The organism is Sphingomonas sp. (genome assembly GCF_036269755.1).
GTDB lineage: Bacteria > Pseudomonadota > Alphaproteobacteria > Sphingomonadales > Sphingomonadaceae > Sphingomonas.
Genome location: NZ_DATBDV010000015.1, coordinates 1 through 54,617 on the forward strand (window position 1 = coordinate 1; position 54,617 = coordinate 54,617).

At 66.1% G+C, this 54,617-nt stretch carries 62 protein-coding genes and 2 pseudogenes (1 of these 64 running past the window's edge); 35 read left to right on the plus strand and 29 right to left on the minus strand.

What is annotated here, in order from left to right:
• Both VH326_RS10330 and VH326_RS10335 read right to left on the minus strand, forming a co-directional pair.
• The coding region (locus VH326_RS10330; protein WP_329631740.1) for a DUF4166 domain-containing protein at window positions 1–601 on the minus strand (601 nt) is incomplete at its 3' end.
• Window positions 602–626: 25 nt separating this feature from the next.
• Window positions 627–1,199, minus strand: coding sequence for a GbsR/MarR family transcriptional regulator (locus VH326_RS10335; protein WP_329631741.1), 573 nt, complete (start codon window positions 1,197–1,199; stop codon window positions 627–629).
• Window positions 1,200–1,283: 84 nt separating this feature from the next.
• Here VH326_RS10335 and VH326_RS10340 point away from each other — a divergent pair, with 84 nt between their 5' ends.
• Both VH326_RS10340 and VH326_RS10345 read left to right on the plus strand, forming a co-directional pair.
• Window positions 1,284–1,562: a hypothetical protein gene (locus VH326_RS10340; RefSeq protein ID WP_329631742.1), complete on the plus strand. Its 279-nt coding sequence runs from the start codon at window positions 1,284–1,286 to the stop codon at window positions 1,560–1,562.
• Between the two features lie 191 nt (window positions 1,563–1,753).
• On the plus strand, window positions 1,754–4,390 hold the full coding sequence (locus tag VH326_RS10345; RefSeq protein WP_329631743.1) for an EAL domain-containing protein: 2,637 nt from the start codon (window positions 1,754–1,756) through the stop codon (window positions 4,388–4,390).
• 134 nt (window positions 4,391–4,524) lie between these two features.
• Here the strand turns inward: VH326_RS10345 and VH326_RS10350 are convergent, their stop codons facing one another.
• Both VH326_RS10350 and VH326_RS10355 read right to left on the minus strand, forming a co-directional pair.
• Window positions 4,525–4,875, minus strand: coding sequence for a DUF3147 family protein (locus VH326_RS10350; RefSeq protein ID WP_329631744.1), 351 nt, complete (start codon window positions 4,873–4,875; stop codon window positions 4,525–4,527).
• Window positions 4,876–4,879: 4 nt separating this feature from the next.
• Window positions 4,880–5,869 carry a phytanoyl-CoA dioxygenase family protein gene (locus tag VH326_RS10355; RefSeq protein ID WP_329631745.1) on the minus strand — a complete coding sequence of 330 codons (990 nt, stop codon included), beginning with the start codon at window positions 5,867–5,869 and terminating at the stop codon, window positions 4,880–4,882.
• Window positions 5,870–6,299: 430 nt separating this feature from the next.
• Between VH326_RS10355 and VH326_RS10360 the strand changes: the two genes are divergently transcribed.
• A complete protein-coding gene (locus tag VH326_RS10360) occupies window positions 6,300–8,231 on the plus strand; it encodes a ribonucleoside-diphosphate reductase subunit alpha (protein ID WP_329631746.1) in 1,932 nt (643 codons plus the stop codon).
• 224 nt (window positions 8,232–8,455) lie between these two features.
• Here VH326_RS10360 and VH326_RS10365 read toward each other — a convergent pair whose 3' ends face one another.
• The gene (locus VH326_RS10365; RefSeq protein WP_329631747.1) at window positions 8,456–8,722 is read right to left on the minus strand and encodes a DUF2171 domain-containing protein; all 267 of its coding nucleotides are present in this window, start codon (window positions 8,720–8,722) and stop codon (window positions 8,456–8,458) included.
• Window positions 8,723–8,784: 62 nt separating this feature from the next.
• Between VH326_RS10365 and VH326_RS10370 the strand changes: the two genes are divergently transcribed.
• From VH326_RS10370 to VH326_RS10395, 6 genes are all read left to right on the plus strand, one after another.
• Entirely contained in the window at window positions 8,785–8,979 is a 195-nt protein-coding gene (locus VH326_RS10370) for a hypothetical protein (RefSeq protein WP_329631748.1), read from the plus strand.
• Window positions 8,976–9,275, plus strand: a complete 300-nt coding sequence (locus VH326_RS10375; protein ID WP_329631749.1) for a hypothetical protein — start codon at window positions 8,976–8,978, stop codon at window positions 9,273–9,275. The genes VH326_RS10370 and VH326_RS10375 overlap by 4 nt, the downstream gene beginning before the upstream one ends.
• A 7-nt stretch (window positions 9,276–9,282) precedes the next feature.
• Complete coding sequence (locus tag VH326_RS10380) at window positions 9,283–10,347, plus strand: ribonucleotide-diphosphate reductase subunit beta (protein ID WP_329631750.1); 1,065 nt, start codon at window positions 9,283–9,285, stop codon at window positions 10,345–10,347.
• Window positions 10,348–10,359: 12 nt separating this feature from the next.
• Window positions 10,360–10,956 carry a DUF6338 family protein gene (locus tag VH326_RS10385; RefSeq protein WP_329631751.1) on the plus strand — a complete coding sequence of 199 codons (597 nt, stop codon included), beginning with the start codon at window positions 10,360–10,362 and terminating at the stop codon, window positions 10,954–10,956.
• A gap of 226 nt (window positions 10,957–11,182) precedes the next feature.
• Window positions 11,183–11,872, plus strand: a complete 690-nt coding sequence (locus VH326_RS10390) for a hypothetical protein (protein ID WP_329631752.1) — start codon at window positions 11,183–11,185, stop codon at window positions 11,870–11,872.
• 300 nt (window positions 11,873–12,172) lie between these two features.
• Window positions 12,173–12,451, plus strand: coding sequence for a hypothetical protein (locus VH326_RS10395; RefSeq protein ID WP_329631753.1), 279 nt, complete (start codon window positions 12,173–12,175; stop codon window positions 12,449–12,451).
• Between the two features lie 127 nt (window positions 12,452–12,578).
• Here the strand turns inward: VH326_RS10395 and VH326_RS10400 are convergent, their stop codons facing one another.
• Window positions 12,579–12,866 (minus strand): type II toxin-antitoxin system RelE/ParE family toxin, encoded by a 288-nt coding sequence (locus VH326_RS10400; protein ID WP_329631754.1) that lies wholly within the window; start codon window positions 12,864–12,866, stop codon window positions 12,579–12,581.
• Window positions 12,856–13,029 carry a hypothetical protein gene (locus VH326_RS10405; protein WP_329631755.1) on the minus strand — a complete coding sequence of 58 codons (174 nt, stop codon included), beginning with the start codon at window positions 13,027–13,029 and terminating at the stop codon, window positions 12,856–12,858. Before VH326_RS10405 ends, VH326_RS10400 begins: the two co-directional genes overlap by 11 nt.
• Before the next feature lie 238 nt (window positions 13,030–13,267).
• Here VH326_RS10405 and VH326_RS10410 point away from each other — a divergent pair, with 238 nt between their 5' ends.
• Window positions 13,268–14,008, plus strand: coding sequence for a hypothetical protein (locus VH326_RS10410; protein WP_329631756.1), 741 nt, complete (start codon window positions 13,268–13,270; stop codon window positions 14,006–14,008).
• A gap of 304 nt (window positions 14,009–14,312) precedes the next feature.
• Entirely contained in the window at window positions 14,313–14,648 is a 336-nt protein-coding gene (locus VH326_RS10415; protein WP_329631757.1) for a DMT family protein, read from the plus strand.
• A gap of 83 nt (window positions 14,649–14,731) precedes the next feature.
• On the opposite strand, the gene VH326_RS10420 is transcribed toward VH326_RS10415, so the two are convergent.
• Window positions 14,732–14,935 (minus strand): hypothetical protein, encoded by a 204-nt coding sequence (locus VH326_RS10420; protein ID WP_329631758.1) that lies wholly within the window; start codon window positions 14,933–14,935, stop codon window positions 14,732–14,734.
• A gap of 116 nt (window positions 14,936–15,051) precedes the next feature.
• Here VH326_RS10420 and VH326_RS10425 point away from each other — a divergent pair, with 116 nt between their 5' ends.
• The 3 genes from VH326_RS10425 (at window position 15,052) to VH326_RS10435 (ending at window position 16,592) form a co-directional block, all read left to right on the plus strand.
• Window positions 15,052–15,510 carry a cytochrome c gene (locus tag VH326_RS10425; protein ID WP_329631759.1) on the plus strand — a complete coding sequence of 153 codons (459 nt, stop codon included), beginning with the start codon at window positions 15,052–15,054 and terminating at the stop codon, window positions 15,508–15,510.
• Window positions 15,507–16,010, plus strand: a complete 504-nt coding sequence (locus VH326_RS10430; RefSeq protein ID WP_329631760.1) for a hypothetical protein — start codon at window positions 15,507–15,509, stop codon at window positions 16,008–16,010. Before VH326_RS10425 ends, VH326_RS10430 begins: the two co-directional genes overlap by 4 nt.
• 87 nt (window positions 16,011–16,097) lie before the next feature.
• Window positions 16,098–16,592, plus strand: a complete 495-nt coding sequence (locus VH326_RS10435; RefSeq protein WP_329631761.1) for a thermonuclease family protein — start codon at window positions 16,098–16,100, stop codon at window positions 16,590–16,592.
• 119 nt (window positions 16,593–16,711) lie between these two features.
• On the opposite strand, the gene VH326_RS10440 is transcribed toward VH326_RS10435, so the two are convergent.
• The 6 genes from VH326_RS10440 to VH326_RS10465 form a co-directional block, all read right to left on the minus strand.
• Entirely contained in the window at window positions 16,712–17,221 is a 510-nt protein-coding gene (locus VH326_RS10440; RefSeq protein ID WP_329631762.1) for a CHRD domain-containing protein, read from the minus strand.
• A 104-nt stretch (window positions 17,222–17,325) separates the two neighbouring features.
• A complete protein-coding gene (locus VH326_RS10445) occupies window positions 17,326–17,961 on the minus strand; it encodes a hypothetical protein (RefSeq protein ID WP_329631763.1) in 636 nt (211 codons plus the stop codon).
• Between the two features lie 60 nt (window positions 17,962–18,021).
• Window positions 18,022–18,438 carry a biopolymer transporter ExbD gene (locus tag VH326_RS10450; protein ID WP_329631764.1) on the minus strand — a complete coding sequence of 139 codons (417 nt, stop codon included), beginning with the start codon at window positions 18,436–18,438 and terminating at the stop codon, window positions 18,022–18,024.
• 101 nt (window positions 18,439–18,539) lie between these two features.
• Complete coding sequence (locus VH326_RS10455; RefSeq protein ID WP_329631765.1) at window positions 18,540–19,157, minus strand: YdeI/OmpD-associated family protein; 618 nt, start codon at window positions 19,155–19,157, stop codon at window positions 18,540–18,542.
• 58 nt (window positions 19,158–19,215) lie between these two features.
• Window positions 19,216–19,545 carry a DNA primase gene (locus VH326_RS10460; protein WP_329631766.1) on the minus strand — a complete coding sequence of 110 codons (330 nt, stop codon included), beginning with the start codon at window positions 19,543–19,545 and terminating at the stop codon, window positions 19,216–19,218.
• A gap of 73 nt (window positions 19,546–19,618) precedes the next feature.
• The gene (locus tag VH326_RS10465) at window positions 19,619–20,848 is read right to left on the minus strand and encodes a multidrug effflux MFS transporter (protein ID WP_329631767.1); all 1,230 of its coding nucleotides are present in this window, start codon (window positions 20,846–20,848) and stop codon (window positions 19,619–19,621) included.
• 106 nt (window positions 20,849–20,954) lie between these two features.
• On the opposite strand from VH326_RS10465, the gene VH326_RS10470 reads away from it, so the two are divergent.
• The 5 genes from VH326_RS10470 (at window position 20,955) to VH326_RS10490 (ending at window position 24,733) form a co-directional block, all read left to right on the plus strand.
• Entirely contained in the window at window positions 20,955–21,359 is a 405-nt protein-coding gene (locus VH326_RS10470; RefSeq protein ID WP_329631768.1) for a DUF3597 domain-containing protein, read from the plus strand.
• A 68-nt stretch (window positions 21,360–21,427) separates the two neighbouring features.
• A complete protein-coding gene (locus VH326_RS10475) occupies window positions 21,428–21,961 on the plus strand; it encodes a hypothetical protein (RefSeq protein ID WP_329631769.1) in 534 nt (177 codons plus the stop codon).
• 70 nt (window positions 21,962–22,031) lie between these two features.
• Window positions 22,032–22,985 (plus strand): isopenicillin N synthase family dioxygenase, encoded by a 954-nt coding sequence (locus VH326_RS10480; RefSeq protein WP_329631770.1) that lies wholly within the window; start codon window positions 22,032–22,034, stop codon window positions 22,983–22,985.
• An 84-nt stretch (window positions 22,986–23,069) separates the two neighbouring features.
• Window positions 23,070–23,405, plus strand: a complete 336-nt coding sequence (locus VH326_RS10485; protein WP_329631771.1) for a hypothetical protein — start codon at window positions 23,070–23,072, stop codon at window positions 23,403–23,405.
• Between the two features lie 38 nt (window positions 23,406–23,443).
• Window positions 23,444–24,733: a homoserine dehydrogenase gene (locus VH326_RS10490; RefSeq protein ID WP_329631772.1), complete on the plus strand. Its 1,290-nt coding sequence runs from the start codon at window positions 23,444–23,446 to the stop codon at window positions 24,731–24,733.
• Here VH326_RS10490 and VH326_RS10495 read toward each other — a convergent pair.
• From VH326_RS10495 to VH326_RS10515, 5 genes are all read right to left on the minus strand, one after another.
• On the minus strand, window positions 24,730–25,017 hold the full coding sequence (locus VH326_RS10495; RefSeq protein WP_329631773.1) for a hypothetical protein: 288 nt from the start codon (window positions 25,015–25,017) through the stop codon (window positions 24,730–24,732). The genes VH326_RS10490 and VH326_RS10495 overlap by 4 nt on opposite strands.
• 66 nt (window positions 25,018–25,083) lie before the next feature.
• The gene (locus tag VH326_RS10500; protein ID WP_329631774.1) at window positions 25,084–25,536 is read right to left on the minus strand and encodes a hypothetical protein; all 453 of its coding nucleotides are present in this window, start codon (window positions 25,534–25,536) and stop codon (window positions 25,084–25,086) included.
• A complete protein-coding gene (locus VH326_RS10505) occupies window positions 25,533–25,874 on the minus strand; it encodes a hypothetical protein (RefSeq protein WP_329631775.1) in 342 nt (113 codons plus the stop codon). The genes VH326_RS10500 and VH326_RS10505 overlap by 4 nt, the downstream gene beginning before the upstream one ends.
• 62 nt (window positions 25,875–25,936) lie before the next feature.
• Window positions 25,937–26,368, minus strand: coding sequence for a CoA-binding protein (locus VH326_RS10510; protein ID WP_329631776.1), 432 nt, complete (start codon window positions 26,366–26,368; stop codon window positions 25,937–25,939).
• The gene (locus VH326_RS10515; RefSeq protein ID WP_329631817.1) at window positions 26,368–27,330 is read right to left on the minus strand and encodes an Mrp/NBP35 family ATP-binding protein; all 963 of its coding nucleotides are present in this window, start codon (window positions 27,328–27,330) and stop codon (window positions 26,368–26,370) included. Before VH326_RS10515 ends, VH326_RS10510 begins: the two co-directional genes overlap by 1 nt.
• A gap of 112 nt (window positions 27,331–27,442) precedes the next feature.
• Here VH326_RS10515 and VH326_RS10520 point away from each other — a divergent pair, with 112 nt between their 5' ends.
• The 7 genes from VH326_RS10520 (at window position 27,443) to VH326_RS10550 (ending at window position 35,518) form a co-directional block, all read left to right on the plus strand.
• Window positions 27,443–28,540, plus strand: a complete 1,098-nt coding sequence (locus VH326_RS10520; RefSeq protein WP_329631777.1) for a protease modulator HflK — start codon at window positions 27,443–27,445, stop codon at window positions 28,538–28,540.
• Window positions 28,537–29,415, plus strand: coding sequence for a protease modulator HflC (locus tag VH326_RS10525; protein WP_329631778.1), 879 nt, complete (start codon window positions 28,537–28,539; stop codon window positions 29,413–29,415). Before VH326_RS10520 ends, VH326_RS10525 begins: the two co-directional genes overlap by 4 nt.
• Before the next feature lie 140 nt (window positions 29,416–29,555).
• A complete protein-coding gene (locus tag VH326_RS10530) occupies window positions 29,556–31,079 on the plus strand; it encodes a Do family serine endopeptidase (protein WP_329631779.1) in 1,524 nt (507 codons plus the stop codon).
• 85 nt (window positions 31,080–31,164) lie between these two features.
• Window positions 31,165–31,449 carry a hypothetical protein gene (locus VH326_RS10535; protein ID WP_329631780.1) on the plus strand — a complete coding sequence of 95 codons (285 nt, stop codon included), beginning with the start codon at window positions 31,165–31,167 and terminating at the stop codon, window positions 31,447–31,449.
• 118 nt (window positions 31,450–31,567) lie between these two features.
• Window positions 31,568–32,773 carry a M20 family metallopeptidase gene (locus VH326_RS10540; RefSeq protein ID WP_329631781.1) on the plus strand — a complete coding sequence of 402 codons (1,206 nt, stop codon included), beginning with the start codon at window positions 31,568–31,570 and terminating at the stop codon, window positions 32,771–32,773.
• A 130-nt stretch (window positions 32,774–32,903) separates the two neighbouring features.
• A complete protein-coding gene (locus VH326_RS10545; RefSeq protein ID WP_329631782.1) occupies window positions 32,904–33,545 on the plus strand; it encodes a GNAT family N-acetyltransferase in 642 nt (213 codons plus the stop codon).
• 20 nt (window positions 33,546–33,565) lie between these two features.
• Complete coding sequence (locus VH326_RS10550) at window positions 33,566–35,518, plus strand: OPT family oligopeptide transporter (protein WP_329631783.1); 1,953 nt, start codon at window positions 33,566–33,568, stop codon at window positions 35,516–35,518.
• On the opposite strand, the gene VH326_RS10555 is transcribed toward VH326_RS10550, so the two are convergent.
• From VH326_RS10555 to queF, 3 genes are all read right to left on the minus strand, one after another.
• Window positions 35,515–36,801 (minus strand): glycoside hydrolase family 130 protein, encoded by a 1,287-nt coding sequence (locus VH326_RS10555; protein ID WP_329631784.1) that lies wholly within the window; start codon window positions 36,799–36,801, stop codon window positions 35,515–35,517. The genes VH326_RS10550 and VH326_RS10555 overlap by 4 nt on opposite strands.
• A 48-nt stretch (window positions 36,802–36,849) precedes the next feature.
• Window positions 36,850–39,117, minus strand: coding sequence for a glycosyltransferase family 4 protein (locus VH326_RS10560; RefSeq protein WP_329631785.1), 2,268 nt, complete (start codon window positions 39,115–39,117; stop codon window positions 36,850–36,852).
• Window positions 39,118–39,277: 160 nt separating this feature from the next.
• Window positions 39,278–39,724: a preQ(1) synthase gene (gene queF, locus VH326_RS10565; protein ID WP_329631786.1), complete on the minus strand. Its 447-nt coding sequence runs from the start codon at window positions 39,722–39,724 to the stop codon at window positions 39,278–39,280.
• Window positions 39,725–39,803: 79 nt separating this feature from the next.
• On the opposite strand from queF, the gene VH326_RS10570 reads away from it, so the two are divergent.
• The 9 genes from VH326_RS10570 to VH326_RS10610 all read left to right on the plus strand — a co-directional run bounded on the left by VH326_RS10570 (window position 39,804) and on the right by VH326_RS10610 (window position 46,669).
• Complete coding sequence (locus VH326_RS10570; protein WP_329631787.1) at window positions 39,804–40,652, plus strand: sulfurtransferase; 849 nt, start codon at window positions 39,804–39,806, stop codon at window positions 40,650–40,652.
• 36 nt (window positions 40,653–40,688) lie between these two features.
• Window positions 40,689–41,879, plus strand: coding sequence for a cystathionine beta-lyase (metC, locus tag VH326_RS10575; protein ID WP_329631788.1), 1,191 nt, complete (start codon window positions 40,689–40,691; stop codon window positions 41,877–41,879).
• Entirely contained in the window at window positions 41,876–43,165 is a 1,290-nt protein-coding gene (locus VH326_RS10580) for a mechanosensitive ion channel family protein (protein WP_329631789.1), read from the plus strand. Before metC ends, VH326_RS10580 begins: the two co-directional genes overlap by 4 nt.
• A gap of 146 nt (window positions 43,166–43,311) precedes the next feature.
• On the plus strand, window positions 43,312–44,151 hold the full coding sequence (locus VH326_RS10585; RefSeq protein WP_329631790.1) for a TorF family putative porin: 840 nt from the start codon (window positions 43,312–43,314) through the stop codon (window positions 44,149–44,151).
• Between the two features lie 79 nt (window positions 44,152–44,230).
• Window positions 44,231–44,617: a MerC domain-containing protein gene (locus tag VH326_RS10590; protein WP_329631791.1), complete on the plus strand. Its 387-nt coding sequence runs from the start codon at window positions 44,231–44,233 to the stop codon at window positions 44,615–44,617.
• Window positions 44,618–44,699: 82 nt separating this feature from the next.
• Window positions 44,700–45,170 carry a Fur family transcriptional regulator gene (locus tag VH326_RS10595; RefSeq protein WP_329631792.1) on the plus strand — a complete coding sequence of 157 codons (471 nt, stop codon included), beginning with the start codon at window positions 44,700–44,702 and terminating at the stop codon, window positions 45,168–45,170.
• 155 nt (window positions 45,171–45,325) lie between these two features.
• Window positions 45,326–45,673: a hypothetical protein gene (locus VH326_RS10600; protein WP_329631793.1), complete on the plus strand. Its 348-nt coding sequence runs from the start codon at window positions 45,326–45,328 to the stop codon at window positions 45,671–45,673.
• Between the two features lie 176 nt (window positions 45,674–45,849).
• Window positions 45,850–46,206, plus strand: a complete 357-nt coding sequence (locus VH326_RS10605; RefSeq protein WP_329631794.1) for a hypothetical protein — start codon at window positions 45,850–45,852, stop codon at window positions 46,204–46,206.
• Between the two features lie 172 nt (window positions 46,207–46,378).
• The gene (locus VH326_RS10610; protein WP_329631795.1) at window positions 46,379–46,669 is read left to right on the plus strand and encodes a hypothetical protein; all 291 of its coding nucleotides are present in this window, start codon (window positions 46,379–46,381) and stop codon (window positions 46,667–46,669) included.
• 44 nt (window positions 46,670–46,713) lie between these two features.
• Here VH326_RS10610 and VH326_RS10615 read toward each other — a convergent pair.
• The 7 genes and pseudogenes from VH326_RS10615 to VH326_RS10645 form a co-directional block, all read right to left on the minus strand.
• A pseudogene (locus VH326_RS10615) lies at window positions 46,714–47,606 on the minus strand (IS1595 family transposase).
• Window positions 47,607–47,827: 221 nt separating this feature from the next.
• Window positions 47,828–48,309: pseudogene (locus VH326_RS10620) on the minus strand (GNAT family N-acetyltransferase).
• 160 nt (window positions 48,310–48,469) lie between these two features.
• Window positions 48,470–49,741: a dipeptidase gene (locus tag VH326_RS10625; RefSeq protein ID WP_329631797.1), complete on the minus strand. Its 1,272-nt coding sequence runs from the start codon at window positions 49,739–49,741 to the stop codon at window positions 48,470–48,472.
• 133 nt (window positions 49,742–49,874) lie between these two features.
• A complete protein-coding gene (locus tag VH326_RS10630; RefSeq protein WP_329631798.1) occupies window positions 49,875–50,648 on the minus strand; it encodes a metallophosphoesterase in 774 nt (257 codons plus the stop codon).
• Window positions 50,645–51,478 carry a diacylglycerol/lipid kinase family protein gene (locus tag VH326_RS10635; RefSeq protein ID WP_329631799.1) on the minus strand — a complete coding sequence of 278 codons (834 nt, stop codon included), beginning with the start codon at window positions 51,476–51,478 and terminating at the stop codon, window positions 50,645–50,647. Before VH326_RS10635 ends, VH326_RS10630 begins: the two co-directional genes overlap by 4 nt.
• Before the next feature lie 31 nt (window positions 51,479–51,509).
• Window positions 51,510–52,532, minus strand: a complete 1,023-nt coding sequence (locus tag VH326_RS10640; RefSeq protein ID WP_329631800.1) for a sensor histidine kinase — start codon at window positions 52,530–52,532, stop codon at window positions 51,510–51,512.
• Between the two features lie 69 nt (window positions 52,533–52,601).
• Window positions 52,602–54,617: the 3' portion of a tetratricopeptide repeat protein gene (locus tag VH326_RS10645; RefSeq protein WP_329631801.1), read on the minus strand. It continues 30 nt past the right edge of the window; 2,016 of the gene's 2,046 nt are visible here — the last part of the coding sequence; its start codon lies beyond the right edge, outside the window; its stop codon occupies window positions 52,602–52,604.

Here is a 54,617-nt window from a genome sequence, read left to right on the forward strand (position 1 = left end):
CGAATAGGCCGTGATTGCAATCGACATGGCTGACCCTGAGCACGCCGGGCGACAGGAATTTCGGCAGAAGCAGCCGGCGCCCGCGCACCATCAGGAAATAATGGTCGCTGAGGAAATGAAGCGCGCCATTTGCGACTTCCACGCGTAGCGTGATTCCAAAGCCGCCGCCGACCTGCTCCTCGAGCCCGGTCGGCCCACAGAAGCGCTTGCTCGAGCTGATCACCTGCGGAAAGCCGCTGCGGCGCCCGTAGATGCGCGTCCAGAACTGGCCGGCGAAGGCCGGATCCTCGGTGACGCTGACGCAGGCCGGCACGTCGGCGGCGCGGCAGAGCGGCAGCGGCGCGCCGATCAGCCGGCCGAGCTGCGCGAGCAGCCAGCCGGCGGCGCTGAGCCGGCATTCGACGACCTCGCCGACGTAGACGATGGCCGCACAGCCCGAGACACGCTTGCCGAAGCGAGCGCGCACCGCCCCGGGCAGACGCGCCCAGGCCTCCTCGCCGATCAGCGCGCGGAAGCGCAGGTCGCCAATCTCCGGCCCCGGGCCGGGACGGGCGGCGGGAAAGGGGATGATCTCCGCCTCGCGCCGCCCCTGCTCCGCCATCGTCCGTCTCCGTCTCCGCGCGGCCCTAGCCGCCTTGCCCGTCCTTGCGGCCGAAGCTCAGGAAGTTCGCGACCTTCGCGCCCATCCGCATCAGCGCCATGATCTTGGGCGCCGGCACCGCGATCATCTGGTCGTACCAGTGCTCCACCGTCTCGACGAAGCGCCCCATTTCGGTGAGCCGCTTCATCGCCACCGGGCTGATCCTCGCATCGCCGCGCGCCTCGGCGAGGCAGGCGCGCAGCGCTGCCGCGGCGGGATCGATCTCGCGCTCCTTGCGGCCCTGCGCGATCCGCGTCACCATCTCCCAGAGATCGGTCTCCGCCTCATAATGGTCGCGGCGATCGCCCATCACCGGCACGCGCCGGATCAGCCGCCAGCCGAGCAGCTCCTTCAGGCTGTTCGAGACGTTGGAGCGCGCCATGACCAGGGTTTCGGCGATCTGCTCGGCGGTGAGCGGCCGCTCCGACAGATAGAGCAAAGCCTGGATCTGCGCGACCGAACGGTTGACGCCCCATTGGCTCCCCATGTCGCCCCAGTGGAGCACGAACCTCTCCACGGCGGGAGGCAGCGGCCGGGTTTCCATTATTATTTCTGTCATGACAGAAATATCCGTAATAAACGAATCATTGTCAAGCCGGTTTCGTTCATCACTCTTCAAGGAGCTTCGGCCTAGGGCGCGGCGATGCGTATTCTCGCCCTTGCCTTGCCGCTGCTCCTGTCCGCCTTCCTCGCGCGGACCGCGGTCGACGTCGTCACCCTGCCGGTGCGCGTGGTCGGCGCCGGCGTTAATGCCGTCACCCCCAACCAGGCGAAGGCCGACCAGCGCCGCGGCCGCCAGATCCGCGAGGAGGAGCAGCGCGAGGGCCGGATCGCTCGCCGCTGCGAGCATCATCCCGAACGCGACGAATGCCGCGCCCGCCGCGCCGCGCAGAATGGCGACGATCCGGAGCCCCGCCGCTAACCCCGATCCCTTCTCCCGTTTCGGGGAGAAGGAGGGACCCGCCGCGCAGCGGTGGGAGGATGAGGGCATGTCCTTCCGGGAAACCTCGCACCGAAAAGGGTCCCGGCTCCCGCCGAAAACGGGCGTGCAGGGCACCGCCACCCGCCCCGCCCCTCAAATAAATATTAAGGCGGGTGCGGTAAGGCGCCGCCATGGGTGGCAGCCGCAGGTATCGCAATCCCGCTTTGGCCAGGTCCGAGGGACGAGCGCCCGTCGGGCTGCTGCTGACGCGCGACTTTCGCCGGCTCGAGGACGAGCAGGAGGAGAATGCCGCGCGCGAGCGCAACCGCGCGCTCGATTTCGCCCCCGCCTTCCTTCTCGCCATCCATCTGATCTGCGGCGGCGCGATCCTGCTCGATCTCGCCCTTCGGGGTCCCCTCCCCGCCCTGGTCGCGGCGCCGCTCGGCGTGGTGGCGGCGCTCGATCTCGCCCTCTTCTTCTGGTGCCGCCACCGGCCCGTTTCGAGCCTGGCACCGCACCTCGCCGTCCAGGGTGCGGCGCTGTACGCGATCGGCGCCGGCACGTTGTGGATCGCCGCGGCCGCCTTCGCCCCCTCCGCGGGGGACGCGCTCCTCCCGGGCATCGCCTTTGCCGGCGGCATCCTCGCCATTCCGATCGCCTTCCTCTCCTTCCCCGCTTTGGCCCTCCTCGGCTCGGTCATCTGCGTCGCGGCGATAATGGTGCTCACCGGCGAGCCGGGCGCCACCGCTGCCGCATCCCTGCTCGCCCTCTGTCTCGTCGCCTTCAGCTTTCGGCGGGCCGGCGCCGACGCCGCCCAGCTCCGCCGCCGGATCGAGATCGACTGGTCGGCGCAGCGCGCCTCGCGCTTCATCGAGGAGTTCGAGCAGGCCGGCCGTGGCTGGTTCTGGGAGACCACGGGGCGCGGCGCACTCTCCTACGTCTCCGAGCATCTCGCCGCCTGCCTGCAGACAGCGGCCGACGAATTGATCGGCCGCCCCTTTTCCGAGCTGATCGGCGCCGACGAGGGCGGCGGCTCGGAGCGGACCCTGGGCTTCCACCTCTCCGCCCGCCTGCCCTTCACCGACGTCACCGTCCGCGCCAACACCGCGGCCGAGACCTGGTGGTCGCTGTCGGGCACGCCGAGCTTCGACGAGCATGGCCGCTTCCTCGGCTTCCGCGGCATCGGCACCGATCTCACCCAGCAGCGCCGCTCGGACGAGGAGATCAACCGCCTTGCCAAATATGATTCGCTGACCGGCCTGCCCAACCGCATGCTGATGCGCCGCACGCTCGATGAGGCGCTGCAGAACCAGCAGGGGAGCGCGGCCTGCGCGCTCTTCCTGATCGACCTCGATCGCTTCAAGAACGTCAACGACACGCTCGGCCACCCGATCGGCGATGCCCTGCTCAAGCAGGTCGCCCAGCGCCTCACCTCCGTGGTCGGCGTCAAGGGCCAGATCGGCCGGCTCGGCGGCGACGAGTTCGAGGCGGTGCTGCCCACGCTCCACGACGGCGCCGCGCTGGCCAGCCTCGCCGAGCGGCTGATCCAGCAGATCTCGATGCCTTATTCGATCGAAGGCCACAATATCTCGATCGGTGCCTCGGTCGGGATCGCGATCGCGCCGACCGTCGACACCTGCGCCGACGCCCTGATCCGCAACGCCGATCTCGCCCTCTATTCGGCCAAGGCCGCGGGCCGCGGCACCTTCTGCTTCTTCGCGCCGGAAATGCACAGCGAGGCGCAGGACCGGCAGATCCTCGAGAACGACCTCCGCAAGGCGATCGGCCGCGGCGAGCTCCAGCTCGTCTACCAGCCCGTGGTCAACGCGCAGAGCGAGCAATTGTCGGGCTTCGAGGCGTTGGTGCGCTGGCACCACGCCAGCCGCGGCGTGATATCGCCCAGCATCTTCATTCCGCTCGCCGAGGAGAGCGGCCTGATCCCGCAGATCGGCGAATGGGTGCTGCGCACCGCCTGCCACGAGGCGGCGAAATGGCCCGAGCAGATTCGCGTCGCGGTGAACCTCTCGCCGCTCCAGTTCGTCGATCCGAGCCTGCCGACCATCGTGATGAGCGCGCTCGCCAATTCGCAGATCCAGCCGCGCCAGCTCGAGCTCGAGATCACCGAAGGCGTGTTCCTGGTCGAAAGCGAATCGACCGACGATATGTTCGCCAAGCTGAAATCGCTCGGCGTCCGCCTCGCGCTCGACGATTTCGGCACCGGCTATTCCTCATTGGGCTATTTGAAGAAGGCGCCGTTCGACAAGATCAAGATCGACCAGAGCTTCGTGCGCGGCGCCGCCGTCCCCGGCAACCGCAACGCCGCGATCATCAAGGCGATCGTGACGCTCGCCAACACGCTGTATATGGAAACCACCGCCGAAGGCGTCGAGCATCAGGACGAGGTCGAGCTGATCCGCGAGCTCGGCTGCAGCCACATCCAGGGCTATGTCTACGGCAAGGCGATGCGGTGCGAGGACGTCGTCCTCCAGCTCAATGCCGCGGGCGGTCAGGCCACCGCCAAGGGCTATAAAGCGAGCCGCAGCCCGCGCTCGACGATGCTGCGCACCGCGATGCTCGACCTCGGCATCGCGCAGGGCGAGGTGCGCATCCGCAACATCTCGTCCACCGGCGCGATGATCGACGGAATCGAATTCCCCGGCGACCCGGTCGGCGTCGACGTCCAGCTCGAATTGCTCGAAGGGCAGATGTTCCCGGCGACGGTGCGCTGGGCCAAGGACGGCCGCGCCGGGGTCGAGTTCAGCGAATATTTCAACCTTGAGCGGCTCAACGCCGCGGCGCCCAATCGCGGGCTGCGCAAGGCGGGTTGACCGTTTGCGGCTTCAGCTACGCTGAAGCTCGGGTGCGGCACCAGCCCGCTCCCCCACCCGACCGGCCCAATCAGAATATCGTGTGGGCGGTCGGGTGGGGGGAGCGGGCTGGTGCCGCCTATACGCTGAGCGGATCAAAGGCTCAGCCCGAAGCGCGGTCCGATCCACGTCATCAGCGTGTAGAGCGCGACGGTCAGGGCACAGCCGAGCGCCAGCGCCAGCCAGAAGTTCAAGCCGTGCCGAAGCAGCGCCGGGATCAGCAGAAACATCGGCAACGACGGTAGCACGTACCAAAAGGTCGCGCCGGCATGCGCGGCCATATTCTCCGCATCAGGCTTCTCACCCCACAGCCAGATCATCCCGAGCACCGACACCAACGGCAGCGAAGCGATCAACGCGCCGAACCCGGGGTAGCGCTTGGCCAAGGTCGAGGCGGCCGCGATCAGCACCCCCGATATCCCCGCCTTGAGCATAAGATAGAGCATCGAATCAAATCCACTCTCGTCCGTCGGGCCACGCCATCGGATACATATTGACGTATTGCGCCAGCCTGGGCCGGCCGCTGCGGTTGGCGCTGGCGCCGTGGGGGATTTCGTGGCGCCAGATGACGAGGTCGCCCGCGCCCGCCGGTACCGTCACCGCTTGCCCCGACAGATCGACCTGGCGTGGATCGGCGCCGTCGAGCGACTCGAGCCAGCCCTCCGCGAGCCGATGGTGGAACCCCGGGACGACTTGCAAAGCGCCCTGGTCGGCCGCGGTGTCGGTCAGATAGAGGATCGCCTGAGTCTCGAACGGGATCGGTGGCGCGAGACTGTTGTCCCAATGCAGATGCGGCCCGGGAAATCGGTAGCCGCCGCGCTCGGGTGGGTTGAAGCTCAGCCGGTCGGTCGACGCGATCAGGTCGGCATGGCCGTACAATTCGGCGAACCCCTTCGCGATCCGCGCCGATCGCCGCGGCACGTCCATCGCCGGGTGCTGGAAATGCTGGATCATGATGCCGTTGGTGCGCGGACCGTACCAGCTCGCGGGATGGTCCGGATCGGCATCGATCAGCGCCCATAGATGGTCGGCGATCGCCGCAGCCTCGTCACGCGTGATCGCTTCGCGCAGCACGACGACGCCGTCGCGCTCCCATGCCGCCAGATCGTTCGAAGCGAACACCGGCGGCGCGGCCATCACCGCCGCGCGCCGGGTGACCTCGGCGGCCGGCGGCGGCGCGTCGTCATACCAGGCGTGGTAGCGCGCGATCCGGGCGCGATCGATCGGCCCCGCCGTCGCCGTCACCCAATCCGCGAACTCCGGCCAGTCGGGCTGATCGCGCAACCGAGTCAGCGTCTGTTCGAGCCCCAGCCCGACCGAATCGAGCAACGACCTGAACGGCACGCCGCGCGGGTCGCCCGGATCGGGCCGACCTCGCATCCGCGCCCACAGATCGCGTAGCCCCCGAATCTCGCTCGGTTGAATCGCCGTCTCGCTCATCGTCGCGGACTCGACCACAACCGGTTGATCGGGTCCAGCGCGCCGAAAAAAATTTATGCCGGTTCCGCGTTCGTTCCCTTGCCTTTGGCGAACCCCGCGGAAACCCGCGCGTCGCGGCGAATGGGCCGGTCCGGACCTTCCACGAAACGACTCAAAATAGCGACGAACCGAGTCATTAAAACGTCATTTAGTATATTGCGTCCGGAGGCAGTTGGGCACAATCTGTTGAGGTTCAGTTCGGGGGCGAACCCAAGCACTGGTAGACGATCGGCCGCGACCCCATATCGCGGAAGGCGTCTTCCTGCGCCCGATGCACAGGCTGTGGACTGTTTTTGTTCTTGGCCGGTCGCACCCGGATGGTAGCATGGGGGTTCGCCCCCGAGTCGATACGCAAAGCGGCGTTTAAGGCGCGCTAAGGCAGGGGCGGATGATGGATTTCAGAGACACCGAGGGAACGGGCGAGAACATGGCGACCGACGCGATCGAAGCGACAGCGAGCACCGCCACCACCAAGGCGGCGAGCACCGCCAAAGCGTCCAAGAAGCGCGATTCGAAGGCGATCGTGCCACAGCCTTATGCGCTCGAAGTCGATCATTCGCGCGATTCGCTGCTGACCGATTTCGGCAAGGACACGCTCACCGACCGCTATCTGCTGCCGGGCGAATCGTACCAGGATCTGTTCGTGCGGGTGGCCTCGGCCTATGCCGACGACGCCGCGCACGCGCAGCGCATCTACGACTATATCTCGCGGCTGTGGTTCATGCCGGCGACCCCGGTATTGTCGAACGGCGGCACCGGGCGGGGCTTGCCGATCTCGTGCTTCCTCAATTCGGTCCCCGACAGCCTCAACGGCATCGTCGATACGTGGAACGAGAATGTCTGGCTGGCCTCGCGCGGCGGCGGGATCGGCACCTATTGGGGCAACGTCCGCGGCATCGGCGAGCCGGTCGGATTGAACGGCAAGACCAGCGGGATCATCCCGTTCGTGCGCGTGATGGACAGCCTGACGCTGGCGATCAGCCAGGGCAGCTTGCGCCGCGGATCGGCGGCTTGCTACCTCGACATCTCGCATCCCGAGATCGAGGAATTCCTCGAGATCAGAAAGCCTTCCGGCGACTTCAACAGAAAGGCTCTCAACCTCCACCACGGCGTGCTGATCCCCGACGCGTTCATGGAAGCCGTGCGTGAGGGCGAGGAATGGACGCTGCGCAGCCCTAAAGACGGGTCGGAGCGCGGCAAGGTCGATGCCCGCGCGCTGTTCCAGAAGCTGGTCGAAACTCGGCTGTCCACCGGCGAGCCGTACATCATCTTCGCCGACCACGTGAACTCGACGATGCCCAAGCATCACCGCGAGCTCGGTCTCAAGGTCTCGACCTCGAACCTCTGCTCCGAAATCACGCTGCCGACCGGCACCGACCATCTCGGCCAGGAGCGCACCGCGGTATGCTGCCTCTCCAGCCTCAACCTCGAAGCCTGGGACCAGTGGAACAAGGAAGAGGGCTTTATCGAGGACGTGATGCGCTTCCTAGACAACGTGCTGCAGGATTATATCGACCGCGCCGAGCCGGGGATGGAGCGCGCCGCTTACTCGGCGATGCGCGAGCGGTCGGTCGGGCTGGGCGTGATGGGCTTCCACTCGTTCCTGCAAGCGCGCGGGCTGGCATTCGAGGGCGCGATGGCGAAGTCGTGGAACCTCAAGATGTTCAAGCACATCAAGGGCCAGGCCGACGCCGCGTCGATGGCGCTCGCGGTCGAGCGCGGCCCCTGCCCCGACGCCGCCGACATGGGCGTGATGGAGCGCTTCAGCTGCAAGATGGCGATCGCGCCGACCGCGAGCATCAGCATCATCTGCGGCGGCACCAGCGCGTGCATCGAGCCGGTCCCGGCCAACATCTACACGCACAAGACGCTGTCGGGATCGACCTCGGTCAAGAACCCGCACCTCGAAAAGATCCTGATCGAGAAGGCCAAGAACTCGGACGCGGTGTGGAGCTCAATCCTCGAGCGCGGCGGCTCGGTCCAGCACCTCGACTTCCTCACCCAGGAGGAAAAGGACTGCTACAAGACCAGCTTCGAGATCGACCAGCGCTGGCTGCTCGAACTCCAGGGCGACCGCACGCCGTACGTCGACCAGTCGACCAGCCTCAATCTGTTCATCCCCGCCGATGTCGAGAAGTGGGACTTGCTGATGCTCCACTTCCGCGCGTGGGAATTGGGCATCAAGTCGCTTTACTACCTGCGCTCGAAATCGGTCCAGCGCGCGGGCTTCGCCGGCGGGGTCGAGGCCGACAACACGATCGAAGCGCCGCGGTTCGAGCTGGCCGAGACGACCGATTATGACGAGTGCCTGGCTTGTCAGTGAGGTGCGGGCGCACCCGGATTGCGTGAGCAATCCGGGAGACGCCACGGCGGGTAGCGGTGCCGCGCAGCGGCTCCGTCTGACGGCGTGGCGCGGAAGGCCGGTGGGGACCGGCTGAGGAGAGAATGAAGAACGTTGACAGCCCATCGAACGAAGCCCCGGTCCGCCTCGCGGCGGCCGGGGCTCGCTCAACCGTCGCGCGGACGCTCCGCGCGCGGGCTATCGACTCACGCCCCCGCTTCTTCCTCGAAGGTCACCGCGACGTCGGCGTTGGCGCTCAGCCGCACCTTGTCGCCCTCGACGTCGGCGACCAGCCCGGTCGAGATGTAGTGGTGGTGCCCGGCATGGCTGCCCTGCCCTTCGTTGATATCGGCGGCCGAATCCTTCTTGGTCAGCTTGATGCGGTCGCCCTCGACATGGTCGACGGTGCCGACATGGACGCCGTCGGCGCCGATGACTTCCATATGTTCCTTGATCTGGCTGATGTCGGCCATGCGCGTGCTCCTATGGGGTTGATGGTTCCGCTTGCGAAACGCGCGAAAGCCGAGTTGGTCGCATGACTCGTGCGCCGATCATCATGGGCACCGTCGCCGCCGTCGCAGCGCTGGGCGGGGCCGGCGTGCTGGTCGGCATCCGCGGGTCGAGCGAAGGCGCGGTCTATGCCCGCCGCATTGGTGCTACGATGCTGCTCATGCTCGCGCTGATCCTCGGCGGTTTCGCGACCGCGATGGCGAGTTGGGGGGCGGCATGAGCGAAGCAATTCCCGGTAAGCCCCCGTTGATCGCCAACATTCTGGTGATGCTCGGTGCGGTATTGGGCGCTACCTATCTGGTGGTCAGCTATATGGCGCGGGATGGGCAGCCACCCCATTGGGCCAAAGCGATCATCCCCGCCATGCTCACCGCGCTGGGGATTTCGTATCTTTTGTGGCCGCGCATGGCCGGGCCGCTGCTCGGAAAGCGGCTGATTTTCCCGCGCCTGCTGGGCGCGTTCTTACTCTTGGTCGCTATTGTCGGTATTGTTAGTTTTCTAGGTCCGAAAGGCTAAACCCCCCATGTCCCTTCTCGAAGCCCGCAAGCAGTACAAGCCGTTCGAATACCCCTGGGCGTTCGAGTTCTGGAAGCGTCAGCAACAGCTCCACTGGCTGCCCGAGGAAGTGCCGCTGGGAGAGGATTGCCGCGACTGGGCGCAAAAGCTGTCCGATCACGAGCGCAACCTGCTGACCCAGATCTTCCGCTTCTTCACCCAGGCCGATGTCGAGGTGCAGGATTGCTATCACGACAAATACGGCCGCGTGTTCAAGCCGACCGAGATCAAGATGATGCTGACCGCGTTCAGCAACATGGAAACGGTCCACATCGCCGCGTACAGCCACTTGCTCGACACGATCGGCATGCCCGAAAGCGAATACGGCATGTTCCTCGAATATGGGGAAATGAAGGACAAGCACGATTACCTGCAGCAATTCGGCGTCGACACCGACCAGGACATTGCGCGCACGCTGGCGATGTTCGGCGGCTTCACCGAGGGCGTGCAATTGTTCGCCAGCTTCGCGATGCTGATGAACTTCCCGCGCTTCAACAAGATGAAGGGCATGGGCCAGATCGTGTCATGGTCGGTGCGCGACGAAAGCCTGCATTGCGAAGGCATCATCCGGCTGTTCCACGCCTTCGTGAAGGAACGCGACTGCCTGACCAAGGCGGTCAAGGACGACATCGCCGATCAGTGCCAAACCACCGTCCGGCTCGAGGACGCGTTCATCGACCTCGCGTTCGAACAGGGCCCGGTCAACGGCATGGCGCCAAAGGACATCAAGAAATACGTCCGCTACATCGCCGACTGGCGGCTGGGGCAATTGGGCATGAAGCCGATCTACATGATCGACGAACACCCCCTCCCTTGGCTCAGCCCGCTGCTCAACGGGGTGGAGCACGCCAACTTCTTCGAACAACGCGCGACCGAATATTCGAAGGCCGCGACGCGCGGGCAGTGGAACGACGTTTGGGATTCGTTCGACAAGCGGCAGAAGGCGAAGGCTGGGCCGGCGGCGAATGAGGATGCCGCGGGGGATGGCGAGAGCGGGGATATGTTTGGCGAGGCGGGCATGGCGGCGGAATAGGACGATCGGCAGTTGCCCGACTTACCCTCAGCGAGCGAACTAACAAAACTGGTCGGCCTCTTGGCGCCCGGATTAATAATTATTGCTATCCGGTCTCGCTTTCGTAGCGGAGATGTGGCCGATCTGAAGGACAAGTTGCTCGCGTATGGGGTAGCCTCTTCGGCATATTACGCAGCCGCATACCCAATTTTCCATGCCCATAACGGTGTGATATTGTGGGACTGGCAATGGCAGCTTTTACAATATTTTATTATGCCGTGCTTAGTCGGAGTTGCTGTAGTATTTTTAGATCAGAGCGATTTATTTTATAGAATATGCAAATTAGCTGGCCTTAGAGTTAGTCATCATATTCCGGCTGCTTGGGATTACGCGTTCTCGCGTGTTGTAAAGGGAACATTTGTGCTTGTCAGACTGACCGATGGGACGCTTTATGCCGGAATAATGGGGCGGCAGTCGTTTGCTTCTACTGCAGCATCTGAAAGAGATGTCTTGATTGAACAAGTTTGGTCGATCGAGGAAAAAGGCCCTTGGAAGGTTAAAGAACCAAAAAGATCTGTCCTATTGTGCGGTAGAGACATAAGGTGGGTGGAGTTTTTTGACAGGAGTTAGACATGGGAAGAGACCGGTCTGTGGATTGGGAGAACCTGCAAAAGGGGCATATCCCGTTGGAGATTCCCACAGAAGAAGTTCGGGGTGGTTATCAGCCGGAAACAAGCGAGGTGGGATCTCCGCCGACCGGCGGCGGTGGGGGAAAAGAGCCCGAAAAGTCATCCGAATAGAAGCTCTTTAGTCGTTTTTTCGGGGTTGCGAGTTCAGATCAACCTGGAGCCTTACGATGGAAATTGATGTCGCTGGCGGCGCACTTGCGCGCATATGGGAGCAATTAAATACCAATCATCGCCCGGGGCGCTCGGACGGAGAACGGACCGCGCACGTTGATATTATTAGCGACGGCTGGGGCGTGTCCTGCGACATTCAAGACGTTTTGTGGGAAACAGATGATCGGGCCGATATGCTAGCAAGGCATAACGACGATTTTGAATGTCTTCTCGCTCCCTACAATCTGCATTTTGAGTCGCGCTATCGTGGCCCGGTGAGCAAACTAAGTGAAGTTTGGGGTCACAAGGCGATGCGTGCATCTGATATCGCTATGTACATCATGGAAATTGAGCGCCTTGGCTTCTCCGTAGACGCCGAGCCCCTTGTCGCCAGCCTCCGCCCAACATTAATCCGGCAAAAATTTCTAACGAACAGCGAGCTTTCAGTCGTTTGGTATAAAAAGCAGCGTCATCGCTGCGAGCCCATAATTCTGCGCGTAGAAGGCGGTAATCCGATTTCATCGGAGGCGATCACCACACAAAGCGGCTATAAGGCTATCGCGCTGCTCGACGAGAAACGTCAACCGGTAGTGCTTCGGGTCGAGGCGTTAAAAGCTCGCAAAGGCTTTCCATTAAAATATTGGATCGCAGGCGAATTAAACCGAGCGGGTTCTCACGCTGAGTTCGACGCCGGGTCCACAGAATAATCATCCCAATATAATGACGGCGCGGAGTAAATCCGCGCCTTCGGCCGGGTTCGGCGTGGCCGACCCGCCGGCAGGGCTCGGCGCCGCGACGCCGAATAGCGGCGCTATTCGACTGCGCCGAGCGCGCCTTCGGCCGGGTTCGGCTTTGCCGGCCCGCCGGCAGCGGTGCGCGCTGCTGCGCGAAATAGCGTTCGCTATTTCTCGGCGCGCACCCTACGTGCTTCGCCATCGCGTCCCCGCCACCAGCATCGGCGCGACTGAGAGTCGTCATGCTCCCGCTATGCAAGGAGCCTGATTACGATGATGCCGATCAACGTCCCCGCCACCAACGGCCACGACAGCTGGAGCACCCCCGGCACCTCGCGCGCGATCAACGTCACCACCGCGCGCGCCGACGTCGAGGCGCTGTGCGCCAAGCACAAGACCAGCATCAGCGCGATCGAGACGCTGCCCAACGGCGCCGGCACGCGCGTGGTGATGACCAACCCCGACGACGCCGCGACGATGCGCAAGGCGTTCGGCAAGGCGGTGATCGAGGGCAAGGTCGAGCGCGAGCACTGGGCGGCCGCCAGAAAATAGCGGCGCTATTTTCGGATTCAGCGGCCAACCCGGCCGGCGGGTGGCGAAGCTACCCGTCCGACGACGCGGCTTTGCCGCGGCGGGACCCTTCGGGGAATTAGGTACGGTGACAGTTTACTAAATGCACTCAATCCAGCGGCGGATACCGCCGCCGCGTGTGCAGCACCGTCAGCACGTCGATCTCGGCCTCCGACGCGACTTCATACACAATCAGATACGGCAGCCCGACCACCGAAAACTCGCGCGTGCCATCGACCGCGCCGCTCCGCCCCAGCATCGGAAACTGCCCGAACATCATCGCGGTCTGGACGATCCGAGCGACAACGCGATCGGCGGCCTGCTCATCGTCTTCGGCAATCCAGTCGCGGATCGACCTCAGGTCGTCCTGCGCCTGCGGCGTGAAGCTAACGCGCAAGCTTCAGCGCATCGAGCACCTGATCGGCGGGGATCATCGCCGAGCGATCCTTGGCTTGCGCCAGACCGCGCTCGACCTTGGCGCGCTTCCACGCAGCATAGCCGGGTTCTTGCGCCGCCGTATCGGCTTCGACCTTCTCGTCGGTGATGGCCGTGTGCTTCATGGTCTTTGATATATAGTTGATTGCCATCTTCGCAAAGTGCGAACGTCCAAGGGAGCTGGCGCGGAGTAAATCCGCGCCTTCGGCCGGGCTGGGCTGCGCCCACCCGCCGGCAGTGCTTTGGGCTCGGCGCTTGCGCCGACCGCGGATTAGCTCCGCTGATCCGCTGCCCAAAGCATTTTCCTACACGAACCTTTTTGGTTATATGGCTTGGCTCCTTCAACCCCGATAGGAGTTATGTATGCGCCACAGACCTGCCAAAGAAATGTCGCTCGAGGAGTTCGACGATTGGGTGGCCGCGACCAAGCGGCATGAGGCGATCGCGGAGGCGGCCGACGAGGAGGGCGGGCCGAGCCTCTCGCTCGTGCCGATCACCGATCGCCAGGAAGTCTGGCCCACCGATTTGCTGGCGCCCGCTGCGGCGGCGGCGAATGTCGAGCGCGAGACCACCGACGCCGCCGCCGATCCCGATCCCGCGGACGCCGCGCAAGGTGCCACCGAGCCGGTTGCCGCCACGCCGTTCGACGGCGTCGAGCTGGACGACAGCCGCAACCGGCTCGCGGGGTGGAGCGCCGTCCGCCAGCGTTACTTCCTCGCCAATCTGGCGGAGACCGGGTCGGTTCATCTCGCCAGCGCCACCGCGCGGCTTTCCGCGCGCTCGGCATATCGGCTGCGGATGCGTTCGCCGGCCTTTGCCGCTGCGTGGGACACCGCGGAACAGCTCGCGGTCGGGCGGCTGTCGGCGCTCGCGTTCGACCGCGCGATCCACGGCCGCACCGAACAGGTCTGGCATCGCGGCGAGCTGATGATCGAGAAGCGCCTGCCCAGCGACAAGCTGCTGATGTGGCTGCTGGCCCGGCTCGATCCCCGCCGCTACGCCGCCCCATCGGAACAGCGCGGCAGCGACGGCGCCGATCCCCAGGCCGCCGCGCGCGAGGGGTTTGCCGGGCAACTCGACGAACTGGCCGACTTGCCGGGGTGAAAGGGCTCGCGGGGAACGCCCATGGTCACTGCGAACATTGGGAACATTCGGCCGAACCGCCGAGCGAATAGCGCCGCTATTCGCTACGCGCGGCCGGCCCGGCCGGCGAGCGCAGCTCGTCCGACGACGCGGCTTCGCCGCGGCGGGGCAGCGTTTTCCAGGAACGCCTCCACTATCGCCACCGTGCCCGTATGGATAAGGCGCGGAGTAAATCCGCGCCTTCGGCCGGACCGGCTGCGCCGTCCGCCGGCAGGGTCGGCTCCGAGGGGCGGAATAACCCGGTTATTCCGGCCCGGAGCTCGACATGTACACCATCGCCCTCCTCGCAGTCTCCAACTGCTTCATGACCACCGCCTGGTACTGGCACCTCAAAGGCGGGATGACCAAGCCGATCTGGATCGTGATCGCGATCAGCTGGGGGATCGCGTTGTTCGAATATTGCCTCGCGGTGCCGGCCAACCGGATCGGCTATGCCAGCGGGTGGAGCGGCGGACAGCTCAAGATCACGCAGGAAGTGATCACGCTGTTGGTGTTCGCGATCTTCATGGTGACGGTGCTGGGGGAACCGATCGGCTGGCGGTACGTCGGCGCGTTCGCGTGCATGGTGGGGGCGGTGGCGTTCGTGTTCGTGGGGAGGTGAGCGGATCAGTCCCGCCAATCGGCGTCTCGCACCGACCCGCTGGCGACGGACGAGCGCAGCTCGATCCGGCCGAAGGCGCAGATTTACTCTGCGCTTACCGCATTAGCCAATACGGCGAGATCGGCCTTGTCGACCGCCACCCCCGTCGCGTCGGTGTCCGCCGCCGCAACATTGTTCGCCGCCGGATCGGGCACGTTGGCCTCCGCGACGTCGTACGCCGTCCAGATGATCCCGCCCGCCCAGAACAAGGCGGCCCAGCGGCTGCGGAAGATCTTCGACGAGAACATGGCGACATCTATGTGCACGGCAGTGTTAACGCCTGTGCTGCGGATGCGGTTAACGGCGGGATTGCCGCCCGCCGCGCATCGGCATAGCATCCGGGCAAACCACAGGGAGAGCGCGCGTGAGCAGGACGATATCGGCGATCATGTTGGTGGCGGCGGCGGGACTGCTGACCGCGGCGGTGCAGAAACGGCGCGCGGACGCCGACGACCTGATCGCGGCGCGGCAGGCGGCGATGGCGCTGTCGGGGGCGACCTTCGGCGGGATGAAGGCGGCGATCGACGGCGGCGGCGACGTCACCAAGCTGGGCTTTTCGGCGAGGGCGCTCGCCGCCTGGGGGCACGCGCTGCCCGGGCTGTTCCCGGCGGGGAGCGACGGCGGCACGACCAAGGCGCTTCCGAGCGTGTGGAGCGACCGCGCCGGGTTCGAGAAAGCGGCGGCGAATTACGAGGCCGCGGCGCGCACGCTCGGCGACCTCGCCAAAGCGGGCGACAAGCCGGGGATCGCGGCGCAATGGGCGGTGGTGCGCGGCACGTGCTCGGCATGCCACGACGGATACCGCCAGCCGGATCGGAAATGACGAAGCGGCTGGCGCTCGCCGCGCTGATGATCGCGGCGCCGGCGCTCGCGCAGACTCGGCCGCTGCCCGCGCCGGTGCCCCCGCCTGCGAGCCCGGAGGCCGAGGCGCTGGGGCGGCAGCTCGCCGCGAACGGCGCGTTTGCCACGATAATCGGCGCGATGTCGGCGCGCGAGATCGGCGAACTCGCCGACCAGCACCCCGGACTCGACGCGGCCGCCAGGGCGCGCTTGCGGGCCAGCGCCGCCGCGACGCTCGCGCGAGTCGAGGACCGGATCTACACCGTGATCGCGCGGCAATATGCGGCGACCATGTCGATCGAGGACATGCGCGCCACCGCCGCATTCCTCGCGACCCCCTCGGCCAAGGCGTGGCGCGCGGCCGAGCCGGGGGCGATGATGGCGGTTGCCGGGGCGCTCGACGGGTTCGACTTCAAGAAACAGGCATGGACCGACTATTGCGCGACGCCCGGCGCCGCCTGCAAACCGGCCAAGCCGAAGTAACCGTTCCGGAGGCGATAACCCCCGGTTCGCGCCGATTCGGGCCGGCTCGTTGACGTATTGCTTACCGTCGGCGGGCAGACTCGCCCGATGCAGGACGGCAACACATGGCGCCAGTTGGGTGCGGTGCTCGGCGGCGGTGCGCTCGCCGGGCTGGCGGCGGCGTGGCTCAGCGTCGGCCACAACCCCGGCGCGGCGAGCGCGGCGGGGCCTGCGCCGGTCGTGGCGCACTTCTCGCTGTGCCACACCGGCGGCGGGACCAATTGCGTGGTCGACGGCGACACCTTCTGGATCCAGGGCGAAAAGGTCCGAGTCGCCGATATCGACGCGCCCGAGACTCACCCGTCGCGCTGCGCCCATGAAGCTGATCTCGGCGACCGGGCGACGCTCCGGCTGCAGGAGCTGCTCAACGCTGGCCCGGTTACGCTGGCGCCCGCCGACCGCGACACCGACCGCTATGGACGACTGCTCCGAATCGTCGAGCGCGACGGGCAATCGCTCGGCGAGCAACTGGTCGGCGAGCGACTGGCGCGGCGCTGGACCGGGCGCCGCCTGCCATGGTGCGACGCCGCCGACGTGTCGTAAATTTACAAGCCTTCGCCGCGCGTTGGCTTCATGGTCGCGCTTCGGCGCCGACCGCAACCCTAGTGGCGGCCGGGCGACGCGCGGGCGGCCCCGGGGGGAGCCGCCCGCGCCTTCTTCGCTCAGCGCGGCATCGCCTTCCCGCTGATCTCCCCGTCGGGGAATTTGTCGGTGTGGACGTTGAGCACGATCCGCCCGCCGCGCAGTCCGTTGACGAACTCCTCGAACGTCGTGCCGGTGTTTACCAGCTTGGCGCCCGCGTCGTAATCGTAGTCGCGCATCGTGACGTGGAAGCCGTTTTCGGTGGCACGGTAATCGGACCCATAGGGCAATGGCAGCACCAGCTCGACATCGTCGGGACCGCGATATTCGTGGAAATGCACCGGCCCGATCGGCTTGGCGACCAGCGCGTCGGCGAGCTGGTCGAGCGTCACGCCGGTGACGTCAAGATCGACCGACACGCGCTTCGATCGGGTATCGACCTTGATCGTCGCGGTGCCGCGCGCCGGCGACCCCGTGATCGTCGGCGCCGCGGTGCCGGTCAGTGTCGCGCGGAATGTCAGCATCTTGGCGAAGACCGGGCTGGCGATCGCGATGGCTGCAATCGCGGCGATCGGGAACAAACGGACCATCGAGTTTCCTCTGAATCGGACGTGAAGGTGGATCGGTTAGCCGATATCACCTGTCGTCAGCATGAAGGAAACGCCTTTGCAACAGGCGGCAGCGCGATTGCCGGTCACTTGGGGTTTGCCGCCGGGGCCGGCTTGAGATTGATCGAACGGATTCGCCACGTCTTGTCCTCGGCGGTCGCTCCGTCGATGTCGGCGGTTCGGTGAAGAACGACTTGCCCCCGCAAATCGGCCGGCGCCCCGGTCTTGAGCCGCGCATGGACTTGAACCGGCACGGAGACGTAGCGCTGACCGGCGCCGGCATCTTCGCGTCCCGGCGCACCGACAGCGGCCTGATAGTCACGGTATTTCGCGAAGCTCGCTTCGAAAGCGGTGACCGACATCCCGCTCGCCGCCCCGCGCCCCGCCCAGAGAAGCCAGGCTTGGCTATACTTACCGCCTTCGATCATCGCGTAATAACTCTGGACGACCTTTGCCGCGCCCTGCGGACTGTCGGGGACGACCGGCTGTTCGGCGACCGACGTCCCCTCGTCGGGCAACCCTCTAGGCTGGTTTGGCTCAGCGGGCGACGGCGCAGGGCTGGGCGTGACGGTGGGGACCTGTGGCGTCGCAGAGCTTGCGGCAGCAAGGTGGGTGTCGCCTTGAGCCGTGCCGGCAGCACCGCTGGTGCCGGTGGCACCGCTGCTCGCTGACGGCTGCTGCGCGCAGGCGGCTAGCATCACCATCGAAAGGAGCAGAATCATGCGCATGTCAGGAACCTCGCTGAACACCCTCCTCCCTCACCGCGACGTTCCGGCGGAGCCTCACGGCGCGCCGTAGTTCGCGAACCGATCGTTGCCCGCAAAGCCCAGCCGAGTCACGCCCGCGCGCTTGATCGTCGCGAGCACGCGGTCGAACGTCTCGTAGCGCGCCTCGGCGTCGGCATTGACCGTCAGCAGCGCCTGATGGTCGCCGACCAGCGGCTCGAGCTGCGCGGTCAGCCTGGCTTCGTCGGTCGCGGCGCCGTCGAACGTCAGTGCCCCCGACGCCGCGATATCGAGCCGGTGCATTTTCTCCGGAGCAGTCGATTGCAATGGCTCACCGACAGGCAGATCGATCGTCACCTTGTGAGTCATCGTCGGGATCGTGAGGATCATCATGATCAGCAGAACGAGCATGACGTCGATCAACGGCGTGATGTTGATCGTCGCGATCGGTTCGGATTGCACGCGTGAAACCATCGCATCCTCCTCTTATCGTCATGTAATAACGTATCACACCCGAGGAAAGACGCAAGTGTCGATGCAGCTACCCGTGCGTGGTCGCTACGCCACTGCCGCGGTCAGCAGTTTTCGTACTTCCAGTTGAGCTTCTTGCCCGCGCGAAGCTGCTCGACGGTCGTGGCCACGCGCTTTGCGCGAGTCTCATCGCGCTTCGCGCCGGCGACCCATTCGCAATATTCGCGACGACAGCTCGGCGAAAACGCCTCCCAAATCGCCTTCGCCGCATCGTCACCGGCGAGCGCTTCGGCGAGCGCGGCAGGCACTTCGGCTTCCGGCTTGGCCTGCCGCGCCGCGCGCTTGGGCCGATCGTCGCGCTCGGCATAGGCAACCGCCTGGCGGATCTGCGCCTCGAACGTCGCGTCGTCGGGCAAGTCGGCAATCGATGTCAGCTTGCCGTACAAGCCCATCCCATCGCGGCCCCTCGCCGCGACGTCGGCGAATTCCCCGGCGGAAAGCAAGGCGCTCCGATCCCAGAACCCGAAGCTCGCATGCGCCTTGAACGCCGCCATGTTGGCGAGCGGCCGCCCGCGATACAGGAATGCGGGCATGCTCCACTTGATCGACTCCTCGACCTCGGGGCAGGCGGCGTGGAGCCGGGCGCGGATATGGTCGAGGATGGGTCGCGCGAATTCGGGCTTGCCCGCGATATAGGCGTCGATGCGCGGATCGGTGGACATGGCGGTTCCCCCCTCGAAGCCGCCAGTCTATCGAAGCTCGCCGGGCACGGTCAACGCCTCAGGGGTTGAGCGCCTCATCGTCGGCGTCGCTAAGATCGTCATCCTCGACATCATCGTCGTCGAGGCTGTCCTGCACTTCGTCCTCGTCGATATCGTCCTCGTCCTGGTCGGCATCGTCGTCTTCCTCGCCGACGTCGCTATCCTTCATTTCGATGTCGTCGTCCTCGGGATCGTCGCCGAGATCGGGCTGGAGGTCGGTAATCAGCGTGCCGTCGGTCGGGCCGTCGCGAGTCGCCTCGAGAATTTCGGCGCGCTGGCTCTCGTCATAGCCTTCCTCGTCATAGCCGTCGTCGCCTGGCCCCAGCCCCGGCACCTGATAACCGCCCATGCTTCGTCTCCCGTAATGATCGACAAACGAACGGCGCAACGGGCACGGCGGTTCCCGCGCGTGCGACGAAAGCTCAGGTCGGCCGGAACAGCCGCCCGCGCTCGACGATCGCCGCCAAGGTCAGCGCGACCAGCCCGGCGGCGAGGAAGCCCGAATGAAGCGGCGTCGTCGTGCCGTCGAACGACGTCCCGATCACCCCGCCGATCAGCGCGCCGCCGGTGGTGATCACGAACCCCTGCAGGCTCGACGCTGTCCCGGCGATCGCACCCATGTTGGCCATCGCCATCGCCGAGCAGTTCGACGCGGCGAGCCCGAAGCACATCATCGTCACCGCCTGCAGCACGACGAACGTCCACAGGCTTTCCAAGCCGAGATGCTCGATCAGCAAACTCGACGATGCCGCGACGATCAGCACCAGCATCGCGCCGTGCGAGATGCGCCGCATCCCCAGCCACATTACGATCCGCGAGTTGAGCAGATTGCCGACCATCATCGTTCCCGCGCACAAGGCGAAGACGAGGCCGAGGCGGTGCGGCTGATGGAACACATCGGCGACGATCGGCTGGATGCTGGTGATGTAGCCGAACAGCGCGCCCTGCAGCCCGATCACCGCCGCGGCGTATCCGACCGACTGACGGTCGGCGAGCGTGAAGCGCCAGTTGGCGACCAGCCGCCGCCATTCGAGCGGGACGCGGTTCTCGGCCGCCAGCGTTTCGGGCATGCGCAGAATGAACCAGCCGGCGATCAGCGTGCTGACCACCGCGATCATGTTGAAGATCAGCCGCCACGATCCGAACGCGAGGATCGCCTGCCCGATGCTCGGGGCGATGATCGGGAACACCATGAAGGTCATCACCGCGAGGCTGGTGACTCGCGCCATCGCGCGCCCCGAATAGCAATCGCGGATCAGCGCGATCGTCACCACCCGCGTCGCGGCGATGCCGAGCCCGGCGCAGACTCGCGCGGTCAACAGCATGTCGAGGCTGCTCGCGGCGGCGCACGCCAGGTTCATCACGACGTACCAGGCGAGAGCGCCGATCAGCACCGGGCGGCGGCCAAAACGGTCGGCGAGCGGGCCGTGCGCCAATTGCGCGACGCCGAACCCGGTCGAGAACATCACGATGACGAGCGGCAAGTCGCGCGCGGTCGCGCCGAGATCGCGCCCGACATCGGGCAGCGCGGGAAGCATCGTGTCGATGCCGAGCGCGCCGACCGCCATCAACGCCGCGATCAGCGCGACGAATTCGACGAACCGGATCGGCGACGACGGCGCGTCGCGCGGGGAAAGCTCGGCCTGCTGCATTCGGCCCCCATGCCCGACACGGCGAGTGAGGTCAGCCCCGAAAATGGGCGCGGGAGCCGCGGCGGCATCCACGCGTTACGCCCCGACCAATCCAAGGGAAAATAGGATGAGCATTTTCGGCGCGATCAAGAACGCGATCTTCGGGTCGGGAACCCCGACACCCCGGCCAGCGCCGGCACCCGCCCCGGCCCCGACGCCAACGCCGGCCCCGGCACCGCAAGCGGCGCCTGCACTAGCCCCGACACCTGCCCCCGCTCCCGCCCCCGCGCCTGCCAAACTCAGCGAGGACGAAATCTACGCGGTGCTCGAAAAGCATGCGCAGGCGCGCGGCGAGCAGCTCAACTACAAGACCTCGATCGTCGATCTGATGAAGGCGATCGGGCAGGATTCGAGCCTTGAGGCGCGCAAGCAGCTCGCCGGCGAGCTCGGCTATACCGGCGACACCAACGACAGCGCGGCGATGAACGTGTGGCTGCACCAGAAGACGATGGAGCGGCTGATGAACGGTTGAGCGTATCGCTTGACCCGATGATGGCGGGCTCCTAGCGTGTTGCCGAGATAAATCACCTGGAGCCTGCCATGATCCGCTTCGCGCTACTCGCAAGCGCCGCGCTCGCGCTTGGCGCCTGCAGCGACAAGGACGGCGACAATAGCGGCAACGGCACCGCGATCAGCATCAGCGGCAATACGTCCGACGGGACTGCGAGCGGAACGATCAAGGACGGCAACCTCAAGATCGACGCGGGCGGGTTCAAGGCCGACCTGAAAATCCCCAAATTCACCGTCGATGCGAAGGATTTCGATCTCAACGGCGTGCATCTTTATCCGGGGTCGACGATCACCTCGCTCAACGTCGAAAACGCCGATGACGACGACGGCAACAAGAATCGCGGTCGAGTCGTCGTCGCGTTCACCAGCCCGGCCAGCGCCGCGACGGTGCGCGAGTGGCTCAAGCCGCGCCTCGACAAAGCCGGCTTCAAACTGGCGCCCGACGGCAACGGCTTGGTCGGGAAGACCAACGACGATGCCGATTTCACGATGAAGCTCGCTGACGATGGCGCGAATAAGTCGCAGGGGACGATCGACATGGGCGCCGTGGCGTCGGACGACTAACCACCCTGTTCGCGCGGCGCTTTAGGGTTTATCCTGGATCTTTCGCACAAGAGATTTTCGGATACCAGCCATGCTCGACACCCCTTCCGCCCAAGTCCCCGCGCTCAGCCTTGCGGATGAGGCGCGCGATCCCGACGCATTCGCCGCGGCGTTCGGCGGGTCGTTCGAACGGTTCGGCTTCGCGGTCATCGCCGACCATGGCATTTCGCCGGAACTGATCGCCCGCGCCTGGAAGCTGACCGAAGAATTCTTCGCGCTGCCGGTCGAGGAAAAGCAGAGCTATTACGATGCCGCACTCGGCGGCCAGCGCGGCTACACGCCGTTCAAGACCGAGATCGCCAAGGACGCCAAGCACGTCGACCTGAAGGAATTCTGGCATGTCGGCCGCGATCTGCCCGAGGGGCATCCGGCGGCGAAGGACATGATGCCCAATGTCTGGCCGTCGCGGCCCGCCGAGTTCAAGGAAGCGCTGACCGATCTGTGGAATGCGTTCGACCGCGCCGGGCTTCGCCTGCTGTCGGCGATCGCGCGGCATCTCAAGCTCGACCCATCCTATTTCGACACCGTGGTTGATCACGGCAACTCAATCCTGCGGCTGCTCCATTATCCGCCGATCCCCGCCGATGCCGAGGGCGTCCGCGCCGGCGCGCACGAGGACATCAACCTGATCACTTTGCTGCTCGGCGCCGAGGAAGCCGGCTTGCAACTGCTCGACCGTAACGGCGAATGGCTGGCGATCCACCCGCCCGAGGGTGCGCTGGTCGTCAATGTCGGCGACATGCTGCAACGGCTGACCAACAACGTGCTGCCCTCGACCACGCACCGCGTCGTCAATCCGCCGCCCGAGCGCCGCGGATTCTCGCGTTACTCGATGCCGTTCTTCCTCCACCCCAATCCGGAATTCCTGATCGAGACGCTGCCGAGCTGCATTTCGACGGACAACCCCAACTATTATCCGACCCCGATCACGTCGCACGACTATCTGCACGAACGGCTGGTCGAAATCGGACTGGTGAAAGCCTGAGCGATTCATGCTATGGACGCGAGGCAGCGGGAGGGTTCGATGCGTCGCGCGACGATCAGTATTTGCTTGGGGCTAGGCGGGCTGATGCTCGCCACCATCGCCGATGCGCGGCCCGGGATCGACATGCAGCTCCAGGGCAACACGGCGATTCGCCAGACCGATCGCGCCGGCATGCCGCAGGCCGGGCTGATGCGCCGCTGGGCCGGGGTCGCGCGCTGCGTCATCGGGCGCGATCGCAACGCCAGCCTGATGCTGGTCCGTGCCCAACTCGGTTCCGACGACGCCTATGCCGCCGCGCGCCGGCTCGATCCGATCTTCGCGGGCTGTCTCGCCGGTTCGGGCGTCCCCGGCCCTTCCAGCGCGGTGCTTCGGCGCGCGGCGCTGGCTGGCGCGCTTGGGATCGCGCTGCCGCGCGCCTGACATAGACAATCGCTCGCTCGCTTCGTAGGCGGCGGGCGATGACCGCCGATCCTCTTCGCGTCGCCTTGGCCGGCCTCGGCACCGTCGGTGGCGGGGTCGTTCGGCTGCTCGACGCCAATCGCGAGCTGATCGAACGCCGCGCAGGCCGAGCGATCGAGATCGTCGCGGTGTCGGCGCGCGACCGCTCCAAGGACCGCGGCGTCGATATCGCGCGCTTCGCCTGGGTCGACGACACCGCGCGGCTTGCCGGGCATCCCGACATCGACGTCGTCGTCGAACTGATCGGCGGATCGGACGGGCCCGCGCTGGCGCTGGCGCGCGCTACGCTGGAGGCGGGCAAGAGCCTCATCACCGCCAACAAGGCGTTGCTTGCGCATCATGGACTCGAACTCGCCGAGGCCGCCGAAGCGGCCGGCGTCGCGCTCAAATTCGAAGCTGCGGTCGCGGGCGGCGTGCCGGTGATCAAGGGCTTGCGCGACGGCGCCGCCGCCAACCGCATCGACCGGGTTTATGGCATCCTCAACGGCACCTGCAATTTCATCCTGACCAAGATGGAGGCCGAGGGCCGCGACTTCGCCGATGTGCTGGCCGAAGCGCAGGCGCTGGGTTTCGCCGAGGCCGACCCGAGCTTCGATATCGACGGCGTCGATGCCGCGCACAAGCTGTCGATCCTCGCCAGCCTGTCGTTCGGCACGCGCCCCGCGTTCGCCGACGTCCAGTCCAGCGGCATTCGCCAAATCCTCGCCGCCGACATCGCCGAGGCGGCGGCGCTCGGGTATCGCGTGCGGCTGGTCGGCGTGGCGGAGGCCGGTCCCAATGGCCTGTTCCAGCGAGTCCACCCGCACCTCGTCGCCGCCGACGATCCGCTCGCACACGTATCGGGCGCGCTCAATGCCGTCGTCGCAGAGGGCAATTTCGTCGGGCGGCTGCTGTTCCAGGGCGCCGGTGCAGGCGACGGACCGACCGCGAGCGCCGTCGTGGCCGACCTGATCGACATCGCGCGCGGCGAGTTCGGCCCGCCCTACGCCATGCCCGCCGCCAGCCTGTCGGCGCTCGCCCCCGCCGACAGCGGCGAGCGGCGCGGTCGCGCGTATTTGCGCTTCATGGTCGCGGACAAGGTTGGGGTGCTCGCGGAGATCGCGGCGGCCATGCGCGACGCCGGGGTGTCGATCGAAAGCCTAATGCAGCGCGGTGCCAATGGCGACGGCAGCGTATTGGTCGCGATCGTCACGCACGAAGGACCCGAACGCGCGGTCGCGCACGCGCTCGACAAATTGCGCGGATCGTCGAGCCTGGCCGGCGATCCGCTATGGATGCACATCCTCTAATCGCCGCCAAGCATCGCTCGCCACGTATCCTCGGGATCCTCGTCCGATCGCAGGATGGTGTGCCGCGCCGACAGGCAACGCTGCGCGCCGACCACGTCACACTTGCTGCCATCGTCGCGGAGCGCGCGATCCTTGGCCGATGCATCGTCGTCGCTCGACCCCGGCAAGCGATAGCGCGCCGCGCATCGCCCGGTGCAGCGTTCGGGCTTGGGCGGGGGTGGCAAAGTATACGCGAGCGACTGCCCTGCGGCGGTACTCAGTAACGCGACCAACGGCATGAACATCGGACGACCCCTGTCTCGATTGTCCCCATGCCAAAACGCGTGAGGATCGAAGGGGTTGCGTGCCAGTCAGGGCAGTAATCGCCCCGTCGGCGGGTCGCTGTCGTCGAGCGGGATCGGCACGCGGCCGGTCTTGTCGGGCTTCTTGGCAAAGGCGCGCCTGGCGAGATCGACCGCGCCCTTGATCATCGGCACGATCGGCGGTCCGAACCCAACCACGCACTCGCGGCTGATCGGGCATGGCGTCGCTTGCGCCGCGAGCGCGCCGGAGCCGGTCATATAGCGATTGGACGGGACCGGGCCCGACGACGGTACCGACGCCGGATCGGGCAGCCGCGGCGACGGCCGGTTGGTGGCGCAAATGACGATATCGTCGCGTTTGGTCTCCCGGTCCGACGCCGGGACGCAAGGCTGGTCGGGCGTGGGGACCAGGATCGACCAGCGTTCGGATTTCGGCGGCGCGGGTGGCGGGTTCGCGCCGACCGGCGCGGTCTGCAGCGCGAGGAGGAGCAATGCGATCATGGCGCGATCGGGCGCTGGCCGTCACCGGTCAGACCGGAGCGCGTGCTCGCGGTTACGCCGACCTTGCCGCAGCCGACCAGAAAGGTCGATTTCTCGGTGCAATTGTTGGTCCGCGCGAGCAGCCGGTCGCGCTCGACGGCGACGGGCTCGTTCTTGGGATTGTCGGGGTCGAGTTGGATCAGCGGCAGCCGATACCGGTCGGCGGCGCGGCGATCGCAGATCACGATGTCGTCGACCCGCTGGGGATGGCACTCGACGGTTGCGCGCGTGCGGTCGCGATAGCGCGCCATCGCGGCATCGAGGTCGCCAACGGCTTGCCACGCGAACCATAACAGCATGCTCGACTCCCGCCGAATTGTGCCGCCGCAATGCCATGCGATTGCGGCGGATTTGGGTCTGTTTACTGCGTGATACGCGGCACGCCCAGCCGCGGAATGTCGATCGCGGGACAGCGGTCCATCACCACCTTGAGCCCCGCCGCCTCGGCGCGCGCGGCGGCCTCTTCGTTGATCACGCCGAGTTGCATCCACACCGCCTTGGCGCCGGCGGCGATGGCTTCGTCGACCGCTTCGCCGGCAGCCAGCGGCCGCCGGAAGATGTCGACGATGTCGATCGGCACCCCGATCTGCGCCAGCTCGCGGAACACGAACTCGCCATGGACGTGCTCGCCGGTGATCTGCGGGTTGACCGGAATCACGCGATAGCCGTGGCGCTGGAGCATCGCCATTACGCCGTAGCTCGGCCGGTCGGGCCGGTCCGACGCGCCGACCATCGCGATCGTGCGGGCGTTGGTGAGGAGATCGCGGATATCCTGATCGGCGGTGAGCGGCATCAGCGGGACTCCTTCAGCCACTTTTCTACTTTCGCGGCCATATCACCGAACGCCGCCCCTTCGGACGCGTTCCCTGCCGCAGGCGGCGTGCCGGCATCGGAGGCCTCGCGGATCGCCATCGCCAGCGGCACCCTGCCGAGGAACGGCACGCCGAGCTCCCTGGCCGCCGTCTCCGCGCCACCCTGCCCGAACGGGTCTGACACTTCGCCGCAATGCGGGCAGGCATAGCCAGCCATGTTCTCGACCAGTCCGATCACCGGCACGCCGGCCTTGGCGAACAAATCGATCGCGCGGCGAGCGTCGATCAGCGCGAGGTCCTGCGGCGTCGAGACGATCACCGCGCCGGCCGGTTTGTATTTCTGGATCATCGTCAGCTGCACGTCGCCGGTGCCCGGCGGCATGTCGACCACCAGCGTATCGGCGCTGCCCCAATCGCCCTCGATCAACTGCCCCAACGCACTCGCCGCCATCGGCCCGCGCCACGCGATCGCCTGGCCGGGTGCGACGAGCTGCCCCATCGACAGGATCGGCACGCCGTAGGGTGTCGCGACGGGGATCATCGTCTTGTCGCGCGCCTCTGGCTTGGTACCTTCCACCCCCATCAGCGTCGGCTGCGAGGGACCGTAAATATCGGCATCGACCAGCCCCACCTTGCGCCCGCCGCGCGCCAGCGCGACCGCGAGATTGGTGGCGACGGTCGACTTGCCGACCCCGCCCTTGCCGCTCGCGACCGCGATCAAGCGGCGGCCGACGCGCTCGCTGGTCAGCGCGACGCGAACCTCGTCCACGCCCGGGTCGGCCAGTGCAGCGGCACGCACCGCAGCCTCCATCGCGTGGCGCTCGGCCGCGCCGAGCCCGGTCGCGTCGAGGATCACACTCGCCCGCGCGCCATCGATCCGAGTCGTCGCTCGTCCCTTTGCTGCCGCGTCGATCCGCGCCGCCAATCCCTTGTCGTCGATCATCGCGGCGAGATAGGCCCGATGCCGCCGCTTGCCACTGTTTTTCCGCGCACGCGCACCTATAAGGGCAGGCATGACGACATCCCGCGCCTGGCGGCGCCCCTTCCCCTTCTTCATGTCCAAACCGAAAAGCCCCTGGGGCGGCGGCAGCAGCAGTGATGACGGCAGCGACGACAAGGGCGAGAGCGGCGGCGGCGACGATGCTGGCCCGCGCAACCCCTGGGCGCAGCCCCCCGGCGGCCCGCGCCGCGCGGCAAAGCCGACCGCGCTCGACGACTTGCTCAAGCGCGCGCGCGGCAACGGCAGCGGTGGCGGCGGACGTGGCGGCGGCGGGTTTCAGCTACCCGGCGGCGGCAATGCCCGTACCTTGTGGGGACTCGGCACCGGGCTGGTCGTGATCGCCTGGCTGCTGCTGACCAGCTTCCACACGATCGGCACGCAGGAAATCGGCGTCGTCACCTATTTCGGACGCTATTCGGGGACGCTCTCCCCCGGCATCCGGATGACGCTCCCGGCCCCGATCGCCACCGTGCAGAAGATTAACGTCACCGGCATCCAGACCTTTGCCTTTCCCGATGCGAACGACAGCGCTCCCAATCTGGTGCTGACGGGCGACGGCAATCTGGTCGATCTCAGCTATTCGGTGCAGTGGAACATCTCCGATCCGCAGAAATACGCCTTTGAGCTGGCTAACCCGGACGATGCGGTCAAGGCGACTGCCGAGACCGCGATCCGGGCGATCATCGCCAATTCGACGCTCGACGAGGTGCTGGGCAACGGCAAATTGTCGATCCAGACCCAAGTCGCCGAAGCGATGCAAAAGATCCTGAGCGACTATCAGTCGGGTATCCATATCGTCAGCGTCGCGCTCAACAATGCCGCCGCGCCATCGCAAGTCAGCGACGCGTTCAAGGACGTCACCGCCGCGCAGAATGAGCGCCAGTCGAATATCACCCAGGCGCGCGGCTATGCCTTGCAGGTGGTGGCCAACGCGCAGGGCGAGGCGGCGCGCTTCAACGGCTATTACGCACAATACAAGCTCGCGCCCGACCCCACCCGCCGCCGCATGTATTACGAGACGATGGAATCGATCCTGTCCAAAACCAACAAGACCATCGTCGAGCCACGCGGCATCGCGCCGGTGCTGCCGTTGCCGGGGGGCAGGGTTCTGACCGATCCGGGGGCTAAAGCTCCCGCGGCGGGAGGCCAATGATGGCCTGGCTCCGCAACCCGATCTCGCTCGGCATCGCCGCATTGCTCGTCCTCATCGTCGCGGCGAGCACCTTCGCGATCGTGCCGGAAACCGAGCAGGCCGTCATCGTCCGCTGGGAACAGCCGCAGGGCACCGTCAATCGCTGGCAGCCGGGGCAGATGCTGGGCCAGACCGGTGCCGGGCTGATGGCGCGGATTCCCTTCGTCGATCGGCTGGTGTGGATCGACAAGCGTGTGCTCAACCTCGATCTCAACAACCAGCCGGTGCTGTCGACCGACCAGCAGCGGCTCGAGGTCGATGCCTTCGCGCGGTTCCGCATCGTCGATCCGCTGCGACTGGTCCGCGCGGTCGGCCTGAGCAACGGTGCCGAGCAGCGAGTCACCGACAAACTGTCGCCGCTGTTCGCGTCGGCGCTACGCTCCGAGCTCGGCAAGGTCGATTTCCGGGCACTGCTCAGCCCCGAGCGCGGCCAGTTGATGGATAACATTCAGGTCGGCTTGCAGAGTTTCGCCCGCGATTACGGGGTCCAGATCATCGACGTCCGGATTAAGCATGCCGACTATCCCGACGGATCGCCGCTGCAATCGGCGCTCGACCGGATGAAGAACACGCGTCTGCAGCAAGCGCAGACGATCCGCTCGGAGGGTTTGCGCGATGCATTGGTCATTCGCGCCGCCGCCGATACCGAAGCCGCGAAGATCTTTGCCGACGCGTTCAATCAGGATCCGGCGTTCTACGACTTCTATCGCGCGATGCAGTCGTACCGCTACACGTTCGGGCCGGACTCGAACGGCAAGATGCCGCAGGGCGACACCAACCTTATCCTCAACCCGGACAATTCCTATCTGAAGCAATTCGAAGGCGGCGGAAAATGATCGGCTGAGCTGTCGGGTTCGGCCAATCGCTTTTCTTGCAATCCGTTCATATTCAATCGCCGTTCAGCCAGACCGCGGCATAAGCCGGCCCAAACCGGGGCAAAGACTGACTGCCGTCGAGACGAGAGGAAGACATTCACGTGCGCTACGCTTACGCCATTACCACTGCTTTGCTGCTCGGAGGCGCCGCCTCCACGCTCGTGCTCCAGCCCTCCGCCAGCGCCCAGACCGCCCAGAACGAGCCCGGTACGATCGCCGCCGCCGTCCCGCGTGCCGGCGCGCCGATGAGCTTTGCCGACATGGTCGCCAAGCTGCAGCCAGCGGTCGTCAACGTCTCGACCAAGCAGAAGGTGCAGGTAGCCGCCGAGCAAAACCCGCTGATGCAGCTGTTCGGCGACGGCAACGGCAGCGGCGATGACGGTCAGCCAGTCACGCGCGAAGGCCAGAGCCTGGGGTCGGGCTTCATCATCTCACCCGACGGCTACATCGTCACCAACGCGCACGTCATCACCGCGGCGGCAAAGGGCGCGAAGGTCGAATCGATCACCATCACGCTTGCCGACCGCAAGGAATATGTCGCGCGCGTGATCGGTACTGACACGGCTTCCGATCTCGCCGTGCTCAAGATCGACGCCGCTAATCTACCGTTCGTAAAATTTGGCGATTCGACCCGCGCGCGCGTCGGCGACTGGGTGGTTGCGATCGGCGAGCCTTTTGGACTCGGCGGCACGGTGACTGCTGGAATCATCTCAGCGCTCAATCGCGTGACGCCGGGAGGTGGCGCGTACGACCGCTTCATCCAGACCGATGCCGCGATCAACAAAGGCAATTCGGGAGGCCCGATGTTCGACATGAATGGCAACGTGATCGGCATCAACTCGCAAATCTTTTCGCCGAGCGAGGGCTCCGTCGGCATCGGCTTCGCGATTCCGGCAGAGGTAGCCAAGCCGCTCATCGACACGATGATGAAGGGCGGCAAGATCCAGCGCGGCTATCTCGGCGTCAACCGTCAGGAGATCACCGAGGATATCGCTGAGTCGCTCGGCATTCCTAAGGACAAGGGCGAGCTAATCGGGCGGGTCGAACCGGGCCAAGCCGCCGACAGGGCCGGTATCAAGCAAGGTGATGTGATCACCGCAGTCAACGGCCGGGATGTGAACTCGCAGCAGTCGCTGTCATATCTGGTCGCGAATCTGGCGCCGGGCTCGACCGCGCGCCTGTCGGTGATCCGCGACGGCAAGCCGCTGACGCTCAACGCCGTTATTGGCACGCGTCCGACCGACGAGGAACTCGCCAAGCTGGTACCGGGCGGCGCGCCGGACGACGGCAGTGGCTCCCCGGGGGCACCCGAACTGCGCGCATCCGCCAACCTGCTCGGCATCCAAGTGACCGCGCTCACCCCCGGCATCGCCAACAGCTTGGGCATTCAGCCGGGCAGCGTAGCGGGTGTCGTCATCACCAATGTCGATGCGTCGAGCGATGCGGCCGCCAAGAGCCTGCAGCGCGGCGACATCATCTCGTCGGTTAATCGCGTCAACGTGACGACCCCGGCGCAGTTCGCCGCGCAGATCAGCGCCGCCAAGGCGGCGGGGCGGACGACGGTGCTGCTCTACATCACGCGCGCGCGGCAGGGGTCGCTCTACATTGCGGTCAAGCTGAAGTAGCGTTTCTATAGTTACGTCTAAACCCTTGCGCTGGCATCTACTTTAAATTATTTGCTCGAATGCAAATGATAACCCAGGAGATGTGATGCAAAGATTGTCTATTACTGCTGTGGCAGCGCTTGTCGTATTGACGCAATCCGCGCCGGTGATGGCGAGTACGAAGACCCCGGTTAATCCTCCGCCCCCTCCGAGTATTGATCGCTGGGATACGGATCACAATGGGGCATTGGATCCCGGCGAATTTTCGAATTGGGGAGCGGATCATGGGATGAACCCTCTTCAGACCGGTGCTTGGTTTCAAGCACTTGATGGAAATCAAGACGGAATGGTCACTCCCCAAGAAATGGTTGATAACGCGCCGATGGTTTGAACGAAGGCATCGGCACCTGAGCCGCGATATCCTCCAGGCTCCGCCAACCTGAAGGGCTGACTCGGGACCGAGCGCCCGCTAGAACTCCCTCGTCCCAGCCGGACGAGGGAGTTTCTGCATGACCGAATTCACCACCGACTGGACCGCCGCCGGCGAGGCCGAGCTTGCCGAGATCGTGACGCTGCGACGCGCAATCCATGCCGATCCCGAAATCGGCAACCATTGCCCGCGGACCACCGCCAAACTGCGCGCCGCGCTCGAGGGCTTACCGCTCGAGATTCACGAATCGACCTCGACCACCGGGTTCGTCGCGATCCTGCGCGGCGGCGGCGACAATGGCCGTACTGTCTTGCTGCGCGGCGACATGGACGCGCTGCCGATGCCCGAGGAGACTGGGCTCGACTTCGCCAGCCAGGTGCCGAACGCGATGCATGCCTGTGGCCACGACAGCCATTGCTCAATGCTGGTCGGCGCCGCGCGCGCGCTCAGCGCTCGCAAGGACAAGCTGCCCGGCACCGTCGTGTTCATGTTCCAGCCGGGCGAGGAAGGGCATCACGGCGCGCGCTTCATGATCGAGGACGGGCTGCTCGATATCGCTCGGCCCGACAGCGCGTTTGCGCTCCACATCACCCCCAACGCCCGCGCCGGCGCGATCCAGACTCGGTCAGGCCCGCTGCTCGCCTCGACCGACGCGCTCAACATCACCGTCAAGGGCGCGGGCGGCCACGCCGCGATGCCGCACGATTGCCTCGACCCGATCCCCGTCGCCGCCGAGATCGTCACCGCGCTGTCGGTGTTCGTCGCGCGGCAAATTCCGGCGACCGACCCGGCGGTGCTGTCGATCACCAAGATCGAGGCGGGCAGCGCGTACAACATCGTGCCGGGCGAGGTGAAGATGATCGGCACGCTCCGCACGCTGTCGTCGAAGACCCGGGAAAAGGCACGCGCCGGCCTCACCCGCATCGTCGAGCACGTCGCGCAGGCGCACGGTCTTACGGCCGAGGTGCGGATCGACGAAGGCTATCCGGTGACGATGTGCGATCCGCGCGCGGTGGCGCTGGTCGAGCAGGTTTCGGACAGCCTCGAACAGGGCCAATGGCAGCCGATGCCGGCGCCGATCATGGGCGGCGAGGATTTCAGCTATGTCCTGCGCGAAGTGCCCGGCGCGATGGCGTTCATCGGCGTCGCGCCCGACGGTAGCGACCCGTCGAAGAACCCGCCGCTCCACAACACCAGGATGACGATCGAGGAATCGGTGATGGCCAAGGGCATCGCGATGCACTGCGCCTATGCCGAGCGGTTTTTGGAGAATGGGTTCGGGTGATGTCTCTCCCCTCCCCGCAAGGGAGGGGCTGGGGGTGGGTCCGGCTGCGGCGGTCCGGCATCCGCGCAGAACGCAACCGTAGCGAACACGTCCCCGCATTCCCAGCCGTCCCGCGAAGGGAGGGGAGTAAGTGAACGCCGACCCCCTCCTCATCGCGCGCTGGGCCGAAGCGTGGGCGATCTCGCGCGGGGTCGCGCCGCCGGTGTCGCGCGAGGGCGGGCTCTATATCCATGTCGCGAGCGAAGAGCAGGTTGGCCGCTATATCTTCGCGACCCTCGACCGCGACGCGATCCGCGCGCTCGCCGCGAAGATCGACCGCCCGCGCCTCTATCTCAAGGTCTGCGCCCCGGCCTCCGAAGTCGCGCCATTGCTGCCGGCGGGCTGGGAGGTCGCACCGCCCGGCTACATGATGACCGCGCCGGTCGCGGCGATGCTCGACCGGCCGTTCGCCTTGCCGGCCGGTTACTCGTTGGCCACCACGCACGACGGCCCCGTCACCTTCGCGCACATCCGCGACCCGGCGGACGAGGAAACCGCGCGCGGACGGATCGTCGCGATGGGCGATCTCGTCGTGTTCGATCGCATCCGCACCGCCGACGCGCACCAGCGCCACGGCCTCGCCACCGCAATCATGCGCGCGCTCGCCGCCGAGGCCGAACGCCAGAGCATCGCCGACGCCGTGCTCTGCGCGACCCCGGCCGGGCGCGCGCTCTATGAAACGCTCGGCTGGTCGCTGCACAGCGACTACACCACCGTCTCGCGCAGCCCATAAATCTGTGCCACGGTGCCGGCATGACCGACACCACCGCCCCCACCCGCCCCCTCGCCGAACTTACGTTGCGCGGCGTCCTGCTCGGCGGGCTGATCACGCTCTTGTTCACGGCGGCGAACGTCTATCTCGGGCTCAAGGTCGGGCTGACCTTCGCGACCTCGATCCCGGCGGCGGTGATCTCGATGGCGATCCTGCGAATGTTCAAGGATTCGTCGATCCTGGAGAACAACATCGTCCAGACCGTCGCCTCGGCGGCGGGAACGCTGGCCGCGATCATCTTCGTGTTGCCGGGGCTCGTGATGATCGGCTGGTGGCACGGTTTTCCCTATGTCCAGACTGCGCTGATCACCGCGACCGGCGGTATTCTCGGCGTGATGTTCTCGGTCCCGCTGCGCCGCGCGCTCGTCATCGATACCGATCTGCCCTACCCGGAAGGGGTCGCCGCGGCGGCGGTGTTGGAGATCGGCGCCGGATCGCGCGAGGGCGAAGAAGAAAGCCGCCGCGGCCTTTGGGTATTGATCTGGAACAGCCTCGCCTCGGCGGCATTCGCGATCTTCACCCAGACCAAGATCGTCACCGACACCGCCGCGACCTTCTTCCGCGTCGGGCGCGGCGCGACCGGCATTTCGGGCAGCCTTTCGTTCGCCCTGGTCGGCGTCGGGCACCTCGTCGGCATTTCGGTCGGTGCCGCGATGGGCCTCGGCCTCGTGATCGGCTGGTTCGTGCTACTGCCGATCCTGACCGCGCAACAGCCGATGCCGGGCGATATCAGCGCCTGGGCCGGGGCGATCTTCACCAAGGACGTTCGCTTCTTCGGCGCCGGGGTGATCGGCGTGTCGGCGATCTGGACCCTGGTCAAGATCGCCGGGCCGGTGATCGGCGGCGTGCGATCGGCGATCGCCGCCAGCGCTGCGCGCCACGCGGGGCAGGCGCTCGCGGTCGAGGAGCAGGACTTGCCGATCAAATGGGTGGTCGTCGGATCGCTGCTGACTTTGGTGCCGATCGCCTGGCTGTTGTGGGATGTGGTGCACGGCGGCCCGCTCGCCGGATCGGCGATCGCGCTGATCGCCGGCGCGCTGGTGTTCGTGCTGGTGATCGGCCTGCTGATCGCGGCGGTCACCGGCTATATGGCCGGGCTGATCGGTGCGTCCAACTCGCCCGTGTCGGGGATCGGGATCCTGTCGGTGCTGGCGTCCGCGCTGATGCTCGTCGGATTGTTCGGCCAGCATCCTGGCAGCGACATGACCGGCGCGCTGATCGCCTATTCGCTGATCGTCACCGGGATCGTGTTCGGGGTCGCGACGATCTCGAACGACAACCTCCAGGATCTCAAGACCGGGCAGCTCGTCGGTGCGACCCCGTGGAAGCAGCAGGTCGCGTTGATCATCGGCGTCGGGTTCGGATCGATCATCATCCCGCCGGTGCTCAACGTACTCAACAGCGGGATCGGCTTCGTCGGCGTGCCCGGCGCAGGCCCGAACGCGCTTGCTGCCCCGCAGGCCGGGCTGATCTCCGCGCTCGCCAAGGGCGTGCTGTCGGGCGACGCCAATTGGACGATGCTGGGGTATGGCGCGCTGGCAGGGGTCGGGCTGATCGTGCTCGACGAAGTGCTCGGCATGCTCAAGCTGCTGCGCCTGCCGCCGCTCGGCGTTGCGCTCGGCATCTATCTGCCGATGGCGGTGATCCTGCCGACCGTGCTCGGATCGGTGCTCGGTTGGTTCTACGATCGCTGGGCGCGGCGCTCGGCAAATCCGGAGGTCGCCGAACGCATGGGCACGCTGACCGCGACCGGGATGATCGTCGGCGAGAGCCTGTGGGGCGTCGTGTTCGCGCTGATCGTGTGGCTGACCAACAAGGACGCGCCACTGCGGCTGAGGGTGGGGCACGAGACCGAGGCGCTGATCGGTGGGACGCTGCTATTCATCGCAATCCTCGCATTGCTTTACCGCTACGCCAAGCGAGCGTCGCGCTAGGCCATCGACTCCAACAGCTCCTTGATCGGCACGAACGCGAACGCGACCGAGCTGTCGGCGACGCCGTAGGGCAGGAATAGGCACTCGCCGTGGCGGATCGCGCCGCACGAATAGACGACGTTGGGGACATAGCCCTCGCGGTCCTGGTCGGCGGCGGCGAGGATCGGATGCGGCGTGCGGCCGATCACCTTGCCCGGATCGTCCTTGTCGAGCAGAACCGCGCCGATCGAATATTTGCGCATCGCGCCGACGCCGTGGGTCAGCAATAGCCAGCCCTCGTCGAGCTCGATCGGCGGGCCGCAATTGCCGATCTGGACCAGCTCCCAGGGATATTCGGGCTCGAGGATCCGCGCTCCCTCTTCCCAATGGGTGACGCGATCCGAATCGAGCAGATAGAGGTTTTCGCCATCCTGCCGCCCGATCGCGAGGTAGCGCCCGCCGATCTTGCGCGGGAACAGCGCAATGCCCTTGTTGCGCGCCGCCGGCCCGGTCATCGGCACGAGGTCGAACGCGCGAAAATCGCGGGTCCGGAGCAACTCCGACTGAATGTGCGAGCCGTTATACGCGGTATACGTGCCGAGCCATTCGATCGCGCCGTCGTCGTGGTGGAACTGGACGAGGCGCAGATCCTCGAGCCCCTTCGACTGCGCTTCGGTGATCGGAAAAATCACCGTGCCCGACAGCGTCGAATCGCGGTGGCGGTGCACCGTCACCGGGCCCGAGGGCACCATTTCCTCGTCGCTGCCTCGCACGTCGGCGGCGGTCGCGAAGGGCGGCTCGGGCGCAAGCTTCAACTGGTTCTGCGCGGTGATGATGCCTTCGCGGAAGGCGACCGACGAAATGTGCCCCTCACCGACCGCGCGCAACGACATCAGGATCCGCATCGATCCCTTGGGCATCCCCGACTGGTCGAAATGCGGCACTGCGCTGGGGTTCATCAAGGCCGCGGCGGCATAGCTGTATTCGTGGCAGAAATAGGCGCCGATCAACTGGCGCTTCTCGTCCCCGATATCGTGCCCGTCGAGCCCGAGCATGTCCTCGATCTCGTCGTACCGAGTCATAAACACGCGCCGCGTCTGCCAATGGCGAGTCTCGAAGTCCTTGAGCACGATCTCGAGCTCGTCGTGCGTTTCCTTCGGCGACAGTGCCATCACCTCGCCGACCAGCCGCTCGGTCCGCCCCGACGACACGCCGCCCGGTGCCCAGCCGATATGGAACGGGCGCACCACGACTCGTGACGGATCGGCCTTCAGCCGGAGGCGGTGCGTAAAGATGTCGAGCAACGAGCCGGCCCCGCTTGTAATTCGTCCAAGCGGCGCCGCGTTTCGTTGCTACGCGACGGCGCGGCTCGTCCCTGCCACGGTTACGGCGGCTTTTCCAAGAGCGGAAATCGCGCACGACGCCAATTGCAGCGCCAAAATCGATTCCGCGCCCTGATTGCGGTTCAGCCCGTTGGGCATCAGCCCGTCGAAACAGCCGCCGTCCTGCGCGGTCGCCAGCGGTAGATCCAAGTCGTTCTGTCCGAGATACCAGCGATAGGCGCGCATCGCCTCGTCGCGCCAATGCGCATCGCCGGTCGCCTTGAACGCCGCGGCGCACGCATCGATCGTCGCCTGCGCCTCAAGCGGCTGCTGGTCGAACGGCAGCGGCTCCTCGTAGGCACGGCCGAAGCTCTCGGTACCGACCGCGCGGAAGCGGCCCTCTGGGCTGGTCTGCTGCGCGACGATCCAGTTCAGCGTGCTCAGGCCGCTCGCGAGCAGGTCGTCGCGGCCGAGCGCCATGCCGGCGCGGATCAACGCCTCGGGCAGCCTGGCATTGTCGTAGGCGAGCACGATCTCGAACCATTCCCATTCGGGCCGCCGCGCTTCGTCGAGCAGCGCCATGAGGTCGCTCGAAAAACGTTCGAGGATGTTGCACGCGAGCTGATGCCCGGGATGCGCGCTGACCACCGCCGCCGCGCCGAGCATCGCGAACGCCTGCGCGCGCGGGCTGACCAGTTCGAACGCCAGGCCGGCGGTCTCGTCGAACAGGCGAAGCGCCCAGTCGCGATGCTTGGCGGCGCCGGCGCGCTTGGCGGTGACGCCGAGCGCCCAGAGCGTACGTCCGTTCGAATCCTCCGACCCCTCGTCCTCGCACCAGCTGCGGTCGAAGCGCATGAAGTTGCGGAACCGACGCTTGTCGGGGTTCCAGGCATATTGGATGAACGCGGCGTAGATCGTCATCCACTTGTCGCGCGTTTCCTCGTCGAGGTCGTCGATCGCGGTCATCAGCATCAGCGCGCGGACATTGTCGTCGATGCAATAGCCATGCCGCCGGTCGGGCACCGACAGGATCGCGTGCTGGAGCATGCCGGTCGAATCGCTCATTCGCTCGACCGCGGCGATGCTCGGGCGAAGCGCGGGCGGCGCACCCGCGTTGCGCAGGCGCCGCGGGCGCGCCGCGACGATCGCGTCGATCGCCGCCATCCCCGCTTCGGCAAGCCGCGGCCAGATCATCGTGCGGCCGCGGTCATAAGCGTGGCGCGACAGGTTGGCGCGCGCGTCGCCGTCGACGAGCAGCCGTGAAATCTCGCGCGCGAAGCCATCGACGTCGCCGAAATCGACGATCACGCCGTGCCCGTCGGCCAAGATCTCGGTCGCGTGGATATAGGGGGTCGAGATTACCGCCTTGCCAACGCCCACCGCATAGCTGAGCGTGCCCGAGGTGATCTGCGCCGGGTTGGTGTACGGCGTGACGTAGAGGTCGGCGGCCTGGAGGTAGTCGAGTAGTTCCTCGTGCTCGACGAAGCCGTCGATGAAGCGGACATGATCGGTCACGCCCTTGTCCGTGGCGAGCGCCTTCAGGCGGTCGCGATATGCCTCGCCCTCGCGCGCGACAAGATTGGGATGCGTCGCGCCCAGCACGACATAGAGCGCTTGCGGGTCCGCGGCGACTATCGCGGGCATCGCCTCGATCACGTTTTCGATGCCCTTGTTCGGCGCAAGTAACCCGAACGTCAGCAGGACCTTGCGGCCTTCCCAGCCGAAACGCGACTTCATCGCGTCGGGATCGACCAGCGGACGGTCGGGGACGCCGTGCGGGATCATCAGGATCGCGTTGGGGTTGGCGCCATAGACCCGGACTAGGATCTCGCGCCCAACCTCGGCCATCACGATCACCTTGGCGGCGCGGGACAATAGCCCATCCATCACGCGACGCTGATCGTCGTTGGGGTTTTCGAGCACGGTATGGAGCGTGACGATCACCGGCGCCGACACGCGCCCGAGCAGCGCGAGAATATGCTCGCCCGCCGGCCCGCCGAAAATGCCGTATTCGTGCTGCAGCCAGATCGCTTGCGCGCCGCTCGCCTCGATATCGCGCGCCGCCGCCAGATACGCCGCGCGATCGTCCTGCGCGATCGTGCCGGTGACCTCAGGCGGATAGTCATAGCCTTCGGCGCGGTCGTTCATCGCGTAGACGTCGACCCGCATGCCGGGGAAGCGGTCGGTCAAGGCGGTATAGGTGTCGGTCGTATAGGTCGCGAGCCCGCAGCGGCGCGGCAGGAAATTACCGATCAGCGCAACATGGTTGGTGCTGGGGAAACCGGCGCTCGCCGCCATTTTTTTGCCTCTCACGTCCCGATTGAGCGCGGGATCGCGCCCGCATTCGCCGGATGAACGGATTGACAGGAATATGGTTGCATCAATGCTGCATTGCAACATGCAAATTGAGACTGATTCGAATCGAAAAAGCGACGAAACGTGCCGCAGTCGCGAAATCTCAGCCGCGGCCGCGATATCCCGGCACGTCCTGCGGCGGCAGCCATAGCCCCTCAGGCGGCTGACCCGATTGCCAGAACACGTCGATCGGAATCCCGCCGCGCGGATACCAATAGCCGCCGATCCGCAGCCAGACCGGCTTCATCTCGGCGGTGAGGCGTTCACCGATCCCCACCGTGCAATCCTCGTGAAAGGCGGCATGGTTGCGAAAGCTGCCCAGGAACAGCTTGAGCGACTTCGATTCGACGATCGTCTCGCCCGGCGCATAGTCGATCACCAGATGCGCGAAATCGGGCTGGCCGGTGACCGGGCAGAGCGAGGTGAATTCGGGCGCGGTAAAGCGCACCAGATAGGGCCGGCCGGGGCGCGGATTGGGGACATAGTCGAGCACCGCCGCTTCGGGCGATGCCGGCAGGCCGCTCGCCTGGCCGAGATGCTTTGGGGTCATGCGCCGCACATAGGCCTCGCGCCCGGCTTCGCAAAGGCTTCGCCTCGACCTGGTGATCGCGCAGGCCTAGGATCACCCGATGGACGCGCTGGTGAGGACCGATTGGCTAGCGGACGAACTGGGCGCGGACGACCTGCGCGTAGTCGACGCGACCTTCTATCCGGCGGTCCCCGGCGCCCCCATCGGCGACGCCGCCGCGGAATTCGAGGCGGCGCATATCCCGGGCGCGGTGTTCATGGACCTCGCCGCGATGGCAGACCGCGACACGCACTTGCCCTCGATGCTGCCTCCGGCTGACCAGTTCGCAGCGGCGATGTCCGCGCTCGGGATCGGCGACGCTGACCGCGTCGTGCTCTACGACCGCTCGCCCTACCGCACGGCGGCGCGCGCGTGGTGGATGCTGCAAGCGTTCGGCAAAAGCGAAGTCGCGATCCTCGACGGCGGGTTCGCCAAGTGGCAGGACGAGGGTCATCCAGTCACACGCGGCGCCGAACGCCCCGCCCGGCGCCGCTTCGCCGCTCATCCCGACAAAGAACGCGTGCGCAATCTCGCGCAAATGGCGGCCAACCTCGACACCGCCGCCGAGCAAGTGCTCGACGCGCGCGGCGCGGCGCGCTTCACGGGTGACGAGCCCGATCCGCATCACGGCACCGCGTCGGGCCACATTCCGGGGTCAAAGAACTTGCCGTACGCTCGACTGTTCAACCCCGACGGCACGTGGAAGACCGCCGACGCGCTCCGCGCCGAGTTCGACGCCGCGGAGATCGATCTCGCAAAACCGCTCGTGACGACGTGCGGCTCCGGCATCACCGCCGCGGTGCTCGCGTTCGGCGCGCACCTGCTCGGCAACGAAGCGGCGCTCTACGACGGCAGCTGGTCCGAATGGGGCGCCGACCCGGCCTCGCTTAAGGCGACCGGCCCCGCCTGACTTGTCGAAGCGCCCCTGTCACCTTAGCGTCGCGCGATGGCCGACCACGACGATAACGACCAACCCGCCACGCGCGTCGTCGGCGCGGGCCGCCGAGCCGAATGGACGCAGGGCATCGTCAACACGCCGGTGTGGCGCGCCTCGACCATCCTGTACGACGACGTCGCGCACTTGCGCGAGGCGGCGCGCGGCGACAGCCACCACAAGCTCTATTACGGCCGGCGCGGCACGCCGACGCAATGGTCGCTCACCGACGCGCTGACCGAGCTCGAGCCGGGCGCCGAAGGCACTTTCCTCTATTGCTCGGGCGCCGCCGCGGTGAGCGCTGCGTTGCTGTCGGTGCTCGCGCCGGGCGACGAATTGCTGCTGGTCGATTCCGCGTACGACCCGACGACCTCCCTTGCCGCGGGGTTCCTCAAGCGCTTCGGCATCACGACGCGGCATTACCACCCGCTGATCGGCGCTGGAATCGCCGAGCTGATCGGCGACAAGACCGCTGCGATCCTGCTCGAAAGCCCCGGCAGCCTGACCTTCGAAGTGCAGGACGTGCCCGCGATCGTCGCAGCCGCCAAGGCGCGCGGGGTAACGACGATCCTCGACAATACCTGGGCGACGCCGTTGCTGTTCCCCGCGATCGCGCACGGCATCGACCTGTCGGTGCTCGCCTGCACCAAATATGTCGTCGGGCATTCGGACGCGATGCTCGGGTCGGTTACCGCCGGCCCCGGCCATTTCGCCAAGCTGCGCAATGTGAGCTTCCAGCTCGGCCAAGTTGCGAGCCCCGACGATTGCTGGCTCGGCAGCCGCGGGCTGCGCACGATGGCGGTGCGGTTGAAGCAGCACGAGGCGAGCGCACTCAAGGTCGCGCACTGGCTCGCCGAGCGGGCCGAGGTCGCGACCGTGCTCCACCCCGCACTGCCGAGCTGTCCCGGCCATGAGGTCTTCCTCCGCGATTTCAACGGCGCGTCGGGCCTGTTCGCCTTCGCGCTCAAGCATGGCGACGAAGCTTCGCGCGCCGCGTTGATCGACGCGCTGCGGCTGTTCGGGATCGGCTATAGCTGGGGCGGCTATGAAAGCCTCGCGCTGCCCGTCGACCCCAAGCGCGCGCTCGGCATCCCCGACCATGGCGGACCGCTGGTCCGCCTGCATATCGGCCTCGAAGATCCCGACGACCTGATCGCCGATCTCGACCAGGCATTCGCCACCTACGGGCGAGCGCGCGCATGAGCCCCGCGCTCGCCTGGGCGCACGCGCAGGGACTCGACGTGCCGCAGGGCGCCGAAGCGATCGAGACCGGCATCGTCGTCGCGCTGATCATCGTTTCGCTCGCGATCGGGCTCTTCGCCGGGCGCTGGCTCGGCCCGCATGCCGAGGCGCTGTGGCAGCGTCACTTGGGTCATCATGTCGAGCATTTCGGTGGGCGGGTTGCCGCGGTAATCCGCCACGGCGTCGCCGCGTTTCTCCTCGCGATCCTCCTCGTCGGCGGAGCCTGGCCGCCGCTCGCCGAAGGGGTGATCGGCTTCTTCCTCGGCGCCGCGGTCGCGCGGATGAGCATCGAACTGTTGCGCGGCTTGAACATCCCGCGCTGGATGGCGTGGAGCGTCGCGTTTTTCCTGTTCGTCGCGATCTTCAGCCACTCGCTCGGTGGGTTCGCGCCGATCCGCGCCACGCTGACCGCGATCGGGTTCGACGTCGGCAAGACGCATCTGTCCGTATTCTCGGTGATCGTCGCGCTGTTGACCGTGGTCGGGCTGCTCGCCGGCGTCCGCCTCGCCAACCGGCTGATCGGGCACGCCATCCTCAGCGCGACCGGGTTTGACCCGACGCAAAAGCTTCTCACGCAAAAGCTCGCCGGGATCGCGGTCGTCGCGCTCGCCTTTTTCGTCGGAATCGACCTGCTCGACATCAACCTGACCAGCCTTGCGGTATTCTCGGGGGCGCTCGGGCTCGCCGTCGGGTTCGGCTTGCAGAAGACCGTCGGCAACCTGATCGCCGGGATCATCCTGCTGCTCGACCGTTCGATCAAGCCGGGCGATGTGATCGTCGTCGCCGACAAGGAAGTCGGCTGGGTCAACAAGATCGGCGTCCGCGCAGTGTCAGTCATCACCCGCGACGGCAAGGAGCATCTGATCCCCAACGAGGATCTGATGACCAAGGAGGTTGAGAACTGGTCTTACACCGACCGCAACGTGCGAATCCGGATCCCCGTCGCGGTCAGCTACGATTGCGACCTCAAGCTCGCACAGCAATTGATGCTGCGCGCCGCCGCCGAAAGCCCGCGCGTGCTCGACGATCCCAAATCGAACATCTGGCTGACCGAGTTCGGCGACAACGGCGTCAAGCACGAGATATTGGTGTGGATCAACGATCCGCAGAGCGGCGTTGGCAGCGTCCGGTCCGACGTGCTCAATCGTCTATGGGTATTGTTCAAGGACAACGGCATCACCATCCCCTATCCGCAGCGCGACGTGCGGATCGTGCGCGACGAGTTGGGGTCCGCGCCCGCCGGATGACCGAAAACACTATTGTGCGTTGCAGCGAAAATGGGCACTATTTGGGCGCGTGTCGGTTCAACGACCCCGACCGGCTATGCCGGTATAGGGGCGGCCCGGCACCCGGCAGGCGGGACGAACGCACTTTTCGCTTCGAAAGGAAGATCATGCGCTTCTCCCATATCAACCTAGGCGCACTGGTGCTCGGGCTCGCGACTCCCGCGCTGGCGGACCCGCTTCCGGCCACGCCGGCGCCCGGCACCCCGACCGACGCCGCCGCGCCCGCCGCCGATGGCGACACTGCGCCGCCGAAACCGTTCACGATCAGCGGCGGCGTGACGTTGGTGTCGGACTACCGCTTCCGCGGCATTTCGCAGACCAATCTCCAGCCGGCGATCCAGGGATCGATCACCGTCACGCATGCCTCGGGCTTCTATGCTTCGGTGTGGAGTTCATCGACCTCCGGCTATGTCACGCAATCCGGCACCGGTAGCCAGGAGATCGACTTGATCGCCGGGTTCAAGAAGACCTCCGGCGGCGCCACGTTCGACGTCGGCGCACTCTATTACGTCTACCCCCGCTCGCGCCCGGCCGGCGACCGCAGCAGCGCGAACTTCATCGAGCCCTATGCCGACCTTTCCTACATCCTCGGGCCGGTCACCGCGAAGGTGACGGTGAACTATGCCCCGAAGCAAAAGGCGCTGGCGCTCGATCAGGGGCAGAGCGGGCTGCTGAGGAAGAACGACAACGTATATCTGGCGGGCGATCTCAGCGCGTCGATCCCGAATACGCCGATCGGCCTGACCGCGCACATCGGCCATACCTGGGGGCCGAGCTGGCTGTCGCTCGGCAAGGAATATACCGACTATGGCGTCGGCGCGACGGCAACCTTCAAGCAGATCGTGCTTGGGATCAGCTATGTCGACACCGACGGCGTGTTCACGCTGGCCAACGGCAAGAATGCGGCGCGCGCAGGCGTGGTCGCGTCGATCGGGCTCAGTTTCTGACGGTATCGGAGCGGCAACGCGCGCTCGGCTGCAATGTAATGTTGTAACCTCGCGCCGATGCGCCTAGATGGTTGCCACGATGATCGCCGCGATTCGTTCTACCCTGGTCCATCACGACCATTCGCTCGATCGCTATGCGATGGGGTTGTCGGGGCTGTGCGCGGTGCATTGCCTGGCGAGCGCGGTGCTGGTGGCGCTGGCATCGACCGCCGGCGGGATGCTGCTCAATCCGATCTTCCACGAAGTCGGGCTGACCATCGCGATCGGGCTTGGCGCGCTCGCGCTTGGCCGCGGCATCTTCACCCACGGCTATATGATGCCCGCAGTCACCGGGTCGTTCGGGCTCGGCATCATGGCGGGCGCGATGCAGCTGCCGCACGGCAATGGCGGCGAGACGTTGTGGACGATCATCGGCGTCGCGATCCTCGCGCTGGGCCACGATTTGAACCGCAGGGCCGCCCGCTGATACGTTCCCCTGCCTCTTAGGGAGGGGGAGCTTGGTCGGGGCCGCCATTGCCCTCCCCCGTCGAACGCCCTAAATCCCTCTCATGGCCGCCCACGCGCATCATCACGATCACCACGAGCCCTCCGGCGCCGCACTCGCCGAGGCGGCGCAAGCGACGCTCGAGAAATCGGGCGAGCAGTGGACCAGTATGCGCGCGAGCATCTTCGAAGCGCTGACCAAATTCGACAAGCCGGCAAGCGCCTATGACATCGCCGACGCGGTATCGAAGGCCGAAGGTCGTCGGGTCGCCGCCAACAGCGTCTACCGTATCCTCGACGTGTTCGTCGCCGCCAACCTCGCGCGGCGAGTAGAAAGCTCGAACGCCTATATCGCCAACGCGCATCCCGATTGCCTGCACGACTGCATCTTCCTGGTCTGCGACAGTTGCGGCCAGACCATGCATATCGACGACGACAAGATCGCCAACAATGTGCGGCACGCAGCCGAGGCGGCGGGCTTCTCGCCGGTGCGCCCGGTGATCGAGGTGCGCGGGAAGTGCGCGGATTGCGAGTAGGCGGCTGAGCGCCTGCTAACGGCCCAATTGAGGACGTCCAGTGCGTCTGGTCTATTCACTCTATGCAGACATTAGAAGCAGTGTTGAGGTCGTTCGCCAATCGGACCGATGCCCGCTGGTGGGTGGGTAGGAGACCCGATGTTCGGGACGGCCAAATGGCAAAGACCATCGCCGGTCAGGTTGGTTTGCCTACGGCAGCTCAGGACCCTTTTGCCAATGGCGGCATGGTCCGCTTGGAAAGGTCGGAAGCAGCACATGTTCTCGCTGTGGCGGGCGCAACGAGCTTAGCTTATGGTCAGCCACTGCCATCCCCCGGAGCGCTGAAAGAAGCAAAGAGCGCCCTAGCTGATCTCGAGGGTGACGCCATATTTTTGAGCAACGGCCATTGGCAAGCAGGCTCGTCCCAAGGTTGGAATCCCGTCACCGCCGCGACATTCGACTGCGGCGTTATCGGATTTGACGACGAGCGCGCGTTTATTTTCTGGGTCGAAGAGGAGGATTGAGACCGTCTGCTTTTCGAGATTATGCGCCTGTAAGCTGCCAGACCGCTGACCACCAATAGCAGACATTCGGTTGCAATGTAGGGCAGTTATCCCCTTTGGACAAGTATGTCCAAATCTTGTATCGGGGCAACCTGATATGAGGCCGCTCAATAATGAGTCGGCGCTGGGAGACCGACGTGCCAACCGATCCGGACGACGACAGCTGGATGGACCGCGAAGCGGCCAAAAAGCTGAATGGGCTGTATGCCAATCGCGTGTATGTGCAGCCGTTGGGCAGCGGAATGGTGAGGATCAACTTCGGCGAGATCATCGACGCGGACGATCCTTCTTATCACAGCGCTATTGTTGTGACAGCGGAGCAAGCGACGCAATTTGGCGAGCTGATCTACCGGTTAGGCATGGACACAGCGAAGCACGAAGCAGCAGCGCGGATCGCGAGAGAGCAGGCGCTCCGCAAGTGGGAGCAAGATCAAGCGATCGGGGCTGCCTTGGCGCCAAAGCCGTCCACCACAAATCAAAATCCCGATGTCTAAGGACGGTCTGGCAACAGCGGATCAGCCCGGACCAGGAATCGCGGCGGGCACTTCCAGTGCGGCCGGCAAGGGGCAGCATAACGGAGCGGGCGCAGACAGCACGGCCCCAACCCCGCCGCGTCGGCGGCGGCCTACAGGTAGCGGTTTTGATCGCGTCAGCGGGCGACGTCCTATGAGGGAGTATCCGCTGACAAAGGGCGAGCTAAACGAGCTTGCCAGCCGCAGCTTCCTCGCAACGCTGTCGTTTTCTGGAGCGTCAGCGGCCTTCACTGTGTGGCTCGGCATTGTGCAGGGTCTAGCTTTTGCCGATGTCGTGAAGCCCGAAGTAAAGGCTTACTGGGAAGCTTGGCAGACGGCGGCAGGGTGGACCGCAATCGCATTAGGTATCGCAGGATTGGGTTTCACCGTATGGAATGGGTTGCGTATCCGCGACATCATTAACGAGACTGACCATGGATCGTGACCCCAACGCCAAATTCGACCGCCTTCTAGAGGCTATGGTCCCCCCTAGCGAACGAAAGAAGTCATCAAGCGAGACAGCATCATGTGAGGTGCCTGACGCATGTTATGACGATACTCAAACTCCGCCAGATACTTCGGAAGATGCTTCGCGCTGACGTGAATGTGAGTGCCGTTGATCCCGCGCTTTAGCGATGCCCAGAACGCCTCAATCGAGTTCACGGTCGCGCCTTGCGGCGAGAGGTATTGCTTGGCCGAGTGGTTCACCGCTTTGTGCGTGTAGGCCACATCGGCATGTTACCGACCGTCAGATAGGTGCGGTAATCGTCGGTGTGGATTTCGGTACGCGCCTGAACGGAGCCACGGACCAGCGGGAAGATCGTCCCGCGCGTGCGGTTGGGAACAACGTGCGTGATAATCTCGCCGCCACGCTCTTTCATGCCGAACACAATGGTCTTGCCTTCCGCAGGATCGCCGCCCCGCTTGCCGCGAGCGTAGCGACCGCCAACGAAAGTCTCGTCAAGTTCCACGACGCCGCCAAGCCCGCCAATCGGATCGTTGCCGTCAACCGCGCCCATATATTCGCGGATCATGTGGCACATACGCCAAGCGGTTTTGTAGGTGACGCCAAGCTGCCGCTCGACTTCCTTCGCCGCGACGCCGTTACGCGAAGCGCAGAACTGGAACATCACGAAAAACCAATCGCGGAGCGACGTGCGGGTGCGGTCGAACGGGGTGCTAGCGGTCGGATAGACCTGATAGCCGCAATGCTCGCAAGCGTATGAGCGACGGCCCTTCACGCGGTAATAGGTGGCCTCGCGGTCGCATCCCTGACAGTCATGGCGCGCGCCGTAACGGGTCTGCTTCAGATGCTCTAGGCAGCAATCCTCGGTCGGAAAGCGGTCCTGAAACTGGCGAAGCGTGGGGGCTTTGTTGCTCATACGGATTGTATGCCACAACGCCTTACTTGTTTCAAGGGGATAATCCCCCAATGTAGGATTTCGTCTGTCAGCCTTCCCACGCTCTTTCTCATGGCCGGCTGTCCATTCGGTTCGTCGCAGTCCGCCAGCGACGTTCCGTGACCTTCGTGACTTTCGCCGCTCGGTCCAGCCGCGCCGCGAACGGCGCTGATAGTGTCGACTTCGTGTCAACTTAAGGCCGATCAGCCGAGCACCTTCCCCATCCTGACGCCCGGTACCGGCACGCCGCGATCGGCCATGCTCGCGACTCGCTCGATCGGCGTATAGCCGCACTCCAGGTAGAACGGCTCGCCCGGCAGCGTGGCCATCAGTTCGGCGCGCTCGAACCCCGCCGCTCGCGCCGCCGCTTCGTTTGCGGCGAGCACCATCCGCCCGATCCCGCGCCGGGCGAAATCGGGGTCGGTGTACATCGCGCGGATTCGCGCCGCGTCCTTTGACGGGTCGAGCGGCGCGGCGTCGCGCGCAACCGCGCCGGCATCGCCGCCATAGAGCGTCGATCGCCAGCTCCACCCGCCGCACCCGACGATGCGGCCGGCATCGTCCTCGACCAGACATAGGTGCCGTCGGCGATCAATTGCGTGTCGAGCCCCATGCTCAGCCGGCTCGCGGCAATTTGCTCGGGCGTCAGGTAATCGCGCTGCAACGCGTCGATCGCGCGGTCCATCAGCACCGCGATCGCTGGAATGTCCGCGGCGGTTGCGATCCGGGTCGAGAAGCTCACCGCCTACCGTGCTCCGGCGCAGGCCGGAGCGCTGGCCAAATCGGCATCGATCGAGATTGCATCCAACGCTCCGGCCTTCGCCGGAGAACAATCCTTGCGATGCTCACTTGGTCGTCGGCGACGGGCCGTCGAGCATCGAGATCGTCGCGGTCGCGGGCGCGACATCGGCCATGCTCGCCGCGACTCGCTCGGCGCCCTCCATCACGCGCAGCACGTTGCCCCCGGCCAGCTTGGCGATCATGTCGTCGCTCCACCCGCGCCGCATCAGCTCGGCGAGCAATGCCGGATAGGTGTCGACGCCGTTCAGCCCCTCGGGCAGATTGCCGTCCACCCCATCGAAGTCGCCGCCCAGCCCGACATGGTCGATGCCCGCGACCTTGACGATATATTCGATATGGTCGGCGACTTGGGCGAGCGTCACCACCGGGCGCGGATGCTCGCGCTCCCACTGCGCCAACGCCGCCTTGGCGCGGTCGGGCTGGCCGATATAGAGCCCGCCATAGGGTGGCGAGTAATAGCGGCCCTTCTCGGCGTTGCGGTCCGCATCCCACCGCCGCCGCGCCTCGGACACGTAGCCCGGCGCGTAATTGACCATGATCACGCCGCCGTTCGCCGCGAGCAGCTTGAGCACCTTGTCGGAGACGTTGCGGGGGCTGTCGTCGAGCCCGCGCGCCGAGGAGTGCGAGAAGATCACCGGCGCCTTCGACACGCGGATCGCGTCGATCATCGTGTCCTCGTTGACGTGGGACAGGTCGACCAGCATGCCGAGCCGGTTGAGCTCGCGCACCACCGCCTCGCCAAACTTGGTGAGCCCGCCATGCCTGGGATCGTCGGTCGCCGAATCGGCCCAGGCGATCGTCTTCGAATGCGTCAGCGTCAGGTACGACGCGCCGAGCGCGCGATAGGCGCGGAGCACCGCGAAGCTGCCGTCGATCTGGCCCCCGCCCTCGACACCGAGCATGCTGGCGATGCGCCCCGAAGCGTGGATTCGGCGCACGTCGGCGGCGGTGACCGCGGGCGCGAACACGCTGGGATAGCGGCGGAAGATTTCCTTCATCAGCCCGATCTGCTCGAGCGTCGCCTTGACTTGCTCCGGCCCCGGCATCCCGGCATCGACATAAACCGACCAGAACTGCCCGCCGACATGTCCCGCGCGCAGCCGCGCGATGTCGGTATTGTATTCCTTGGGATCGAGCCGATTCAGGTCCATCGTCCAGCGCGCGTCGCCGGCCTTGTCGGCCAGCGTCTCCGCCCAGTCGTTATGCCCGTCGATCAGCGGCGTCCGCGCGAGCACCGCGGCGACGCGCGCATCATAGGACGGGGCGGCGCTGACCAGTAGCGGCGCGGCGAGGATGAGGGCGAGAGCGATGCGCATCGCCGGAGACTAGCCTTTCACACCGGTTCCTCAAGTCCCCCTCCGCTTGCGGGAGGGGTTAGGGGGAGGGTCTGACGGGTTCGCCGCATCTTCGACAAGCCCTCCCCCAGCCCCTCCCGCAGCGGGAGGGGAGCTAAGCAGGCTGCGGCGCCTCGACCGGCAGCACCTCGTCGGATTGCGACCCCATCTTTCGGCAGATCACCTCGAACGCGCCGTCGGCGATACGGATCTCGTTGAACGACGGTGGGTCGACCCGGGTCCGCTCGGACAAGGTGCCGGCGCCGATCATCCGGATCGTCCGCCCCGCCACGTCATGCGCGATATCGAACGCGTCGTGGACGTGCCCCGTCAGCACCGCGTCGGCCCCCGCTTCGGCCAGCGCGGCGATCGCTTCCGCGCCGCGATGCGTCTGCGCCGAGGCCTTGGTGTGCGGTTCGATCAGCGGGTGGTGCGCGGCGACGAAGATCGGCCGGTCCCTGGGGGCGTCGGCGATCAGCGCGAGCGTCTTCGCCAGCGCCTTGCGGCTGACATAGCCCTTCGACCAATTGAGCCGCCACTGCGCGCGGCTGGTCGTCTTGAGCGGCACGATCGTCACGTCGGGCAGGTCGAGCGGTTGCTCGATGATTCGCTCGATCGCATGGTAGCGGTGGTACGGCCGGAACATCCGGTCGATCATGTTCCAATACGGCAGATCGTGGTTGCCGACCTCGAGCGTCACTGGCCGGCCGAGCGACTTCAGCCAATCGAGCCCCGCGTCGAATTCGTGGCTGCGCGCGCGCATCGTCAGGTCGCCGGTCATCGCCACCGCATCCGGCTGCTCGGCGGCGACCAACGCGTCGAACCAGGCAACCGCCGCCTTGTCCTCGCGGCCGAAATGGACGTCGCTGACGTGGAACAGTCGAGTCATGCCCCAACCTCCGCGGTCGCGATCAATTGTTCGGCGGTGCGGCCGGCGCTGATTGCCGTCGCCGGGTCGAGCGTCACTGGCTCGCCGTCGAACAGCGCGAGCACGGGCCGGCGCTCGGCCAGGGTCAATCGGTCGGTGTCGATCGCGGTCACGGCATTCGCGGCAACCCAGTCGCCCGTGATCAGGTTCCAGCCGAGATCGGCGATCGACCCGAGATCGCGCGCTTCGACGGCCATGACCTTGAGCCGATCGCCCTCGGCGCGCACGAACGCAGCCTGCGCGTTGGTCGGAAAGCCCGGCGCCCCCGCCAGTCGGACGCCGCGCCCGAACGTCCGCCGCCACGCCGTGCGGATCGCGGGGAATAGCGCGCCGAAGCGGCCCGCGCGGACGAATTCGCGCGCGCGGTACCAGGCAGCGGCAGGACCGACGATCATCCCGACCAGCGCGCGGTGCTGGCCCGCCTCGACGAACGGCAGCGCGACTCGGCGGCCGCCCTCATGCGCCGCCGCGACGATCGTGTGGGGGTCGGCATCGCCGTGCAGCACCTTGGCAAGCATGTTCATCGTGCCCCCCGGCAAGATCAGGATCGCCCCATCCCACGAAGCCAGCGCACAGACCGCGGCGTTGATCGTGCCGTCGCCGGCGAACAGAGCGACGGTGTCCGCGCCGGCGGCGTCGAGTTCCTCGTGCGTCGGCAACCCGGCCTCGGGGAAATTGGTGCGGCCTACGATCGCCAGCCCTCGCTCGACGCACACCGCTTCGATGGCTTCGGCCTTGGCCGCGTCGGACGATCCCGATGCCGGGTTGGTGATGAACCAGATTCGTTGCATGGGCGAACCAACGCGCGGGCGCGCGATTGGCTCAATCGGGCAAGTCCATCGTGACTTGCGTGCCGTTGGCATCGCTCACGGTGCTCAGGGTTCCGCCGGCCTGTTTCGCGAATGCCTCGATCAGCCGCTGGCCGAGCCCGCCGTCGCGCCGCGCCGGCTTCTTCCCCGGCGGCATGCCGACGCCGTCATCCGCCACGGTCAGCCGCCAGCCATCGTCGCGTCGCTTCCACGACACGTGGATCGATCCGCGTTCGCGTCCTTCGAAGGCGTGTTTGGCGGCGTTGGTGACAAGCTCGTTGAGCACGAGCCCTATCGATACCGCATGGTCGCGCTGGATCGTCGCCGCGTCGGCATCGCAATCGAGCGTCACCCCGCCGCGCAGCAGCAGCGCGTCGGAGAGCGCGCCACACAAGTCCTCGAGGTAATCGCGGACGTTGACCTCGCTTCCCTGCCCGTCGCGGTACAGGTGCCGATGTGCCCTCGCGATGCTGTCGACCCGCATCATCGCCGCGCCCAGCGCCTCGGCGGCGGCGGGATCGCCGGTCCGCCGCCGCTGGATATCGAGCATCCCTGCGACGATCGCGAAATTGTTCTTCACGCGATGCTCGAACTCGGTGAGCATCAAGTCGCGATCGGCGATCTCGCTGTCGCGCTCGCGCGTCGCGCGGTTGACCGCACGGCGAAACGTCTCCGCGAGCGCGATCGTCAGCAAAGCGGCGATCCCTACCGCGAAGACCGCGAGGTGCGGATTCACGACGGTGCGGGTAGCCGCCGCTGGCAAATAGATGATGAAAAGGGTGTAGCAAATCGAAATGGTCGCGGTCAGCAGACCAGCCTGCCAGCGTGCGAACAGCGTCGCCACCATGATCGCGGGAAAGACCAGCGCGAACGCCGCCGACCCAGGCACGATCGCATTGACCCCCGCCCGGACAATTTCGACACCCGCCGCGCACAGCAAGGCAACCGCGACTTGAGTCGCCCAGCGCGGCACTGCCGGCGCCAGCCGATCGGGAAGATCCAGTTCGCCAAGCCGCGCCATCAGCGATGTCGACATCGTTACGTCCCTACAAGTCAAGCCGATCCGGACCAAATTGATCGGGATTAGTAAGAAAAGATAGTGGGATCAGCCTAAGGTCTTGAGCAAGGCTTGTGCGGACGCGCGTTCGGCGAATGCGGGATCGGCGAGGGCGATCGCGACCTGCGCCTTTGCCGAATCGTTATGACCAAGGTCCGCATAGGCCTGGGCGAGGTGCCAGCGCAAAGCGGCTTGGCGCGGCGCGAGCATTACCGCCTTTTCGAGCAAATCCCTCGCCTTGGCGCTGTCGCCGGCGGCGTAGAACGCCCAGCCGTAAGCGTCGCTTGCCGCCGGGCTCATCGGCGCGAGCTCATACGCCGCGGCACCATAATCGAGCGCGTCGTCGACATTGCCCGCGCCGATATTGGCATAGGCCAATTCGGCGAGCAGCCCGACATCGCGCGACCCGACGCGCGAGCGCAAATCCTCGAGGGTGTCGATCGCCCCGTCCCAATCGCGCGCGGCGATCTGCCAATGCGCGGCGAGGCGCAACGCAGCGACGTTCTCGGGATGCTGCGAAAGAAAAAGCGACAGAACCTTCAGTCCATCGGGACGCCGCCCCGCGCGGTCGAGTGCATCGACCAGCTTGAGCATCGTCGGCTCGTCGAAGCGGATGTCCGCGGCGCGGCGATACGCGTCCGCGGCTTCCCCGGCGCGGCCCATCGTCATCAGCGTATCGCCGACGAGCAAGTGCGCGGCGGGGGCGCCGGGGCTGGCGGCGGCCAGCGCCTTCGCGCGATCGAGCGCGTTGCCCGCCTGCCCCGCATCGATCAGTCCGCGCACCATGCCGACCGCGGCCACCGGATTGCCCGGGTCGTTGGCGGCGGCGCTCGCGAGCACGGCAAGATTGTCGTCGCTGCCGAACGGAGCGGATCCTTGCGCGGCCGGCCAGGCCGAGCGGTCGAGGAACTTGCCCGCCCAATCGCGCTCGCCGGTCGCCTCGAACGCGCGGCCGACCAATGCCAGCGTATAACTGTCGGCATCGCCGCGCAGTGCCACCGGGCGCAGCACGTCGAGCGCGCCCTTGGCATCGCCCGAGCGCAGCAGCGCCGCACCGAGCAGCCGCCGCGCGGTGACGTTCATCGGCTGGCGTCCCACCAGCTCGCGCCAATGTCCGATCGCCTCTTCGTATGCCCCCGCCTGATAGTCGAGCGTGCCGTTGAGCAGCAGCGCGCCCGGCAAATCGTCGATCGCGCCGCCGGTGCGCTGCATCAGGCTGCGCGCGAGGTCGTAACTCTCCGCGCGCGCGGCGAGCACGGCCTCGAGGTAAAGCGCCTGCGGACTCCCCGGCCGCGCCGCCAGCGCGCGCCGCGTGACCGCGAGCATGTCGTTATAGCGACCCAGATCGCCCAAGGTCGCGGCATATTCGATCAGCGCCGGGTGGTAATAGGCATCGTGCCGCAACGCCGCCTCGAACCATGGCAGCGCGGCAGCGAGCCCGTATTGATCGCGCACCAGCTCGCCGCGAAGCGTCAGCGCTGCGAGATTGGCGGGGTCCGCGGCGACCGCGCGCTGCGCGTTGGCGTTGGCGCCGGCAATATCGCCCGCATCGTAGCGAACTCGCGCCAGATCGGACCAGGCGAGCGAATTGCCGGGATCGGCATTGAGCAATTCGGCGAACAGGGAAATCGCCTCGGGCATCTTGCCTTGCGCGGCGAGCGCCTTGGCGGTGACTCGCGTGGCGTAAGCACCAAAGCGCGGATCGGCCTTTGCCGCCTCCACCAGGGCGCGCTTGGGATCGCCCTCGATCAACCAGGCATCGGCGAGCAACTGGTGCCCACGCTTCATGTCGAAGCCGGTGGCGGCGGCACGCCCGAGTTCCGATTCGGCTCCGACCCCGTCGCCGAGCGCTAGGAAGGTCCGCGCCAAAACCGCATGCGCCAGCCCCCATTTGGGGTCGGCCGATATCGCCGCCTGTGCGTGCGCCCGCGCGGCGTTGAAATTGCCGTCCGCGAGCAAGCCCAGGCTCAACACGATCTCGCGCTTCGCCGCGGTTCCATCGGCGCGCGCGGGACTCGCGAGGCTCACGGCCAGTGCGCCGACGGCAGCCACCGCGGCGGCGCC

Coding starts and splice junctions, on each gene's coding strand:
- VH326_RS10540 (WP_329631781.1), top strand. CDS start 31,568: ATGACCGAATTCACCACCGACTGGACCGCCGCCGGCGAGGCCGAGCTT.
- VH326_RS10450 (WP_329631764.1), bottom strand. CDS start 18,438: ATGGTTTCACGCGTGCAATCCGAACCGATCGCGACGATCAACATCACG.
- VH326_RS10635 (WP_329631799.1), bottom strand. CDS start 51,478: ATGCAACGAATCTGGTTCATCACCAACCCGGCATCGGGATCGTCCGAC.
- VH326_RS10570 (WP_329631787.1), top strand. CDS start 39,804: ATGGACGCGCTGGTGAGGACCGATTGGCTAGCGGACGAACTGGGCGCG.
- VH326_RS10595 (WP_329631792.1), top strand. CDS start 44,700: ATGGCCGCCCACGCGCATCATCACGATCACCACGAGCCCTCCGGCGCC.
- VH326_RS10370 (WP_329631748.1), top strand. CDS start 8,785: ATGACTCGTGCGCCGATCATCATGGGCACCGTCGCCGCCGTCGCAGCG.
- VH326_RS10505 (WP_329631775.1), bottom strand. CDS start 25,874: ATGCTGTTATGGTTCGCGTGGCAAGCCGTTGGCGACCTCGATGCCGCG.
- VH326_RS10375 (WP_329631749.1), top strand. CDS start 8,976: ATGAGCGAAGCAATTCCCGGTAAGCCCCCGTTGATCGCCAACATTCTG.
- VH326_RS10525 (WP_329631778.1), top strand. CDS start 28,537: ATGATGGCCTGGCTCCGCAACCCGATCTCGCTCGGCATCGCCGCATTG.
- VH326_RS10335 (WP_329631741.1), bottom strand. CDS start 1,199: ATGACAGAAATAATAATGGAAACCCGGCCGCTGCCTCCCGCCGTGGAG.
- VH326_RS10640 (WP_329631800.1), bottom strand. CDS start 52,532: ATGTCGACATCGCTGATGGCGCGGCTTGGCGAACTGGATCTTCCCGAT.
- VH326_RS10415 (WP_329631757.1), top strand. CDS start 14,313: ATGTACACCATCGCCCTCCTCGCAGTCTCCAACTGCTTCATGACCACC.
- VH326_RS10445 (WP_329631763.1), bottom strand. CDS start 17,961: ATGATTCTGCTCCTTTCGATGGTGATGCTAGCCGCCTGCGCGCAGCAG.
- VH326_RS10390 (WP_329631752.1), top strand. CDS start 11,183: ATGGAAATTGATGTCGCTGGCGGCGCACTTGCGCGCATATGGGAGCAA.
- VH326_RS10355 (WP_329631745.1), bottom strand. CDS start 5,869: ATGAGCGAGACGGCGATTCAACCGAGCGAGATTCGGGGGCTACGCGAT.
- VH326_RS10340 (WP_329631742.1), top strand. CDS start 1,284: ATGCGTATTCTCGCCCTTGCCTTGCCGCTGCTCCTGTCCGCCTTCCTC.
- VH326_RS10485 (WP_329631771.1), top strand. CDS start 23,070: ATGCTCGCCACCATCGCCGATGCGCGGCCCGGGATCGACATGCAGCTC.
- VH326_RS10420 (WP_329631758.1), bottom strand. CDS start 14,935: ATGTTCTCGTCGAAGATCTTCCGCAGCCGCTGGGCCGCCTTGTTCTGG.
- VH326_RS10550 (WP_329631783.1), top strand. CDS start 33,566: ATGACCGACACCACCGCCCCCACCCGCCCCCTCGCCGAACTTACGTTG.
- VH326_RS10345 (WP_329631743.1), top strand. CDS start 1,754: ATGGGTGGCAGCCGCAGGTATCGCAATCCCGCTTTGGCCAGGTCCGAG.
- queF (WP_329631786.1), bottom strand. CDS start 39,724: ATGACCCCAAAGCATCTCGGCCAGGCGAGCGGCCTGCCGGCATCGCCC.
- VH326_RS10580 (WP_329631789.1), top strand. CDS start 41,876: ATGAGCCCCGCGCTCGCCTGGGCGCACGCGCAGGGACTCGACGTGCCG.
- VH326_RS10410 (WP_329631756.1), top strand. CDS start 13,268: ATGCGCCACAGACCTGCCAAAGAAATGTCGCTCGAGGAGTTCGACGAT.
- VH326_RS10460 (WP_329631766.1), bottom strand. CDS start 19,545: ATGGGCGGTTATCAGGTGCCGGGGCTGGGGCCAGGCGACGACGGCTAT.
- VH326_RS10510 (WP_329631776.1), bottom strand. CDS start 26,368: ATGCCGCTCACCGCCGATCAGGATATCCGCGATCTCCTCACCAACGCC.
- VH326_RS10610 (WP_329631795.1), top strand. CDS start 46,379: ATGAGGGAGTATCCGCTGACAAAGGGCGAGCTAAACGAGCTTGCCAGC.
- VH326_RS10480 (WP_329631770.1), top strand. CDS start 22,032: ATGCTCGACACCCCTTCCGCCCAAGTCCCCGCGCTCAGCCTTGCGGAT.
- VH326_RS10380 (WP_329631750.1), top strand. CDS start 9,283: ATGTCCCTTCTCGAAGCCCGCAAGCAGTACAAGCCGTTCGAATACCCC.
- VH326_RS10490 (WP_329631772.1), top strand. CDS start 23,444: ATGACCGCCGATCCTCTTCGCGTCGCCTTGGCCGGCCTCGGCACCGTC.
- VH326_RS10600 (WP_329631793.1), top strand. CDS start 45,326: ATGGCAAAGACCATCGCCGGTCAGGTTGGTTTGCCTACGGCAGCTCAG.
- VH326_RS10625 (WP_329631797.1), bottom strand. CDS start 49,741: ATGCGCATCGCTCTCGCCCTCATCCTCGCCGCGCCGCTACTGGTCAGC.
- VH326_RS10560 (WP_329631785.1), bottom strand. CDS start 39,117: ATGGCGGCGAGCGCCGGTTTCCCCAGCACCAACCATGTTGCGCTGATC.
- VH326_RS10630 (WP_329631798.1), bottom strand. CDS start 50,648: ATGACTCGACTGTTCCACGTCAGCGACGTCCATTTCGGCCGCGAGGAC.
- VH326_RS10500 (WP_329631774.1), bottom strand. CDS start 25,536: ATGATCGCATTGCTCCTCCTCGCGCTGCAGACCGCGCCGGTCGGCGCG.
- VH326_RS10470 (WP_329631768.1), top strand. CDS start 20,955: ATGAGCATTTTCGGCGCGATCAAGAACGCGATCTTCGGGTCGGGAACC.
- VH326_RS10365 (WP_329631747.1), bottom strand. CDS start 8,722: ATGGCCGACATCAGCCAGATCAAGGAACATATGGAAGTCATCGGCGCC.
- VH326_RS10535 (WP_329631780.1), top strand. CDS start 31,165: ATGCAAAGATTGTCTATTACTGCTGTGGCAGCGCTTGTCGTATTGACG.
- VH326_RS10465 (WP_329631767.1), bottom strand. CDS start 20,848: ATGCAGCAGGCCGAGCTTTCCCCGCGCGACGCGCCGTCGTCGCCGATC.
- VH326_RS10405 (WP_329631755.1), bottom strand. CDS start 13,029: ATGAAGCACACGGCCATCACCGACGAGAAGGTCGAAGCCGATACGGCG.
- VH326_RS10590 (WP_329631791.1), top strand. CDS start 44,231: ATGATCGCCGCGATTCGTTCTACCCTGGTCCATCACGACCATTCGCTC.
- VH326_RS10435 (WP_329631761.1), top strand. CDS start 16,098: ATGCAGGACGGCAACACATGGCGCCAGTTGGGTGCGGTGCTCGGCGGC.
- VH326_RS10475 (WP_329631769.1), top strand. CDS start 21,428: ATGATCCGCTTCGCGCTACTCGCAAGCGCCGCGCTCGCGCTTGGCGCC.
- VH326_RS10520 (WP_329631777.1), top strand. CDS start 27,443: ATGTCCAAACCGAAAAGCCCCTGGGGCGGCGGCAGCAGCAGTGATGAC.
- VH326_RS10360 (WP_329631746.1), top strand. CDS start 6,300: ATGGATTTCAGAGACACCGAGGGAACGGGCGAGAACATGGCGACCGAC.
- VH326_RS10455 (WP_329631765.1), bottom strand. CDS start 19,157: ATGTCCACCGATCCGCGCATCGACGCCTATATCGCGGGCAAGCCCGAA.
- VH326_RS10585 (WP_329631790.1), top strand. CDS start 43,312: ATGCGCTTCTCCCATATCAACCTAGGCGCACTGGTGCTCGGGCTCGCG.
- VH326_RS10350 (WP_329631744.1), bottom strand. CDS start 4,875: ATGCTCTATCTTATGCTCAAGGCGGGGATATCGGGGGTGCTGATCGCG.
- VH326_RS10515 (WP_329631817.1), bottom strand. CDS start 27,330: ATGATCGACGACAAGGGATTGGCGGCGCGGATCGACGCGGCAGCAAAG.
- VH326_RS10495 (WP_329631773.1), bottom strand. CDS start 25,017: ATGTTCATGCCGTTGGTCGCGTTACTGAGTACCGCCGCAGGGCAGTCG.
- metC (WP_329631788.1), top strand. CDS start 40,689: ATGGCCGACCACGACGATAACGACCAACCCGCCACGCGCGTCGTCGGC.
- VH326_RS10430 (WP_329631760.1), top strand. CDS start 15,507: ATGACGAAGCGGCTGGCGCTCGCCGCGCTGATGATCGCGGCGCCGGCG.
- VH326_RS10440 (WP_329631762.1), bottom strand. CDS start 17,221: ATGGTCCGTTTGTTCCCGATCGCCGCGATTGCAGCCATCGCGATCGCC.
- VH326_RS10395 (WP_329631753.1), top strand. CDS start 12,173: ATGATGCCGATCAACGTCCCCGCCACCAACGGCCACGACAGCTGGAGC.